General features: G+C 70.6%; 58 protein-coding genes and 1 tRNA gene (1 of these 59 only partly in view). 27 read left to right on the forward strand and 32 right to left on the reverse strand.

All coding sequences use genetic code 11. From position 1 onward, the window contains the following. The 8 genes from BM228_RS26485 to BM228_RS26520 form a co-directional block, all read left to right on the forward strand. Positions 1-324: transposase (locus BM228_RS26485; protein ID WP_139234215.1), on the forward strand; the 324-nt coding region annotated here is incomplete at its 5' end. A gap of 108 nt (positions 325-432) precedes the next feature. Continuing rightward, on the forward strand, positions 433-1320 hold the full coding sequence (gene bla / locus BM228_RS26490) for a class A beta-lactamase (RefSeq protein ID WP_092045275.1): 888 nt from the start codon (positions 433-435) through the stop codon (positions 1318-1320). Positions 1321-1332: 12 nt separating this feature from the next. Continuing rightward, a complete protein-coding gene (locus BM228_RS26495; RefSeq protein ID WP_092045376.1) occupies positions 1333-1833 on the forward strand; it encodes a YbaK/EbsC family protein in 501 nt (166 codons plus the stop codon). A 69-nt stretch (positions 1834-1902) separates the two neighbouring features. Next, complete coding sequence (locus BM228_RS26500) at positions 1903-2265, forward strand: hypothetical protein (protein ID WP_092045276.1); 363 nt, start codon at positions 1903-1905, stop codon at positions 2263-2265. A 69-nt stretch (positions 2266-2334) separates the two neighbouring features. Continuing rightward, positions 2335-3183 (forward strand): pantoate--beta-alanine ligase, encoded by an 849-nt coding sequence (panC, locus tag BM228_RS26505; protein ID WP_092045278.1) that lies wholly within the window; start codon positions 2335-2337, stop codon positions 3181-3183. A gap of 200 nt (positions 3184-3383) precedes the next feature. Next, positions 3384-4298: an alpha/beta hydrolase gene (locus tag BM228_RS26510; protein WP_092045280.1), complete on the forward strand. Its 915-nt coding sequence runs from the start codon at positions 3384-3386 to the stop codon at positions 4296-4298. After that, complete coding sequence (locus tag BM228_RS26515) at positions 4295-5665, forward strand: MFS transporter (protein WP_092045282.1); 1371 nt, start codon at positions 4295-4297, stop codon at positions 5663-5665. Before BM228_RS26510 ends, BM228_RS26515 begins: the two co-directional genes overlap by 4 nt. 142 nt (positions 5666-5807) lie before the next feature. Then, the gene (locus BM228_RS26520) at positions 5808-7085 is read left to right on the forward strand and encodes an OprO/OprP family phosphate-selective porin (protein WP_244537319.1); all 1278 of its coding nucleotides are present in this window, start codon (positions 5808-5810) and stop codon (positions 7083-7085) included. A gap of 22 nt (positions 7086-7107) precedes the next feature. Here BM228_RS26520 and BM228_RS26525 read toward each other — a convergent pair whose 3' ends face one another. Beyond that, a complete protein-coding gene (locus BM228_RS26525; RefSeq protein WP_092045286.1) occupies positions 7108-8532 on the reverse strand; it encodes an EAL domain-containing protein in 1425 nt (474 codons plus the stop codon). A gap of 303 nt (positions 8533-8835) precedes the next feature. On the opposite strand from BM228_RS26525, the gene BM228_RS26530 reads away from it, so the two are divergent. Together BM228_RS26530 and BM228_RS26535 are read left to right on the forward strand one after the other, a co-directional pair. Then, on the forward strand, positions 8836-9708 hold the full coding sequence (locus BM228_RS26530; protein ID WP_092045288.1) for a MipA/OmpV family protein: 873 nt from the start codon (positions 8836-8838) through the stop codon (positions 9706-9708). Positions 9709-9770: 62 nt separating this feature from the next. Continuing rightward, positions 9771-9992 (forward strand): heavy-metal-associated domain-containing protein, encoded by a 222-nt coding sequence (locus tag BM228_RS26535; protein ID WP_092045290.1) that lies wholly within the window; start codon positions 9771-9773, stop codon positions 9990-9992. Positions 9993-10000: 8 nt separating this feature from the next. On the opposite strand, the gene BM228_RS34870 is transcribed toward BM228_RS26535, so the two are convergent. Beyond that, positions 10001-10150 (reverse strand): hypothetical protein, encoded by a 150-nt coding sequence (locus tag BM228_RS34870; RefSeq protein ID WP_167367837.1) that lies wholly within the window; start codon positions 10148-10150, stop codon positions 10001-10003. Between the two features lie 362 nt (positions 10151-10512). Between BM228_RS34870 and mnmG the strand changes: the two genes are divergently transcribed. From mnmG to BM228_RS26555, 4 genes are read left to right on the forward strand one after another with little or no spacing between them, the layout of a single operon-like run. Beyond that, entirely contained in the window at positions 10513-12402 is a 1890-nt protein-coding gene (gene mnmG / locus BM228_RS26540) for a tRNA uridine-5-carboxymethylaminomethyl(34) synthesis enzyme MnmG (protein ID WP_092045292.1), read from the forward strand. Beyond that, on the forward strand, positions 12399-13034 hold the full coding sequence (rsmG, locus tag BM228_RS26545; protein WP_092045294.1) for a 16S rRNA (guanine(527)-N(7))-methyltransferase RsmG: 636 nt from the start codon (positions 12399-12401) through the stop codon (positions 13032-13034). The genes mnmG and rsmG overlap by 4 nt, the downstream gene beginning before the upstream one ends. Then, complete coding sequence (locus BM228_RS26550; protein ID WP_007563442.1) at positions 13031-13924, forward strand: ParA family protein; 894 nt, start codon at positions 13031-13033, stop codon at positions 13922-13924. The genes rsmG and BM228_RS26550 overlap by 4 nt, the downstream gene beginning before the upstream one ends. Before the next feature lie 56 nt (positions 13925-13980). Beyond that, positions 13981-14895, forward strand: a complete 915-nt coding sequence (locus BM228_RS26555; protein WP_092045296.1) for a ParB/RepB/Spo0J family partition protein — start codon at positions 13981-13983, stop codon at positions 14893-14895. Positions 14896-15100: 205 nt separating this feature from the next. Here the strand turns inward: BM228_RS26555 and holA are convergent, their stop codons facing one another. The 5 genes from holA to BM228_RS26580 all read right to left on the reverse strand — a co-directional run bounded on the left by holA (position 15101) and on the right by BM228_RS26580 (position 21115). Further along, entirely contained in the window at positions 15101-16144 is a 1044-nt protein-coding gene (holA, locus tag BM228_RS26560; protein WP_092045298.1) for a DNA polymerase III subunit delta, read from the reverse strand. Between the two features lie 7 nt (positions 16145-16151). Beyond that, positions 16152-16697 (reverse strand): LPS assembly lipoprotein LptE, encoded by a 546-nt coding sequence (gene lptE, locus BM228_RS26565; protein WP_092045300.1) that lies wholly within the window; start codon positions 16695-16697, stop codon positions 16152-16154. Positions 16698-16816: 119 nt separating this feature from the next. Beyond that, positions 16817-17770: an AEC family transporter gene (locus BM228_RS26570; protein ID WP_092045302.1), complete on the reverse strand. Its 954-nt coding sequence runs from the start codon at positions 17768-17770 to the stop codon at positions 16817-16819. Positions 17771-17877: 107 nt separating this feature from the next. Continuing rightward, complete coding sequence (locus tag BM228_RS26575; RefSeq protein ID WP_092045304.1) at positions 17878-20118, reverse strand: TonB-dependent siderophore receptor; 2241 nt, start codon at positions 20116-20118, stop codon at positions 17878-17880. Positions 20119-20248: 130 nt separating this feature from the next. Beyond that, positions 20249-21115 (reverse strand): acid phosphatase, encoded by an 867-nt coding sequence (locus BM228_RS26580; RefSeq protein ID WP_092045306.1) that lies wholly within the window; start codon positions 21113-21115, stop codon positions 20249-20251. A 267-nt stretch (positions 21116-21382) separates the two neighbouring features. On the opposite strand from BM228_RS26580, the gene BM228_RS26585 reads away from it, so the two are divergent. Beyond that, the gene (locus BM228_RS26585; RefSeq protein ID WP_092045308.1) at positions 21383-21826 is read left to right on the forward strand and encodes a hypothetical protein; all 444 of its coding nucleotides are present in this window, start codon (positions 21383-21385) and stop codon (positions 21824-21826) included. A 66-nt stretch (positions 21827-21892) separates the two neighbouring features. On the opposite strand, the gene BM228_RS26590 is transcribed toward BM228_RS26585, so the two are convergent. The 4 genes from BM228_RS26590 to BM228_RS26605 all read right to left on the reverse strand — a co-directional run bounded on the left by BM228_RS26590 (position 21893) and on the right by BM228_RS26605 (position 24959). Then, complete coding sequence (locus BM228_RS26590) at positions 21893-22750, reverse strand: alpha/beta fold hydrolase (RefSeq protein ID WP_092045310.1); 858 nt, start codon at positions 22748-22750, stop codon at positions 21893-21895. 28 nt (positions 22751-22778) lie between these two features. Continuing rightward, on the reverse strand, positions 22779-23624 hold the full coding sequence (gene dapD / locus BM228_RS26595; protein WP_092045312.1) for a 2,3,4,5-tetrahydropyridine-2,6-dicarboxylate N-succinyltransferase: 846 nt from the start codon (positions 23622-23624) through the stop codon (positions 22779-22781). 71 nt (positions 23625-23695) lie between these two features. Continuing rightward, positions 23696-24145: a cyclic nucleotide-binding domain-containing protein gene (locus tag BM228_RS26600; protein WP_092045314.1), complete on the reverse strand. Its 450-nt coding sequence runs from the start codon at positions 24143-24145 to the stop codon at positions 23696-23698. Positions 24146-24272: 127 nt separating this feature from the next. Further along, positions 24273-24959, reverse strand: a complete 687-nt coding sequence (locus BM228_RS26605; protein ID WP_092045316.1) for a response regulator transcription factor — start codon at positions 24957-24959, stop codon at positions 24273-24275. 426 nt (positions 24960-25385) lie between these two features. Here BM228_RS26605 and BM228_RS26610 point away from each other — a divergent pair, with 426 nt between their 5' ends. Beyond that, positions 25386-25913 (forward strand): L,D-transpeptidase family protein, encoded by a 528-nt coding sequence (locus BM228_RS26610; RefSeq protein ID WP_208612104.1) that lies wholly within the window; start codon positions 25386-25388, stop codon positions 25911-25913. Between the two features lie 3 nt (positions 25914-25916). Here BM228_RS26610 and BM228_RS26615 read toward each other — a convergent pair whose 3' ends face one another. Next, complete coding sequence (locus tag BM228_RS26615) at positions 25917-26669, reverse strand: YggS family pyridoxal phosphate-dependent enzyme (RefSeq protein WP_092045318.1); 753 nt, start codon at positions 26667-26669, stop codon at positions 25917-25919. A gap of 375 nt (positions 26670-27044) precedes the next feature. Here BM228_RS26615 and leuS point away from each other — a divergent pair, with 375 nt between their 5' ends. From leuS to BM228_RS26630, 3 genes are read left to right on the forward strand one after another with little or no spacing between them, the layout of a single operon-like run. Continuing rightward, positions 27045-29627 carry a leucine--tRNA ligase gene (gene leuS, locus BM228_RS26620; protein WP_092045320.1) on the forward strand — a complete coding sequence of 861 codons (2583 nt, stop codon included), beginning with the start codon at positions 27045-27047 and terminating at the stop codon, positions 29625-29627. Between the two features lie 10 nt (positions 29628-29637). Continuing rightward, the gene (locus BM228_RS26625) at positions 29638-29925 is read left to right on the forward strand and encodes a DUF4258 domain-containing protein (RefSeq protein WP_092045322.1); all 288 of its coding nucleotides are present in this window, start codon (positions 29638-29640) and stop codon (positions 29923-29925) included. Beyond that, positions 29897-30094: a DUF2283 domain-containing protein gene (locus BM228_RS26630; RefSeq protein WP_092045325.1), complete on the forward strand. Its 198-nt coding sequence runs from the start codon at positions 29897-29899 to the stop codon at positions 30092-30094. Before BM228_RS26625 ends, BM228_RS26630 begins: the two co-directional genes overlap by 29 nt. 8 nt (positions 30095-30102) lie before the next feature. Here the strand turns inward: BM228_RS26630 and BM228_RS26635 are convergent, their stop codons facing one another. From BM228_RS26635 to BM228_RS26645, 3 genes are read right to left on the reverse strand one after another with little or no spacing between them, the layout of a single operon-like run. Then, positions 30103-30918 carry an ABC transporter substrate-binding protein gene (locus BM228_RS26635; protein WP_342030184.1) on the reverse strand — a complete coding sequence of 272 codons (816 nt, stop codon included), beginning with the start codon at positions 30916-30918 and terminating at the stop codon, positions 30103-30105. Further along, positions 30915-31664, reverse strand: coding sequence for a TerC family protein (locus BM228_RS26640; RefSeq protein ID WP_092045329.1), 750 nt, complete (start codon positions 31662-31664; stop codon positions 30915-30917). Before BM228_RS26640 ends, BM228_RS26635 begins: the two co-directional genes overlap by 4 nt. Continuing rightward, positions 31661-32632 carry a lipid kinase gene (locus BM228_RS26645; protein WP_244537320.1) on the reverse strand — a complete coding sequence of 324 codons (972 nt, stop codon included), beginning with the start codon at positions 32630-32632 and terminating at the stop codon, positions 31661-31663. The genes BM228_RS26640 and BM228_RS26645 overlap by 4 nt, the downstream gene beginning before the upstream one ends. A 278-nt stretch (positions 32633-32910) precedes the next feature. Here BM228_RS26645 and BM228_RS26650 point away from each other — a divergent pair, with 278 nt between their 5' ends. From BM228_RS26650 to BM228_RS26660, 3 genes are all read left to right on the forward strand, one after another. After that, positions 32911-33747 carry a hypothetical protein gene (locus tag BM228_RS26650; protein ID WP_092045334.1) on the forward strand — a complete coding sequence of 279 codons (837 nt, stop codon included), beginning with the start codon at positions 32911-32913 and terminating at the stop codon, positions 33745-33747. A gap of 120 nt (positions 33748-33867) precedes the next feature. Beyond that, positions 33868-35100, forward strand: a complete 1233-nt coding sequence (locus BM228_RS26655) for a thermonuclease family protein (RefSeq protein WP_092045336.1) — start codon at positions 33868-33870, stop codon at positions 35098-35100. A gap of 122 nt (positions 35101-35222) precedes the next feature. Continuing rightward, positions 35223-36263 carry an aldose epimerase family protein gene (locus tag BM228_RS26660; RefSeq protein WP_092045338.1) on the forward strand — a complete coding sequence of 347 codons (1041 nt, stop codon included), beginning with the start codon at positions 35223-35225 and terminating at the stop codon, positions 36261-36263. A 15-nt stretch (positions 36264-36278) separates the two neighbouring features. Here the strand turns inward: BM228_RS26660 and BM228_RS26665 are convergent, their stop codons facing one another. Further along, complete coding sequence (locus BM228_RS26665) at positions 36279-36710, reverse strand: nuclear transport factor 2 family protein (protein ID WP_092045340.1); 432 nt, start codon at positions 36708-36710, stop codon at positions 36279-36281. 125 nt (positions 36711-36835) lie between these two features. Here BM228_RS26665 and BM228_RS26670 point away from each other — a divergent pair, with 125 nt between their 5' ends. Continuing rightward, positions 36836-37528 carry an ArsR/SmtB family transcription factor gene (locus tag BM228_RS26670; RefSeq protein WP_092045342.1) on the forward strand — a complete coding sequence of 231 codons (693 nt, stop codon included), beginning with the start codon at positions 36836-36838 and terminating at the stop codon, positions 37526-37528. 12 nt (positions 37529-37540) lie between these two features. Here BM228_RS26670 and BM228_RS26675 read toward each other — a convergent pair whose 3' ends face one another. From BM228_RS26675 to BM228_RS26700, 6 genes are all read right to left on the reverse strand, one after another. Beyond that, on the reverse strand, positions 37541-38284 hold the full coding sequence (locus BM228_RS26675) for an NADH dehydrogenase ubiquinone Fe-S protein 4 (protein ID WP_092045382.1): 744 nt from the start codon (positions 38282-38284) through the stop codon (positions 37541-37543). A gap of 70 nt (positions 38285-38354) precedes the next feature. Further along, a complete protein-coding gene (locus BM228_RS26680; protein WP_092045344.1) occupies positions 38355-38708 on the reverse strand; it encodes a hypothetical protein in 354 nt (117 codons plus the stop codon). A gap of 16 nt (positions 38709-38724) precedes the next feature. Next, positions 38725-39141 carry a hypothetical protein gene (locus tag BM228_RS26685; protein ID WP_092045346.1) on the reverse strand — a complete coding sequence of 139 codons (417 nt, stop codon included), beginning with the start codon at positions 39139-39141 and terminating at the stop codon, positions 38725-38727. Between the two features lie 109 nt (positions 39142-39250). After that, entirely contained in the window at positions 39251-39790 is a 540-nt protein-coding gene (locus BM228_RS26690; protein ID WP_092045349.1) for an Hsp20/alpha crystallin family protein, read from the reverse strand. Between the two features lie 147 nt (positions 39791-39937). Continuing rightward, the gene (locus BM228_RS26695; protein WP_092045351.1) at positions 39938-40462 is read right to left on the reverse strand and encodes an Hsp20 family protein; all 525 of its coding nucleotides are present in this window, start codon (positions 40460-40462) and stop codon (positions 39938-39940) included. A 596-nt stretch (positions 40463-41058) separates the two neighbouring features. Continuing rightward, positions 41059-43737 (reverse strand): DNA translocase FtsK, encoded by a 2679-nt coding sequence (locus BM228_RS26700; protein ID WP_092045353.1) that lies wholly within the window; start codon positions 43735-43737, stop codon positions 41059-41061. Between the two features lie 159 nt (positions 43738-43896). Between BM228_RS26700 and mtnA the strand changes: the two genes are divergently transcribed. Continuing rightward, the gene (gene mtnA, locus BM228_RS26705) at positions 43897-44997 is read left to right on the forward strand and encodes an S-methyl-5-thioribose-1-phosphate isomerase (RefSeq protein WP_092045354.1); all 1101 of its coding nucleotides are present in this window, start codon (positions 43897-43899) and stop codon (positions 44995-44997) included. 30 nt (positions 44998-45027) lie between these two features. On the opposite strand, the gene BM228_RS26710 is transcribed toward mtnA, so the two are convergent. From BM228_RS26710 to pth, 8 genes are all read right to left on the reverse strand, one after another. Then, the gene (locus BM228_RS26710; RefSeq protein WP_092045356.1) at positions 45028-45315 is read right to left on the reverse strand and encodes a type II toxin-antitoxin system RelE/ParE family toxin; all 288 of its coding nucleotides are present in this window, start codon (positions 45313-45315) and stop codon (positions 45028-45030) included. Then, positions 45312-45551: an acetyltransferase gene (locus BM228_RS26715; RefSeq protein WP_092045358.1), complete on the reverse strand. Its 240-nt coding sequence runs from the start codon at positions 45549-45551 to the stop codon at positions 45312-45314. The genes BM228_RS26710 and BM228_RS26715 overlap by 4 nt, the downstream gene beginning before the upstream one ends. A gap of 110 nt (positions 45552-45661) precedes the next feature. Then, on the reverse strand, positions 45662-46705 hold the full coding sequence (locus BM228_RS26720) for an aldo/keto reductase (RefSeq protein ID WP_092045360.1): 1044 nt from the start codon (positions 46703-46705) through the stop codon (positions 45662-45664). A 60-nt stretch (positions 46706-46765) separates the two neighbouring features. Continuing rightward, positions 46766-47755, reverse strand: coding sequence for a MaoC/PaaZ C-terminal domain-containing protein (locus BM228_RS26725; protein WP_092045361.1), 990 nt, complete (start codon positions 47753-47755; stop codon positions 46766-46768). Positions 47756-47785: 30 nt separating this feature from the next. After that, positions 47786-48883 carry a redox-regulated ATPase YchF gene (ychF, locus tag BM228_RS26730; RefSeq protein WP_092045363.1) on the reverse strand — a complete coding sequence of 366 codons (1098 nt, stop codon included), beginning with the start codon at positions 48881-48883 and terminating at the stop codon, positions 47786-47788. Positions 48884-48892: 9 nt separating this feature from the next. After that, a complete protein-coding gene (locus BM228_RS26735) occupies positions 48893-49342 on the reverse strand; it encodes a PIN domain-containing protein (RefSeq protein ID WP_092045365.1) in 450 nt (149 codons plus the stop codon). Beyond that, positions 49332-49565, reverse strand: a complete 234-nt coding sequence (locus BM228_RS26740; protein ID WP_092045367.1) for a hypothetical protein — start codon at positions 49563-49565, stop codon at positions 49332-49334. The genes BM228_RS26735 and BM228_RS26740 overlap by 11 nt, the downstream gene beginning before the upstream one ends. Before the next feature lie 41 nt (positions 49566-49606). Next, a complete protein-coding gene (gene pth, locus BM228_RS26745; protein WP_092045368.1) occupies positions 49607-50215 on the reverse strand; it encodes an aminoacyl-tRNA hydrolase in 609 nt (202 codons plus the stop codon). 362 nt (positions 50216-50577) lie between these two features. Here pth and BM228_RS26750 point away from each other — a divergent pair, with 362 nt between their 5' ends. Further along, positions 50578-50808 carry a hypothetical protein gene (locus BM228_RS26750; RefSeq protein WP_092045384.1) on the forward strand — a complete coding sequence of 77 codons (231 nt, stop codon included), beginning with the start codon at positions 50578-50580 and terminating at the stop codon, positions 50806-50808. Positions 50809-50851: 43 nt separating this feature from the next. Here the strand turns inward: BM228_RS26750 and BM228_RS26755 are convergent, their stop codons facing one another. Then, on the reverse strand, positions 50852-53023 hold the full coding sequence (locus BM228_RS26755; protein WP_092045370.1) for an FUSC family protein: 2172 nt from the start codon (positions 53021-53023) through the stop codon (positions 50852-50854). 195 nt (positions 53024-53218) lie between these two features. On the opposite strand from BM228_RS26755, the gene BM228_RS26760 reads away from it, so the two are divergent. Continuing rightward, a tRNA-Arg gene (locus BM228_RS26760) sits at positions 53219-53295 on the forward strand. 209 nt (positions 53296-53504) lie between these two features. On the opposite strand, the gene BM228_RS26765 is transcribed toward BM228_RS26760, so the two are convergent. Beyond that, entirely contained in the window at positions 53505-54476 is a 972-nt protein-coding gene (locus BM228_RS26765; RefSeq protein WP_092045372.1) for a GlxA family transcriptional regulator, read from the reverse strand. Positions 54477-54582: 106 nt separating this feature from the next. On the opposite strand from BM228_RS26765, the gene BM228_RS26770 reads away from it, so the two are divergent. Beyond that, a protein-coding gene (locus BM228_RS26770) for an HD domain-containing protein (RefSeq protein WP_092045374.1) crosses the window boundary here: on the forward strand, positions 54583-54855 show its 5' end (the start). The gene runs 369 nt beyond the window's last position; 273 of the gene's 642 nt are visible here — the first part of the coding sequence; the start codon lies at positions 54583-54585; its stop codon lies beyond the right edge, outside the window.

The raw sequence follows: 54855 nt of genomic DNA on the forward strand, positions 1-54855 counted from the left end.
GCCTTCCAGACTTACGTCGAGCGCGTGCTCGTGCCCGAACTCGCTCCCGGCGACATCGTCGTGATGGACAACCTCGGCAGCCACAAGGGCCCGGCGGTACGTGCCGCCATCGAAGCGGCAGGCGCGCAGTTGCTGTTTCTCCCGCCCTACTCGCCCGACTTCAACCCGATCGAGATGGCCTTCTCGAAGCTCAAGGCGCTGCTGCGCAAGGCCGCCGAGCGCACTGTCGAGGGATTGTGGGCAGCCATCGGACGGCTCATCGACACCATCACGCCCGATGAATGCGCTCACTTCTTCACAGCCGCCGGATATGAACCAGATTAAATCGAAAACGCTCTAGCATCTCGGCGCCCCCGCTCCATCGCCGCCATCGAATGGCCAAGCTAGGTCATCACATCGGCTCGCGATGCCGTCGAAAGACCGAGTCGCGCCATGCTATCCTGGACCCGCCGCACCGCCTGCCTGAGCGCCCTCGCCGCGCCGCTGATCCTGCGCAGCGGGCTCGCCCACGCCCAGGAGACCGAACTTGCACTGACCGCGATCGAGCGCCGGCTCGGCGGGCGACTCGGGGTCTCGGTGGGCACGCAGGCGGGCGTTCTTCTGAGCCATCGCGTGGATGAGCTGTTCCCGATGTGCAGCACGTTCAAGGTCCTGGCCGCTGCGGCCGTGCTGGCGCGGATCGATGCGGGGACTGACTCTCTGGACCGGGTCATTGCCTTCGGACCAGGCGACCTTCTGAGCTACGCGCCGATCACCCGAAAAACCCTGGACGCCGGCGGCGGCACCGGGCGGATGACGCTCTCAGAGCTCTGCGCCGCCGCGCTCGAATGGAGCGACAACAGTGCGGCCAACCTGTTGCTCACGGCTTTGGGCGGACCCGAGGCGCTGACCCGCTGGCTCCGCAGCATCGGCGATCCCGTCACCCGCCTCGACCGCGACGAGCCGACCCTGAACACCGCCCTCCCCGGTGATCCGCGCGACACCACCAGCCCGGCGGCGATGCGCGACACCCTCGGGCGCGTGCTGCTCGGGTCCGTCCTGTCGGCCGCTTCGCGCGGGCGGCTGGAGGCCTGGATGGTCGCGTCCCGGACCGGGCTGAAGCGCATCCGGGCCGGATTGCCGCCGGACTGGCCCGTCGGCGACAAGACCGGCACCGGCGACAACGGCACGTTCAACGACGTGGCGATCCTGCGGCCGCCGGGCCATGCGCCGGTCTTCGCCTGCGTGTACATCACCGGCGCCCAGGTTCCGGCGGAAGCGGTGGAGGCGGCCTACGCGGAGATCGGCCGGCTCGTCGCCGCACGAGTTGGCGCAGCCTGATTGCAGACGACCATGGCCAAGAACCCTACCAAGACGCCTGCCAAGACCACCCGCGCCACCCAGGCCCTCGACAAAGCCGCCCTGCGCTACAGCCTGCACGCCTACGCGTACGACCCGGAGGCGCCGCGCACCGGCCTTCAGGCCGCCGAGGCGCTGGGCGTCGCGCCCGGCCGGGTGCTCAAGACCCTGATGGCGGCGGTGGACGGCAAGACCGTCTGCCTGCTGGTCGCCTCCGACAAGGAGGTGTCGATGAAGCGGGTGGCGGCGGCGTTTTCCGGTAAGGCGGCCGCGATGCTCAAGCCCACGGATGCCGAACGCCTGACCGGCTACCATGTCGGCGGCATCAGCCCGCTCGGGCAGAAGCGGGTGTTTCCGACCGCGATCGATGCCGGCTCGCTGTCGGATCCGGCGGCCGAGATCCACATCAACGGCGGCGGGCGGGGGGTGCAGATCCGCCTGACCGAGGGCGATCTCGTGGCCGTCCTGGCGGCTTTGGTGGTGCCGCTGACCTGATCGCCCCGGGCGTAAGCGACCGTTTACCCTGTTCCCCCACCCTGCCGCCGGAACGGGGACGGGTGCGGCATGCGGGTGACGGGGCGACACGCAATCGGGACGGCGCTCGGCCTCGCCCTGCTGGTCGCCGGGCACGCGGCTCCCGCGGCGGATCTGGACGTGCGCGGCAGCTACGAAACGGTCACCCGCGGCAGCCTGCGCTTCTTCCCGCGCAGCGACGGGATCGATCGCCGCCCGGTCTACAGCCTTCGCAGCCGGGCGGTGCCGGTAGGCTGCACGCCCCGCCGGGTGCCGGTGCCGACCAACGCGCCGGACGATCCGAGCTATGTCGGCTCCGAATACGGCCTGTCGCATCCGAGCTATTACGGCTTCACCCCGCCGCCCGGCGTCGACGATCCGTTCGGCCGGTCGCTCCTGCCCTATTGCCCCTGATCCGGCGCAGCCGGGTTCCACTCCGGCGGATCATGCTCTAGATCGGCGCCCCGCCGCGGAGCCCGACCCGTGTCCGAATCGACCCCCCAGCGTTTCAGCGATCTTCCTAGCCTGCGCCGAAGCGTGGCCGGCTGGCGGAAGGCGGACGAGCGCATCGTGCTGGTGCCGACCATGGGGGCGCTGCACGAAGGCCATCTCGCCCTGGTGGCCGAGGCGCGGCGGATCGGCCGGCGTGTGGTGGCGAGCATCTTCGTCAACCCGACCCAATTCGGCCCGAACGAGGATTATTCGCGCTACCCCCGGGACCTTGAGACCGACCTCGCCCTGCTCGGCCGGGCTGGCGCCGACGCCGCCTGGACGCCCCACGTGGAGACCATGTACCCGCCGGGCTTTGCCACCCGGATCGATGTCGCCGGGTTGACCGAGGGGCTGTGCGGCCCGTTCCGGCCCGGCCATTTCTCCGGGGTCGCCACGGTGGTGACCAAGCTGCTGAACCAAGTCCAGCCGGATGTCGCGCTGTTCGGCGAGAAGGATTTCCAGCAGCTCCGGGTGATCCAGCAGGCGGTGGCCGATCTCGACCTGCCGGTGGAGATCCGGGGCGTGCCGACCGTGCGCGAGGCGGACGGCCTCGCCCTGTCGTCGCGCAACCGCTACCTCTCGCCCGAGGAGCGGGCGGTGGCCCCGCGGCTCCACGCGGTGCTGACCGAGATCGCAGCCGCGGCTCGCGGCGGCAGCCCGGTCGCAGGCCCGGTCGCCGAAGGACGCGCCGCCCTGGAGGCGGTGGGCTTCCAGGTGCAGTACCTCGCGGTCTGCGACGCCCGGACCTTGGGACCGGTCGAGCGGGTGGACGGACCCACCCGGGTCCTCGTCGCCGGGTTCCTCGGCCGCACCCGCCTGATCGATAACGTGGCGGTCTAAGGCTCGCCCCGCGTCCGGATGCATCGGCGAAACCCGAAGTTTCAAAAGGTCCGCGACCTTTTGCGGGTGCAGGGCAGCGCCCTGCAATTTTTCAAGTCCGTCAAACCTCCAGTTGCGTCAGCAGCGGGATCGCGCTCATCTTGGCCGATCACGTGGCTCCGGCCATGGTAACTGTATTTCCGCCGCGCCGAGACCCGCCGATGCCGACCCCTTCGCCCGACGAGCGCGACATCGACCGGATCCGCGCCCGTCTGGCCGCCAGCCCGAGGCCGGCCGATCTCGCGGCCCGCCGCGCCCGCGTGGATGCGCTCGGGGCAAACTATCCGCTGCCGGACGATGTCCATGTCCAGCCGGCCAAAGCCCGGGACGTGCCCGCGGAATGGACCGCGACGCCGGCGGCTGACCGGGACCGGGTGATCCTGTTCCTGCATGGGGGCGGCTACGTCTCCGGGTCGCTGGCGAGCCATCGCCACATGGTGGCCCAGGCTGGCCGGGAGTCGGGCACGCGCACCTTCGCCCTCGCCTACCGGCTCGCCCCGGAGCACCCGTACCCGGCGGCGATCGGCGATGCGCTGGCCGGCTACCGGTTCCTGCTCGAATCCGGGTTCGCGCCCGAGCGCATCGCCCTGGCCGGCGAGAGCGCCGGGGGCAGCCTCGCGGTGGCGACCGCCCTGTCGCTGCGGGCGCGGGGGATGCCGATGCCCGGCTGCCTGTGGCTCAGCTCGCCCTGGACCGACCTCGCGCTCACGGGCGGGAGCCTGGACACCAAGGCCGTCGTCGATCCGCTGATCAGCCGGGCCTACCTCGCCGAGCTCGCCACCGCCTATCTCAACGGCGCCGACCCGCGCGACCCGTTGGTCTCGCCGATCCACGCCGATCTCGCCGGCCTGCCGCCGACGCTCATCCAGGTCGGCTCCGCGGAGACCCTCCTCGACGACGCCCTGCGGCTCGCCGGGGTGGCCGCAGCCGCAGATGTGGCGGTGGAGCTGGAAGTCTGGCCGCACATGATCCACGCCTGGCACCTGTTCTACCCGGAGGTGGCGACCGGCCGGCGCTCCCTGGCGAGCGCGGGGCGCTTCATCCGGGCGCGGCTGGACGGGGCGTCCGGCACATGACGACCGGGACGGCGAGCCCGCGTCTCGTCGTCCTGTCATGCTGCCTCGGCATGCTGGCCATCGGGATCAACGGCACGGCGATCATGACCGCCCTGCCGACCATCCGGCGCGATCTCGCACTGGATGCCGGTCACGTGGCCTGGGCGGTGAACGCCTATCTCGTGGCAGCCGCCGCCTGCGTGATGCTGGGGGGCGCCATCACCGACCGGATCGGCGCTGCCCGGGCCTCCGTGGCCGGCCTGCTGCTCTTCGCCCTGGCCTCCGCCGTGATCGCGCTGGCGCGGGATGCGGACGTTCTGCTCGCCGGCCGCGCGCTCCAGGGCCTCGGTGCAGCCCTGTCGATCCCCAGCACCCTGGCGGCGATCAGCACCGCGAGCCCGCCCGAACGGCGCGCTGGGGCGATCGGCGCCTGGGCCGGAACCCTGATGCTCGGCTTCAGCATCGGACCGCTGATCGGGGGCATCCTCACCCATCTCGCCGGATGGCGCGTGATTTTTTGGGCGGATGGGACCGCCATCGTGCTGGCGGCCTGCGGCCTGTGGTTCGCAGGACCGACCCGACCACCGGTGCCGACAGTTCGGCCGCACCGCTTCGATGGACTCGGCTTCGTCTCCCTGGCGGCCGCGATGGTTGCCACGATCTTCGCCTTGCAGGGGCTCGCCCATATCGGCCAGGCGCCCCTCCGGCTGGCCGTGCCTCTCGGGTTCGCGCTCCTGGCCTTCGCGCTATTCGTGCGCCAGGAGCGGCGCTGCACCGGGCCCCTTGTCGATTTCGGCCTGTTCACGACGCGGGGCTTCAAGCCCGCTCTGATCATCGCCACCACGGCGATGTCATGCATCCTGCCGCTGCTGCTGTTCTTCAACCTCGACGCCCAGAGACCGGACGGCCTCGGACTCAGCGCCATCGGTGCGGGGGGCCTGCTCCTGCCGATGAGCGCGGGCCTGCTCGCCTTTGCGCTGCTCGCCCCCCGGCTCGCAGCGCGGTTCGGGGTGCGGCAGACCATCGGGGCGGCGTTGCTGGTGGTCGCCGTGGCGGCCCTGGCTGTGGCGTGGGCCTTCGGAGCCCGCGCGCTCCCGCTTCTCGGTGTCGGGCTGTTCTGCCTCGGGGCGGGCCTGGCCGTGCCCTACGCGATCGCGCCGCGCCTGGCGCTCGCCGAGATCCCCGGGCCGCAGGCGGGCCAGGGCTCCGGCATCGTCAACAGCTGCACGCTGCTCGGCGGCAGCATCGGCGTCACCCTCGGCGCCGTGGCGTTCGGCGAGGACGGCTTTGCCCGGGTGATGCTGCTGCTGGCCCTCGCCGCCCTGATCGGGCTGCTGGCCGCCGCCCGGCTGCCGTCTGCGCGGCCGGTCGCGACTGGAAAGCCCTGACCCGGGATCCGAAGCCCGGCCTGCGGTCGGCTGTCCGTCACGAGGCCGTGGCCGCGAGGCCACGCCCGGCGTGATTCGGGCGTTCGCTGCCTTGCGTGATTGGCGGGGGGCTCCTGACCTGCTCTGTGGCCGGGTGATGGGAATGCGCCCTGCCCCTGCCCTGCTGGTCCTGTCGCTCGCCGCCGCGTCGCCCGCCGGGGCGGCCGAGGACGCGATCGAGGGCATGGCCGGTCCCTCCGGCGAGCGCCTGCGCTACGACGCGAAGGGTCTGACGCTGACCTTTCCCGAGCCGGAGGTGAAGCTCCAGATCGGCGGCCGCCTGCATATCGATGCCGGCGCGGCGAGCTTCAGCCGGCCTGGCCTCGCCGCGACCTTCCCCGACACCGTGGCGGTCCGCCGCTCGTGGATCGAGCCGACGCTCACCATCGGCAAGGATTGGGTGGTCGCCTTCCAGTACGATTTCAGCGATCCGATCCTGCCGATCAACGACGCCTTCGTCGCCTGGAAGGGGCTGCCGGACACGATCCTGACGCTGGGCAACATGAAGGTGCCCTTCAGCCTCGAATGGCTGCAGAGCAACAACGACACGCTGTTCGCCGAGCGCTCCCTGGCCAACGCCTTCGTGCCGGATCGCCGCTTCGGCTTCGCGGTCGGGCATCACGGGCAGGCCTGGACCGCCGTGGCGAGCGTGTTCGGCAACGCCGCCAGCAACGGCATCACCGGCGACGGCGTGGCGGCCGCTGGTCGGGCCACGGTGGCGCCGATCCTGGAGGAGCGCGAGACCCTGCATTTCGGGCTGGCCGGCCTCTATCAGAGCCGCGCCCGAGGCGACGGGGATTTCAGCTTCTCCACCACGCCGGAAGCCTCGTTGTTCGCGCGACCCTTCGTCGATACCGGCGACCTGCCGGACGTGGCGCGCGTGTCCCGAATCGGCGCCGAGTTCGCCTATCGCAACGGTCCGTTCCTGGTGCAGGCCGAGTATATCCGCGCCGCGATCGACCGGTTCGCCGGCCCGGGCGGGGCCGCGCCCAGCCTCGATTTCCAGGGCGGCTATGTCGAGGCCGGCTGGGTGCTGAACGGCGCGGGCCGCGCCTACGCCCTCGCTCCGCAGGGCGGCACCACCTGCGCGACCTTCAAGGGCGTCCAGCCGCGGGATGACCAAAGGGTCTCCCGGGGCGGAATCGGCGTGTTCGAGCTGTCCGCGCGCTACAGCGCCATCGAGCTGAACGCCCGGGGTTTTCGCGGGGGCACCGAGCGGGACGTGAGCCTGGGCCTGAGCTGGTACCCCGAGCCGAACCTGCGCCTGATCGCCAACGTCATCCACGGCCGCGTGCAGCCGGGCGCCGCCCAGTCCGACGCGCTGGGCACCGCGCCGTTCTCCGTGGATACCGTCCTGGGGCGTTTGCAGATCTACTGGTGAGGCGCGCGGCTCAGACGGCCGGTCAGACGGCTCTGCGCAGGACCGAGCGGAACGGCCGCCGCTCGGGCTCCGGCTCGGCGGGGGGCGGCGGGGTGGGCGCCTCGGGCGGCGGCGCGGAAAGGACCTCGGCGCGCACCGGCCGCGGAGCCGCGAAGGCCGCGCCCTGGGCGTAGGGCACGTCGAGATCGATTAGATCCGGCACGTCCGCCTCGTCGGTGACGCCGGTGGCGACCAGGCGGATGCCGGCCCGGGCCAGGGCGGGCGCCAGATCCTCGATGGCGATGTCCGACAGCCTGCGCCGGTCAGAGCCCGGCCGCAACAGCATCTCGGCCGGCACCTTGACCTGGCCGACCCCGAGCCCGGCGAGCTGGGCCACGTCAAAGCGCAGGTCGTCCGCCCGGTCGAGGCTGAACCCGATCCGGCCGCGCAGGGGCAGGAGCAGGCCCCGCTGCCCGCCATCGAGGCCGTGCCAGCTCGCCTGGGGCAGGGCGATCGCCAGCCCGGACAGGGCGGGATCCTCCGTGACGGTGCGGGCCAGCTCCCGCAGGAGGCCCGGCTCGAACAGCGAGAGCGGCGACAGGCCGTAGGTCAGCATGGTCTCGCTGCCCCGGCGGGCGAGGTGGCGCGCCACGATGGCGGCCCGCTGCAGCATGCGCCGGTCGAGCTCGGTGGTGCGGCCGTAGCGCTCCAGAGCCGGCAGGAACGCCTCGGGCTCGATGAGCCGGCCCTCGACCCGCAGGCGGGCCAGGGCCTCGTAGGCCGTGACCTTGCGCTGGGGCAGGGTCACCACCGGCTGCAGGTGGATCTCCAGCGCATCCGCCTCGAAGGCCCGGATGATCTCGGCCTCGCTCTCGGCCCAGGGCGCGGGCGCGCGGGGGACCGGACGGGGCGGGATCGGCCGCGGCGCCGGGGGCGGCTCGGGCGGTGTGTCCTGGACGATCGGCTGCGCGGCAAGACGCGGCTCGATCGGGGCCGCGGGCGGGATCGGGGTCGGAAGCGGCAAACGCTCGGGGTCCGGGGCCGCCTGGGCGCGCACCGGCTCCGGGCGCGGCTCGGGCCGGGCCTTGAGGCTGGCGATCTCGGAATCCTGGGTGCTCACTACCGTGGTCAGGTCGCGCACGATGCCGCTGAGCAGCCCGAGCTCCACGGTCAGTTCCTCGACTTCGGCCCGGAGCGCGGCGTCGCCGGCCTCCGGCCGCGGCGGCACGGCCGCGGTCTCGGCCTTCAACAGGCGCCGGGACAGCAGGTCCACCTCGCCGGAGAGCTTGTCGCAACGGGCCTTCAGGGTGGCGGCGCGCACCTGGGCGAGGCCGGCCGCGACGGCGGCGAGTGCGCCGAGTGCCAGGGCGCTCGTAGCCGGCGCGAACACCGCGAGCGGCCCGAGCACGACGAGCGCCAGAAGCCCGGCCGCCAACAACCCCGCGTATCGGCGGAGGACCGGGATCATCGTGACAACACCTACCAGGGTTCCTGCACCGACCGTCGGGAGAAGTCCCAGTCGCTGATTCGGCGGGCGGAGACCGATTCTGCGATCTTTGTCGCCGCGCGGCTCGCCCGGCAAGGCGAGGGCATGCGAATTCCATCCTGTGTGGTGTCGGCGCCCGCGGAAACGTTGCGGAATCGCCACGGCCGGGCGGTTTGCAAGGGGTCGGACGAGGGTTGCACCGGGCGCTCATGCGAATGGGAAGAAAAGGCGCCATAAAGCGTGGCCATGACGATTGTGACTGCCTGCGTTCTGAAGTGCGTTCCGATGTCCGATGTCCTCCGCCGCGTTGGTTTGTCCGTCGGCGCCCTGACTCTCACGCTGGCTGCTGTCCCGACATCAGCCGCGGATCTCGGGGCGGCATCCTCCCGCTCCGCGCCGGTCTTCACGCAGGTCGATCCGAACGCCGTCGATCCGAACACCTGGATCGTCACCGTCAGCGCCTCGCTTCAGGCGATCCCGCGCTATCCCGGTGCGTCGGACTACACCGCGGTCGGCTATCCCGGGATCGACATTCGCAAGGCCGGCGAGCCACGGCGCTTCTCGACGCCGGATGACGGCTTCAGCTTCTCCTTCTACGACGACCCGTCGTTCCGGATCGGGCCGACCGCCCGCATCGTGCCCGGCCGCTATTACGGCGATGACCGGCGCCACCTATACGGCTTCCGGGACGCGCGCATCGCTCTCGAGCCGGGCGTGTTCGCCGAGTTCTACCCGACCCCGTTCATCCGCACCCGCGTGGAGGCCCGTCAGGGCGTGTACGGGCATCACGGTACAGTCGGCTCGGTGGCGGCCGACTATCTGATGCCGGCGGGCCAGTTCCTGTTCTCCATCGGTCCGCGCTTCAACATCGGCGATGCCAGCTACGCCCGGAAGTATTTCGGCGTGTCGCCGGCCGAGGCCGCGCTCAACGGCCGGGTGACCCCGTACAATCCCGGAAGCTTCTACGCGGCGGGCGTGCTCGGCGCCGTGACCTACACCCAGGACGAGACCTGGGCCTATACCGGCTATGCCGGCTACACCCGGATCCTGGGCGCGTCCGGCGACAGCCCATTGGTGCGCCGCCCGTTCGGCAATCCCGACCAGTTCCAGTTCGGCCTGAAGGTCGATTACGCGTTCCGCATGCCGGCCCAGTTCTGAGGCGTCTTGCGCCGGCCGCGCCGCGCCCCGACATCCCGGTGACACTGTTCACGGAGGCTCGGATGGACGAGACGCGCACCGATCTGCTGATGCAGGTGGACGGCATGACCTGTGACGGCTGCGCCGCCGCGGTGACGCGCACGGTGAACCGGATCGACCCGGCGGCCGAGATCCAGGTCGACCGCGAATCCGGCCGCGTCGCGATCCGCACGGACGCCCAGGCCCTGGTCATCGCGGACGCGCTCACCAAGGCCGGCTACACTGCCACGGCCATGACCGGCTGAGACGGAGCCTAGGCCCGCGTTAGGAACATCCCGGTCAGCAGCAGCGCGAAGGCGGCCAGACCGAACAGGCCTTCCTTGCGCTGCGTGGGATCGAGGAAATGGGCGGCGGCGCCGGCCGCGCAGCAGGCGGCGCCTAGGCCGATCGTCAGAGATGACATCGCAATCCCTCCTCATCGCGCGTCAGCCCCGACGCTGCGAAACAGTCCCGTTCCCGGGGCCTGCCGGACGCCGTTGTCCGTTCAGGATTTTGTTTGTATTCGGATGCTCGCACGGCGCGTGAAAACTCGCAAGGCGCGCGTAATATCTTGCGGACTGTATTTGGTTGATTGCGGTGTGCGGGATCGGTGGCACATCTGGATGGGATGACTGAGAAATAGGCCGTGAATACCGTATTCACGGCCTCGGGCGAAGGCGCCGGCTGAGCGGCGGCCCAATCCAAAAAAGGCCCCTCCCCCGGTGATCCAGCAATCCTGCGACCGGATGCGTTGACCGTCCCGGCCACGCCCGCGTAATCACCCGCATGCTCACCACCTCATCCGACCGGTTCGACGTCGTGGTCGTCGGCGGCGGCCATGCCGGCGTCGAGGCGGCGGCTGCGGCCGCGCGCTGCGGCGCCCGCACGGCTCTGGTCACCCACGACCCCGCCACGATCGGCGCCATGTCGTGCAACCCCGCCATCGGGGGGCTCGGCAAGGGCCATCTCGTGCGCGAGGTCGATGCCCTGGACGGGTTGATGGGTCGGGTCGCAGATGCGGCCGGCATCCAGTTCCGATTGCTCAACCGCCGGAAGGGGCCGGCCGTGCGCGGTCCCCGCACCCAGGCCGACCGAAAGCTCTACGCCGCCGCCATGCAGGCGGCCATCGCCGAGACCGCGGGTCTCACCGTGGTGGCGGGCGCCTGCGAGGATCTCGTCCTCGATCCGGAGGGCCGGCTCTCCGGGCTCGTGCTGGCCGATGGCCGGGCGATCGCCTGCGCCGCCGTGGTGCTGACCACCGGCACCTTCCTGCGCGGGCTGATCCATATCGGCGAGCGCCAGATCCCGGCCGGCCGGGTCGGCGAGGCGCCGGCGATCGGGCTAGCCCAGACCCTCGACCGGCTCGGCCTGCGGCTGGGCCGTCTCAAGACCGGCACCCCGCCCCGTCTCGACGGCCGGACCATCGACTGGTCGGGCTTGGAGATGCAGGAGGCCGATGCCGAGCCGGTGCCGTTCTCGACGCTGACGGACACGATCACCACGCCGCAGATCCGCTGCGGCATCACCCGGACCACCCAGGCGGTCCACGACCTGATCCGCGCCAACCTGCACCGCTCACCGATGTATTCCGGCGGCATCGCCAGTCGGGGCCCACGCTACTGCCCGTCGATCGAGGACAAGGTCGTGCGCTTCGGCGACCGGGAGGGCCACCAGATTTTTCTGGAGCCCGAGGGGCTGGATGACCCGACCATCTACCCGAACGGTATCTCAACGGCCCTCCCCGAGGAGGTCCAGCGGGAGATCATCCACCTGATCCCGGGGCTGGAGCGCGCCGCGATCCTACGGCCGGGCTACGCCATCGAATACGATTACGTCGACCCGCGCGAGCTCGATACCGGGCTCCAAGTGAAGCGCCTGCCCTGCCTGTTCCTGGCCGGCCAGATCAACGGCACCACCGGCTACGAGGAGGCGGCCGGCCAGGGGCTGGTCGCCGGGCTCAACGCCGCCCGCCGCGCCGGCGGCCACGACTTGGCGACCTTCGACCGGGCCGAATCCTATCTCGGCGTGATGATCGACGACCTCGTGACCCACGGGGTCAGCGAGCCGTACCGGATGTTCACCTCGCGCTCGGAATACCGGCTGTCCCTGCGGGTCGACAATGCCGACGAGCGGCTGACGCCCCGGGGGATCGCGCTGGGTTGCGTCGGCCGGCACCGGGCCGATCATTTCTCGGCTTCGCAGGCGGAACTCCGAGAAGCGCGCAGCCGGCTCGATGCCCTGAGCCTCACGCCGAACCAGGCGGCCCTGCAGGGCATCAGCCTGAACCGCGACGGCATCCGCCGCAGCGCGTTCCAGCTGCTGGCCTATCCCGAGATCACCTGGGGCCAACTCGCGGCGATCTGGCCCGAGCTGGCCGAGACCGCGCCGCGGGTTGCCGACCGCCTCAAGACCGACGCGACCTACGCGGTCTATCTCGACCGGCAGAATGCCGACATCGCCGCCTTCCGGCGCGACGAGGCCGTGCGGCTACCCGCGAGCCTGGATTATGCCGGGATCAGCGGCCTCTCGAACGAGATGCGGGTGAAGCTCGAGACCGTCCGCCCTGGCACCCTCGGCCAGGCCGCCCGGATCGAGGGCGTCACGCCCGCCGCCCTCACCCTCCTGGCCGCCCACGCGCGACGGGCTGCGCCCGATGCCGGCTGCCGCGTCCCATGAGCGATCCGGACCGCGCCCGAATCCTCGCCGCCTCCGGTGTTTCACGTGAAACAGCCGAGCTGCTGGACCTCTACGTCGCCCAGCTTCGGCGCTGGCAGCCGATCAAGAACCTCGTCGGCCCCGCCACCCTGGCGGAGGTCTGGAGCCGCCATATCGACGACGCCCTCCAGCTCCTCGACCTCGCCCCCGACGCCGGGACCTGGTTGGATCTCGGGTCCGGCGCCGGCATCCCGGGCCTGATCCTCGCTATCGCCGGCCGCGAGCGGGGCATCCAGGTGGATCTGATCGAGAGCAACGCGCGCAAATGCGCCTTTCTCACCGAGACCGCCCGCGTCACCGGTGCGCCGGCCCGAGTGCGCAACGCCCGGATCGAGGCGGTGATCGGCGACTACCAGGGCGTCGACATCGTCTGCGCACGCGCCCTCGCGCCCATGACGCAGCTCCTCGCCTGGACGGAGCCGCTGTTGAAAACGGGCACCACCGGGCTGTTTCCGAAGGGCCGGGACGTGCAAGCTGAATTGACCCAGGCGGCCGCGCAGTGGAGAGTCGTTAACGACCTCGTGCCGAGCCGGACTGATTCCGAAGCCCGGATCGTGCGCGTCACTGCCCTCGCCGCCCCGAGCCATCGATGACCGAAGCGATCCTCGGCGATTCCGCCGACCGGTCCGTGGATCCGTCCAGCGATCCCGTCTTGACCCCTGCCGAAAGACCGTCCGTGAGACATCCCCTGCGGATCCTGGCGCTGGCCAACCAGAAGGGCGGCGTCGGCAAGACCACGACGGCGATCAACCTCGGCACCGCGCTGGCGGCGATCGGCGAGGACGTGCTGGTGCTCGACCTCGACCCGCAGGGCAACGCCTCCACGGGGCTCGGCATCGACCGGGCTCGCCGGCAGGTCTCGACCTACGACGTCATGACCGGCGAGGCGTCGCTGGCCGAGGCGGTGATCCCCACGGCGGTGCCGCGGCTGTCGATCGCGCCCTCGACCATGGATCTGCTGGGCCTGGAGATGGAGCTGGCCACCCTGCCCGACCGGGCCCACCGGCTGCGCGGCGTGCTCAAGGACATCGCGCAGGCCAAGGGTCTGGAGCGGATCAGCTACGTGCTGATCGATTGCCCACCTTCGCTCAACCTGCTGACCATCAACGCGCTGGCGGCCGCCGACGCGGTGCTGGTGCCGCTGCAATGCGAGTTCTTCGCGCTGGAGGGTTTGAGCCAGCTGCTGCGCACCGTCGAGCAGGTCCGCGGTGCGCTGAACCCGAAGCTGACCATCCAGGGCATCGTGCTGACGATGTTCGACCCGCGCAACAACCTCTCCGCCCAGGTGGTGGCGGATGTGCGCGGTTTCATGGGCGACAAGGTCTACGAGACCGTGATCCCCCGCAACGTCCGCATCTCCGAGGCGCCGTCCCACGGCAAGCCGGCTTTGCTCTACGATTTGAAATGTGCCGGCAGCCAGGCGTATCTGCGCCTCGCCTCCGAGGTGATCCAGCGCGAAGGCCGGGTGCCGGCAGCGGCCTGATTGTGTGATCCCAAAAAATCGGGGATCGAGTGCGGAGCGTGACACGGGTGACAAGGATGGCGGAGGAGGGGGCACGACCCCGTCTCGGGCGCGGGCTCGCGGCGCTGATCGGTGATTTCGGCGATGTCGGGCAGGCGGCCAAGGCCGAGGGCAAGATCGAGCCGCAGCGCAAGGTTCCGGTGGAGTTCCTGCGCCCGAACCCGCGCAACCCCCGCCGCAGCTTCGGCGAGGCGGAACTGGCGGAACTCGCGACCTCGATCACCCAGCGCGGCATCATCCAGCCGATCGTGGTGCGACCGCTGGCCGATGTGCCGGGGGCCTTCGAGATCGTGGCTGGCGAGCGGCGCTGGCGGGCGTCCCAGAAGGCCGGGCTCGATGAGGTGCCGGTGGTGATCGTCGAGATCGACGACCGCGCCTCCCTGGAATTCGCCATCCTGGAGAACGTCCAGCGGGCGGATCTCAACCCGATCGAGGAGGCGTCCGGCTACGAGCGCCTGATGCAGGACTTCGCTTACACCCAGAAGGAGTTGGCCGAGATCCTGGGCAAGAGCCGCAGCCACCTCGCCAACACCCTGCGGCTGCTCAACCTGCCGCCCGCCGTGCAGGACCGGGTCACCGCCGGCGAGCTCACCGCCGGCCATGCCCGCGCGCTGCTGGCGGTGCGCGATCCCGAAGCCTTGGCCCGCCGGGTCGTGGCCGAGGGCCTGTCGGTGCGCGAGGTCGAGGCGGTCGCCGCGTCCGAAGCCGCCGAGGCCGCTGCCCCCGACACTCCCCGCCCCGGTCGCCCGCGCCTCTCGGCCGAGCGCCCTGCCCCGGTCCGCGAGCTGGAGTTGCGGATCCGCCGGGCCCTGGGGGTCGACGTGGTCTACAAGCCCAAGGACGAGACATCGGGCGAGATCCGCATCCGCTACGAGACCCAGGACGAGCTCGAGGGGCTGCTCAACCGGTTCAAGGTGTCGGAAGAGAGCTGAGAAAAGCTTCTTTCCGGCGTCCATCCCACCCCTTCCCTCATCCTGAGGCGACGAAGCGAAGCGAAGGCCTCGAAGGAGGCCTCCAGGGATCGCGCGGTTTCTGGAGGGCTCCTTCGAGGCGCCCGCTGCGCGGGCGCACCTCAGGATGAGGGCGCGGATGGGATCGATGCAGGGAGTCTCGTCGAAGGCGAAGCTGCTGGATGGTCTAACGCCGCCGCCGGGCGCCCGCCTCCGCCACCCGCAGCAGCGCCGCGGAGGCCAGGGCGTGCGCCAGTTCCGGCTCCGCCCGCCGGCAGGCCAGGATCGCCTCCTGGAGGGCCTTGACCGCCTGCCGAAGCGTGCCAGCCGGCCAGGTGGCGAGCTGGCCCTCGATGCTGGCCTTGCGCTTGAAATGCAGGCCCCGCCAGGAGGCCACCATCAGGGACGGCGTCTTGTCAGGATTGTCGAGACGGGTTGCCAGCAGGGTGAGGGCGTGTCGCAGGGCCGAGCCGAGCACCGCGCCGGGATCCAGACCCTCGTGCCGGAAGCGTCGGTAATCGCGCTCCACCGCCTCTCGGCGGCCGTCGAACGCGGCATCGATCAGGGTGTTGAGCACACTGGCGGCCACGTCGCTGGTCACGGCCTCGACATGGTCGAGGGTGACGACCTTGTCCCCTGGCCCCCCCCCGCCCGCGTAGAGCGCGAGCTTCTCGATCTCCATCAGGCTGGCCCGGCGGTCGCCGCCGAGGCTGCGGGCCAGGACCTCACGGGCGGCGCGATCGATGCGCAGGCCGCGCTCCTGCAAGGTGCGCTCGATCAGGTCCGAGAGCGTGCGCTCGTCGTCGGCGTAGCAGGGAATCGCCAGCGCCTTGGGCGAGCGCTCGCACAGGACGCGCATCGGGTTGTTCTTGGCGAGGTCGCCGGCCTCCACGACAATGCGGGCATCGGCCACCTCGGCGGCGAGCACCGCCTCGACCGCGGGCGCGTAATTGCGGCTGCCCGGCCGCACCCAGATCGACCGACGGCCGCCGAAGAGGCCCATGGTGCCGGCCTCGTCGCAGAGCCGGCCCGGATCGGAGGCGAGGGTGTCGCCGTCGATCCGCACCAGCGCGAAGGGATCGCCCGGGTCGGTGACGAAGTCCTCGGCGAGTTTTCGCGCACGCTCGGTGACCAGGCCGGTATCGGGCCCGTAGACCAGGATCACCGGGATGCGCGGATCGGGCCCGCGCCGGATCAGGCCCTCGATCTCGCCCGCCTTGACCGCCGTCAAAGCCGGCTCACGGCTTGGTCGAGAGCACGGCGGCCAGGCGCGTCTTGATCTGGTCCGCCAGGACGCTGGCGAGACGGATCTCAGCATCGCGCGCCGCCCGCTGGCTGGCGAAGCGCTGGACCGAGCGGTCGTAGGTCGCCGTCGAGGTCGCGACGCCCTCGGAATAGACCTTGGTGCCGGCCATATCCTCCAGGCTGTACTTGATGTTGGCGACCAGCGTGCCGGCCTCGGCGCGGCCGGTGGTGGAGGAGACGATCGGGGTCTGCACAATCTCGGAGCCCGAGAGCTTCAGTCGGTAGCGCTTGCTCGCCGGCTGGCCGGAGCCGTCGAGCTCGAAGATCAGTTCGCTGCGCAGGTAATGCCCGAGCCGCTCCTGGCCCTGGGCCATCCCGACATCGTCGACCTGCACGGAGGCCAGCAGCGCCTGCACGGTCTCGCCGGAGGCGGTCGGCCCGTAGAGCGGGCGGAAGCAGGCCGACAGGTTCAGCGCCAGGCCGGCCACGCAGGCGAGGCGGCCGATCCGGCCCGCAACCGATACTCCCGAACCCACCATCACGTCGCCGCCCGCCCCGTCGTGTTCGCCTGTGTTTAGCGCGGACCGGCAAGGTCGCGCCATGAGCCTATGGGTCAAGCGTTACGATTTCTCTGCGGCGAGAGCGTGGTCGCGACGTTTCAGAGTGTGGCCAGATAGCCCGAGACCGTGACGATTGACAGGATCGTCGAGACCAGCACCACCGTGGAGGTCAGGTCGGCCTCCCGGCGGTAGAACTCCGCCAGCATGAACGGGCCGGTCCCGGTGGGCAGGGCGGCCATCAGCACCGCCACGTGCAGGAGCAGCGGCGGCAGATCGAACAGATAGCGGCCGAGCCCGTAGGCGAGCAGCGGCTGTCCGACGAGCTTCAGGCCGACCAGCAGGGAAGCCGCCCGGGGCTGGGCGCTGCCGGGCCGGCGCTTCTGGGCCAGGAACAGGCCGAGCGCCACCAGGGCGCACGGGGAGGCGGCCCCGCCGAGGAGTTTTAGAAATGTCTCGGCCGATGCCGGTAGCGTGAGGCCGGCACTCGGGATCAGGGCGCCGAGCGCCGGCGCGATCAGCAACGGGTTGCGGATCAGCGACCGGCCGACCGCGCGCCAGACCGGGACGTTCGAACCGCCCTGCCCGGCCCCGCGCGCCTCCCGCCGGAGGCCGGTCTCGATCAGCACGATCGCCACCGCGAACACGCCGCAGACCGTGAGGATCGCCGCCACGGTGGTGGGCGCCAGCGCCTCCGGGCCGAACGCCACCAGCGCCAGGGGGAAGCCCATGAAGCCGGTATTGGGATAACCGGCATTGAGCCCGTCCACGGCGGCGTCGGAGAGCGGGTGACCCTCCCCTCGCCGGACCAGCACCGTGAGGGTGAACACCGCCAGGCTGCTCAGCCCGAAGGCGGCGATGAAGCCGGGCTTCCAGATCGCGCTCCAATGGGCATGCGCGGTCACGTCGAACAGCAGCGCCGGCAGGGCCAGGAACACCACGAAGCAGTTGAGTTCGGTGGTCGCGGCAGCACCGAGCACGCCGATCCGCCGGGCCAGCCAGCCGGAAAAGATCAGCGCGAAGATCGGCAGCACGACCAGCAGGGTCGAGAGCATAGGCGGCCCGAGTCGGAGGACGAGGCGCCGGCCTTAGAATGGATTCGCCGCCGATCTCCAGTCCCGAGGGCGGGGACCTGCCATGCTCCCCTGCCTTCGCGATGCGCCTACCAGCGGTAGATCAGGCTGCCGATCACCGTGGCCGGGGCGCCGCGGTAGCAGTAGCCGGCCTGACAATTGTAGTAATCGCGGTCGAAGATGTTGAACGCGTTGATCTGCGCTCGGAAGCCTTTGTACTTCGGATCGAGGGCCGCAAAATCGTAGGCGACCAGCGCATCGAACAGTGTCACGGTCGGGTTGCGAACCGTATTCTCATCGTCGGCGAAGCTGTTGGCGTTGAACCGGATGCCGCCGCCGATCGTCAATCCGCGCAGGGCGGAAGACGGAGGGAACAGGTAGGTCAGGAAGGACGCGAAGGTATCGCCCGGAATGCCCGAGAGACGGTTCCCGTCGATCGGCGCGCCGGTGACGGCCGAGGTCTGTTTGACGAAGCGGAAGTCGAGATGGGTGTAGGCGACGGTCAGGTTGGTGCCCGGCGCGAAGTTCGCCGTCGCCTCCATCTCGAAGCCGCGCGAGTTAACCTCACCAGTCGCCACTTGGTTGGCGAAATTCGTGGGATCCTGGCGCAGGATGCTGGTCTGGTTGATATCGAAGCCCGCGATGGCCGCGCTGATGTTCGTGCCCGGGATCAGGTACTTCACGCCCGCTTCGATCTGATCACCGGTGGCGGGCCTGTAGGGGCGACCCGTAACCACGTTGACGCCGACCTGAGGGGTAAAGGTCGTGGCGTAGCTGGCGTAAGGGACGAGGCCGGGCGCGAGTTCGTAGTTCAGGCCGGCGCGGTACGTGAAGGCGCTGTCGTTCTGGCTCTGCGGTCCGGCAACGATGCCCCGCGTGACGCTCGCCGTGTCAGAGGCGACCCAATCCTGCCGTCCGGTCAGCGTCAGGACGAATCTCCCCCACTTCGCCTGCTCCTGGACATAGACGCCAACCTGATCCTGGGCCTGACGCGACGAGCGGTCGATGGTCGGCCGGGTGATCGGTTGGCGGCCGTAGTTCAGGGTGAGCAGGTTGAGGTCGGGCGCCACGCCGAAACCGGCGATGCTGGAGAAATCGTAGTGGTAGTAGTCGATGCCGCTCAGCAGCGTGTGGGCGATCGGTCCGGTCTGGAGGTGGCCCTCGAGCTGCGTGTCGACTGCGAAGGAGGCCAGCGACTGCTTGAATAGACCGGTGGACCGCTGCGCGCTGAGGCCCGTCACCGCGTCGACCTGCGTGTACGAGAAGTTGGCGTCGACGCCGGAATAGCGGAAGTTCTGCCGCAGGATCAGGTCCGGCGAGAACACGTGCTCGAAGGCATAGCCGATCCGGTGCTGATCGGTCCGGTAGGTGTTGAGCGCGCCGTCGCCCGAGTAGATCCGCGATACGCGGAAGCCCGGGAAGTTATAGAAGGTGGCATTGCCCGGAACGTTCGATTCCTGGAATTCCGTGAGCAGCGTGAAGGTCGTGTCGGCCGAGGGCCGCCACGTAAAGGCGGGGGCGATGGTAAACCGGTCGTCCCGGACGCCAGGTCCGGGCAGGAACGTGTCGGACTGGCGTGCGACGCCGGTGAGCCGATAGGCCATCGTTCCATCGGAGCCTTCGACGGGGCCACCGATGTCGAAATTGCCCTGGTAACGGTCGAAGCTGCCCCCCTGGAACCAGACCTCGCCGAATTGGGCGAAGACCGGGCGCTTGCTGGTCACATCGACGATGCCGCCGGGAGAGCCGAGGCCGTAGAGGCCGGAGGCTGGCCCACGCAAGATGGTGAGCGCCTCGGCGCCGTAGGGCTCGATACGGGGGACAGCAAAGCCGACGCCTGTCTGGCGTAGGCCGTCGCGAAAGATACCGTCGTAGGTCTCGGCGAAGCCCCGGATGTAGAATGAATCCGCGCGCGGGTCGAAACCGAACACGTTGCTCGACACGCCCGGCGTGTAGGCGAGGGCCTCGTTGAGGCTCTGGACGTTGCGGTCGTTGAGCTGCTCGCGGGTGACCACGGAGACCGATTGCGGGGTCTCGATGAGCAGTGTGTTGGTCTTGGTCGCGGTCGGGCTCACGCGTGCGACGTAGCCGGTAACCCCGGACGGGCCGCCGCCACCGCCGCTGGTGGCCGCGCTGTTGCCGTTGCCGCCGCTGACATTGGCACCCCCGAAGCCGGGCCCGGCCGTGGGAGCGGAGGCGGGACGGGTGGCCTCCACGGAGATTTCGTTGAGCTGCACGGCGCCCTGCGCGGTGGCGTAAGGCGTACCGGCGGCGGTGGCGAGAGCCGTAGAGGTGACAAGTAGCCTGACGCGGGCGGAACGCAAAGACATGGCAAACCCTGAGATGCGCCGATCGCTGGCGCTTCAATCTCAAGATCCATCGTTCACGGGGTCTTGATCAAGCCGAAAACGTGTTGCAAATCACACACTTAGAGCCGTTCAAATCTGAAATTGTTCGCATTCAAAACTCTAGCGGCGGCTCGCGTAGTGCGTCGGCCTCGCGGGTGCAGACGGCTTGGTCGGGGGCGGTGCCGCCTCCGGACAGGGCGCCGCGAAGTTCGGCGCGGGCCTTCTCCAGATCGGCGCGGAAACCCGGATCACCCATCAGCGTGGCGAAGACCGAGGTGCCGGTGAGGCGCCCGGCCGCCACGTCGCTGAGCCAGTGCACGCCGCAGACGACCCGGCTCTCGCCATAGGCCCGGCCCCGGGCCAGGATCGGGGTGGCCTTCTCGGGCACCAGGGAGGCCAGGATCAGCGCGTAGGCCCAGCCCTGCGTGGCGTGGCCGGAGGGGTAGCTGAAGCTGTCGGTGAGCGCCTGGGTCCGCTGGACGCAGATCGGCGCCTCGTTGCCCACGAAGGGGCGCAGCCGCCGGTAATGCACCTTCGGGCCGCGCGTCGCCCGGGCGAGATCGAGCCGGGCGCGCTCCAGCAGGTTGAGCACTGCCGGCACCCGGGCCTGATCGATCCGCGTGCCGAGCACGCAGGCGAAGTTGTCGAGGACCGCGGCCGCACCCTCGGACACGTCGTTGGCCGCGATCTCCCAGCGTGGACTGCCCTTCAGGGCGCGGGTGCCGACGAAGGCCGCCCGGTCGGCCTTGTCGAGGGGCGCATCGTGGGCCGGCGGCGGCGGCAGGATCTGGGTCGCATCGGGACCCGCCGTCTCGGCGAGATAGGGTTTCACCGCCGGCTTGCCGGGCTTGAGCGTGTCGGCTCCCAGCGACGGCGCCGCCGGCGGGTTCGACGGGGCAGGGCGGGGCGTATCCTCGGCGCGCACCGGGGACGCGGCGATCAGGACGGCGAGGGCCGGCAGGGAGAGGGTGCGCAGCATCGGATCCGTGGCGGTGTCGGGCGAGGGACGAGACAGGAAGCGGGCCGCTCCCGCAGACAAACGAACGGCTTGGCCGGACGGTTCAGTCCGCGCACAGGCCTCCGATCCTGTCCAGGGGCTGCCATGACGGATGGGCGGCGGTTGACCCTGGCTGCCGCTTGCGAGAACGCTACGGGTGTCCCCGTTCCGGCCTTCCGACCGCATGGCTCAGCCCCTCGACCGCGCCCGCCTCCTAGAGGCGTTCGAAGCTCCGCCGCCGGTGGCATCATGAGACCGCATTCCCTGGCGGAAGTGGTCGAGCGGGCGCGGGACGACGGCGATTGGGAGCATCACCTGCGCGATTTCCTCGACGCCTTCTACGCGGCTGACGGGGACGTCGCGCGGCAAGCGGCGTTCGTCGCCGACGAGCCAGGCTTGCTCGGGCGGCCGGAGGCCGATGCGTTCCTGGGCGGGGCCGGGGAGCATCTGGCCCGGCGCTGGGGCCTGCCGATCCCGGGCTGGGTCCGGGCCGAGAGCCGGTATCTGGCGACCGCCCTGTTCGTGCCCGACGAGAAGCGCCTGCGGGGCTATCTGATGTGCGTCAGCCCGGTCTCGTTTCGGACGCGGCTGATCTTCACCGGGCCGGACCCGCTCCAGCGCGCCCGCTTTCCCTACCATCGCGGCGTGATCACGATGCCGCCGGAACATGGGTTTTCAAAGGGCGAGCCCTGATGAGGCCAGGGCTCTGCCCTGGACCCGCAAAAGGTCCCGGACCTTTTGAATCCGTAAATTTGCCGGCTAAATCGCCTGGACCGCCTTCGCGACCGCGGTTGGGAACTCCTCGTGCGGGCTCAGGGCTCCGGGGATCGCGGCGCTCGTGACCCGGCCGTGAGAGATCAGCGCGTCCATCTCCGCGCCGGAGCGGCGCGGGGCTTTCTCCGGCCGCAGCACCAGGGTCGGCGGCAGGCCCTCTCCGAACAGGTCCAGGAAGGCGGTGCGGTCGGCCACGGGGTCGAGGCCGCCGGTGACGAAGGCGGCGGTGCCGAAGCGGCCGTTGCGCTGGCGGGTGACCGCGTGCTTGGCCCGAATCACGGCCGGCGTGACGTGGGCCGGGTCGGCGTAGACATGAGCGCGCATCATCCGGCCGATGATCGGCGGGCTGATGTTGAGCCGGTAGAGCGCATCGCCGAGGACCGGCGCCTCCACGGCCCGGCGGATGCGGGGAAACCAATGCGCCCGGCTCGGCATCGCGGTGGGCAGCGGCCCGCGCCAGGTCGGCGCCACCAGAACCAGCCGCTCGAACGCTTTCGGGTGCCTGCGCGCCGCCGCGACCAGGTAGCCGGCGGCGTGTCCGGCCGCGATCCCGATCGCGTAGGGGCCGGGCACGGCGGCGAGCAGCGCGTCCAGGAATGCGTGCAGGGTGTCCGGACCGAGGGGCAGGCGGGTCCGCGGCCGGGCGCCGAAGCCCGGCCAATTGGGCACCAAGCTGCGATACTGCGAGCCGAGAGCGCGGGCGAGGTCGCGCATCTCGGCCCGGTCCGAGATCGTGGACAGGGCCGGCAGCAGCAGCGCGTCGCGCCCTGTGCCGATCACGTCGCACGGGGTCGGCACGGGCCGGCCCGCCACGATCAGGTCGAGGGTTCGCGTCGTCTCCACCGGGTCGCCCCCAAACTCCCAAAAAAAATCAGGTGCGCAGCAGCTCGTTGATGGCGGTCTTGGAGCGGGTGCCGGCATCGACGCGCTTGACGATCACGGCGCAGTACAGGCCGGGGCCGGGGGTGCCGTCCGGCAGCGCCTTGCCGGGCATCGTGCCGGACACCACCACGGAGTAGGGCGGCACGCGGCCATACATCACCTCGCCGGTGGTGCGGTCGACGATCTTGGTCGAGGCGCCGATATAGACACCCATGGACAGGACGCTGCCCTGGCCGACGATCACGCCCTCGGCCACCTCGGCGCGGGCGCCGATGAAGCAATCGTCCTCGATGATCACCGGATTGGCCTGGAGCGGCTCGAGCACGCCGGCGATACCGGCGCCCCCGGAGATATGGCAGTTCTTGCCCACCTGCGCGCAGGAGCCGATCGTGACCCAGGTGTCGACCATCGTGCCCTCGCCGACATGGGCGCCGAGATTGACGAAGCTCGGCATCAGCACGGCGCCCGGGGCGATGTAGGAGCCGCGGCGGACGAAGCAGCCCGGCACCGCGCGCAGGCCCGCGGCGCGGAACTCGGCCTCGCCCCAGCCGGCGAACTTGGAGGCGACCTTGTCCCACCAGGGCGCGCCGCCCGGGCCGCCCTCGATCGCCGCCATGTCGTTGAGGCGGAAGGAGAGCAGCACCGCCTTCTTTAGCCACTGGTTGACGACCCAATCGTGGTTGCCGCTCTTCTCGGCGACCCGGGCCTTGCCGGAATCGAGCAGGTTCAGCGCCTCCTCGACCGCCTCGCGCACGGCGCCCTGGGTGCTGGTCGAGATGCCGGCGCGCTCCTCCCAGGCCGTCTCGATGGTCTTGGCGAGGTCGGAGGTGGACATGGGCGCACGCTGCTCTTGTGACGGGGAGCCCGTGCTTACAAGCGGGCACCGGGGCTGTCACCCGGGGGGCCTCAATCCTCTAGCAGAACACGCACCCGGTCGAGATCGGTCACGAGGTCGACCAGGTCGATCGCCAGGGTGTCGTAGACGGATTGGGCGGCCGCGGGGAATTCCTCCAGCACGCGCCGCATCAGCGTCGGGGTGATCCGCATCACCTCGGCGGCGCCCTCGGCCCGGGCCTCGGTCGGCCGGGTGCCGCGCACGAACAGGGCGAGCTGGCCAATCAGCGCCGAGCGCCCGGCGCGCACCGGCTCGGCATCCGCGACCCGGGGGGCGAGCCGGATCGTGCCCGACATCACCACGAAACCACCATCGGCCGGGTCGCCGCGGGCGAACAGCAGGTCGCCGTCGGCCAGCTCACGCCGCTCGGCCGCGAAGGTCAGCAGGCGCAGGGCGTCCCGGTCGAGGAAGCCGAACAGCGGCGCGTCGGCGAGGATCGCGATGTCGTCGTCGAGCCCCAAAGAACCGCCTCACCACCCTGCGCGCAAACGAGCCTGAGCCTCGCTTACACGCAAATCCCTAAAGCCCTTCCCGATCGCGTTGCAATCGCGCTTGGCTCTCGGTTCCCGCCGTGAGGCGCAGGGGGCATCAGGGGAGCAGCTTGTAGCCGCCCCCTTCGGTGACGAGGATCGCCGCGGTGGCGGGGTTCGGCTCGATCTTCTGGCGCAGCCGGTAGATATGGGTCTCCAGCGTGTGCGTGGTGACGTGGGCGTTGTAGCCCCACACCTCGGCGAGCAGCGTGTCGCGGTTCACCACGGCCCGGCCCGCCCGATACAGGAAGCGCAGGATCGCGGTCTCCTTCTCGGTGAGCTTGAGCTTCGAGCCGCGCTCGCCGACCAGCAGCTTGGCGCCGGGCCGGAAGGTGTAGGGGCCGATCTGGAACACCGCGTCCTCGGACGCCTCGTGGCTGCGCAGATGCGCGCGGATCCGAGCGAGCAGAATGCCGAACTTGAACGGCTTGGTGACGTAGTCGTTGGCGCCCGCCTCCAGCCCCTCGACGTGGTCCGCCTCGGAATCCTGGGCTGTGAGCATGATCACCGGGCCGCGGAAGCCGCCGGCGCGCATCCGGCGCACGGCCTCGCGCCCGTCAAGATCGGGCAGGCCGACATCCATCACCGCCAGGTCGATGCGGTCGGTGCCGACCCGCCGGATCGCGTCCGCGGCATTCGCCTCGGTGACCACGGTGAAATCCTCACAGAGGTCGAGCTGCTCGGTGAGCGTGTCGCGCAGGATCGCGTCGTCGTCACAGATCAGCAGGCGATAGGCGTTCGACATCGTCCGGGACCCTGGAGCAGGCGGCGGGACCGGAAAACCCGGTATCCGGGAACGGCCTGCGATGACAAGGATCTGGAGCCTCCCGCGTCCGTCGGATGACGATGCAACGGGCTCCAGGGAACGCCAGGGCGCGCCGCACCGGTCTTCAAGGGCGTTCTCGGTCCCCGCCTGCGCAGGGCGGTGGGCTGGTTCGCTCCCGAATCCCGGCTTCGGCGGCCTGGGTTCCGCGGCTAGGATAGGGCCGCGTTTGTGGCCGGAAATTGCCTTGTGCGCAATTTTTCACGGTTTCGGTATTGGATACCGGGCATAACGCCGGCCGATCCGCCCTGCGACCCCGCGATAAGCGGGGTCGGATGGTGCGTGCGGCAGGCAGGGGAGGGGGCTTTGGTGCGTGGACATCGGCGTGAGCGGCCCGGACTCGTCCGCGTGACCTTGGGCGAGATCCGCGTCCGCGTGCTGGTCGGCGACCGCCGCCGGGGCCAACTACTCGTCGGCCCGGCCGTGATCCCCTGCGCCCTCGGGGCGGGCGGCATCGTCTGCGACAAGCGCGAGGGCGACGGCGGCTCGCCGCGCGGGCGCTTCCGCCTGCGGGGGGGCGCCTACCGGTCGGACCATCTCGGCCTGCGCCCGCGCACGGCCCTGCCGCTCCGGGCGACCCGGCCCGATGACGGCTGGTGCGACGAGAGCCGGGACCGCCGCTACAACCGGCCGATCCGCCTGCCGGCCCCGGGCATCAGCGCCGAGTCGATGTGGCGCCCGGACGGGCTCTACGACGTGGTGATCGACCTCGACTACAACCGCGCCCCGATCCGGAAGGGGCGCGGCTCGGCGATCTTCCTGCACATCGCCCGCGACGGCTACCGGCCCACCGAGGGCTGCGTGGCACTGGCCCGGGCGGACCTGCTCCGGCTGCTCCGGCGCCTCGGCCCGCGCACGCATCTGCGGATCGGGTGAGGCTCACACCTTCCGAGTCCGAGCCCCGAAAATCGCCGTCCCGACCCGGACATGGGTGGCGCCCTGCTGGATCGCCGCCGGAAAATCCGCGCTCATGCCCATGGAGAGGATCGGCAGGTTGTGCTCCCGGGCCAGCCGGGCGAGCAGGGCGAAATGGGCCGAGGGCGGGTCCTCCGCCGGCGGGATGCACATCAAGCCCTGGATCGCGAGCCCGTGGGTGTCGCGGCACTCGGCCAGAAGGGTGGCGAGCTGGTCCGGCAGGACCCCGCCCTTCTGCGGCTCGGCGCCGGTATTGACCTGGATCAGCAGCTTCGGGGCGCGGCCCGAGCGCTCGATCTCCTTGGCGAGCGCCGCCGCAAGCGACAGCCGGTCGAGGGAGTGGATCACGTCGAACAGGGCCACAGCCTCACGGGCCTTGTTGGATTGCAGCGGTCCGACGAGATGCAATTCGACATCCGGGTAGCGGGCGCGCAGGTCCGGCCATTTCGCGGTGGATTCCTGGACGTAGTTCTCCCCGAACACCCGGTGCCCCGCCTCCAGGGCCGGGACGATGCCCGCCGCCGGCACGGTCTTGGAGACCGCCACGAGCTGCACCGCCGCCGGATCGCGATCCGAATCCTCGGCCGCCTGCGCGATGGCGGCCCGGACCTCGGCGAGCCCGGCGGCGACATCGGCCTCGCCGACCGGCAGCTTGGCGGTCGGCTGCCCCATCCCGTCCGTGGGGGGGGCATTCGAGTCGGTGATCGCGTCGTCCATCGCGTGCCTGTCCTGTCGCTGCCGGACCCGTCCCAGGAGAAGGGTGATCCAACCCACCCCCTCATCCTGAGGTGCCCGGCGATCGAAGATCGCTGGGCCTCGAAGGAGCCCTCCAGGGATCGCGCGGCCGGCTGGAGGCCTCCTTCGAGGTCTCCGCTTCGCTCCGCCGCCTCAGGATGAGGGGGATGGGTGGGACCGACCTGATGCGGGCCCTCTCATGAATCGTGTGCTGCCCGCCGACCTATGCCGTTGCGCGTCCCGCGCAAGCCCGGAGCCATGCATCCGTTGACCGGCTCCGGCGCAGATATGCTACTGGGCCGCAACGTGCCGCGGCTTTCCCCGATCAGCCGCCGAGCCCCTGACCCAGCCGGATCCATGACCAGCACCGCCCCCTCCGCCGTCGAGCGCTACAACGCCAAGGATGCCGAGCCCCGCTGGCAGGCCGCCTGGGCGGAGCAGAAGCTGTTCGAGACCGACAACGCCGACCCGCGTCCGAAATACTACGTGCTGGAGATGTTCCCGTACCCGTCGGGGCGGATCCATATGGGCCACGTGCGCAACTACGCGATGGGCGACGTGGTCGCCCGCTACAAGCGCGCCCGGGGCTTCAACGTGCTCCACCCGATGGGCTGGGACGCGTTCGGGCTGCCGGCCGAGAACGCCGCCATGGAGCGCAAGGTCAACCCGCGGGACTGGACCTACGCCAACATCGCCTCGATGCGCGACCAGCTGAAGGCCATGGGCCTGTCGCTCGACTGGAGCCGGGAGATCGCGACCTGCGATCCCGATTACTACAAGCACCAGCAGCGCATGTTCCTGGACTTCCTGGACAAGGGTCTGGTGACCCGGCGCACCGCCAAGGTGAACTGGGACCCGGTGGATCACACCGTGCTGGCCAACGAGCAGGTGATCGACGGGCGCGGCTGGCGTTCCGGCGCCCTGGTCGAGCAGCGCGAGCTGACCCAGTGGTTCTTCAAGATCACCGATTTCGCCGAGGACCTGCTCACCGCCCTGGACGGTCTGGATCGCTGGCCGGAAAAAGTCCGGCTGATGCAGAAGAACTGGATCGGCCGCTCCGAGGGGTTGGAAGTCCGGTTCGCCCTGGCCCGGCCACCGGCCGGCGCGGCCGAGTCCGTGACGGTCTACACCACAAGGCCCGACACGCTGTTCGGCGCCCGGTTCCTGGCGATCGCCGCCGACCATCCGCTGGCCGCGACCTTGGCGGCCAACAATCCCGACCTCCAGGGCTTTATCGAGGAATGCCGGCGCACCGGCACCGCCCAGGCGGCGATCGACACTGCGGAAAAACTCGGCTTCGACACCGGTCTCACCGTGCGCCATCCCCTCGATCCGGCCTGGGAGCTGCCGGTCTACGTCGCGAATTTCGTACTGATGGACTACGGCACCGGCGCGGTGTTCGGCTGCCCGGCGCACGACCAGCGCGACCTCGACTTTTCCAACAAGTACGGGCTCGGCAACGTCCCGGTGGTCTGCCCCGAGGGGCAGGATCCGGAAGCCTTCCTGATCACCACCACCGCCTATGTCGAGGACGGGCGGATGATCAATTCGCGCTTCCTCAACGGCATGACCACCGACGAGGCGTTCGAGGCCGTGGCGCGCCGGCTGGAAGCGGAGGGAGTCGCCAGGCGCAAGGTCCAGTTCCGCCTGCGCGACTGGGGCGTCTCGCGCCAGCGCTACTGGGGCTGCCCAATCCCGATCATCCATTGCGAGAGCTGCGGCCCGGTGCCCGTGCCGGTGCCGGATCTGCCGGTGAAGCTGCCGGAAGAGGTGTCCTTCGACCAGCCCGGCAACCCGCTGGAGCGGGACCAGGCCTGGCGCAACGTGCCGTGCCCGAAATGCGGTGCGCCGGCCCGGCGCGAGACCGACACGATGGACACGTTCGTCGATTCGTCCTGGTACTACGCCCGCTTCACGGCGCCCTGGCTCACCGACGCCCCCACCGACCGGGCCACGGTCGATCGCTGGCTGGCGGTGGACCAGTATATCGGCGGCATCGAGCACGCGATCCTGCACCTGCTCTACGCCCGGTTCTTCATGCGGGCCATGCGCGAGACCGGCTGGGCCGGCGTCTCCGAGCCCTTCGCCGGCCTGTTCACGCAGGGCATGGTCGTCCACGAGACCTACAAGGACGCGGCCGGCGCCTGGGTGCCGCCGGCCGAAATCCGCTTCTCCACCGAGGAGGGCGAGCGCCGCGCGTTTCACGTGAAAACTCAGGCGCCGGTCGCGATCGGCCCGATCGAGAAGATGTCGAAGTCCAAGAAGAACGTGGTCGATCCGGACGACATCATCGCGAGCTACGGGGCAGACACGGCGCGCTGGTTCGTGCTCTCGGATTCGCCGCCCGAGCGCGACGTGATCTGGAGCGAGGAGGGCGTGCAGGGCGCGGCCCGGTTCATCCAGAAGGTCTGGCGCCTGGTCAACGCCGCCCAGGCGGCAACCGGCGACGGCGCCGCCGACCTCGCCCTGCGCAAGGCCGCCCACCGGGCCCTGGCCGCCGTGCAGGACGATATCGAGCGCCTGCGCTTCAATCGCTGCGTCGCCCATATCTACACCCTGGCCAACGCCCTCGAGGACGGGCTCCGAGGTCCGGTCTCCCGCGCCGCGGCGACGGAGGCGGCCGGCATCCTGGTGCAGCTCATCGCCCCGATGATGCCGCACCTGGCCGAGGAATGCTGGACGGCGCTGGGCCGCTCCGGCCTTACCGCGCAGGCCCCGTGGCCGGAGGCGGAAGCCGGGCTCCTGGTCGAAGACGAGATCACCCTGCCGGTCCAGATCAACGGCAAGAAGCGCGCGGACGTGACCGTGCCCCGCGACGCCGACGCCAAGGCGGTGGAAGCCGCCACCCTCGCGCTGGAGCCGGTGCAAAAAATCCTGGAGGGCAAGCCGCCGCGCAAGGTGATCGTCGTCCCGGGGCGGATCGTGAATCTGGTGGTGTGATGATCGCCCGATGCCCGCGCCGGCCTTCACCTACACACGCCATGCGCGGGAGAACCTGATCGACCGGGGGATCGCGAGCGAGCTGGTCGAACGCACGATCCTCGCGCCGGAGGCGACCGAACCGGACCCACGATATCCCGAGCGCGTGCGGGCCTACCGTGCCTGGCCTGAGCACGGGGGCCGCGTGCTCCGGCTCGTTTACGTCGAGGAGCTAGCGTTGACTTACCGGGTCATCACGCTCTTCCTGGATCGCGGCTGGAGGCGAAGACGTGAAAGTCCGATACGATCCGGAGGCTGATGCCCTGTATCTGCGCCTCGCCGACGCCCCCGTGAGCGAGAGCGAGGAGGTGCGGCCGGGGATCGTCCTGGATTTCGACGCGGAGGGCCGTGTCGTCGCCATCGAGATCCTCGACACGAAGGATCATCTCGCGGCTGGGGTTGATCTGGCCCAGCTCACGGCCGCCTGAATAGCGGCTCATGGCGCTGCCAGCCCGGCATCTTGCCCGTTTGCCTCCAGGCTCCGCGCGATGAATCCATCCGCCTTCGCCCACGCGAGAAACTTGGCCAGATAAGCTGCCCCCGCATCCCGGCCGACCGGCAGGCCCATCGCTTGCGGAATCGCCATGAAATGCCCCGGCAGCAGCCGCACCTCCTTGTGTGCGGCCGCGTAGGCGGCGAGCGGCTGATGGACCCCGGCGGCGACGTCGAGGCCGTCCCGGGCGAAGGCCGTGATCGCCTCGGCCGAGGTCGGCGCCCGCACCAGGGTGGCGTGGCGCAGCGCGCGAGTCAGGAACAGGTCGTAGGCGCTGCCGCGACCCACCGAGACGCGCACGCCGTCGCGATCGACCGCCTCCGCGGTCCGGATCGACGAGGCGGCCGGCACGAGGTAGCTGCCGGCGATCAGCACGTAGGGCGCGGTGAAGGCGATACCCTCGGCGCGCTTCGGGTCGATCGCCAGGAAGCCAATGTCCCAGGTCCCGGATCCGGCCGAGCCCGAAACGGCGCCCGCTCCGGGGAAGGTCACGAAGGCCACCGGCACGCCGAGTTTCTGCGCCAGCGCCCGGGCGAGATCGACCGAGACGCCAGCCGGGCCGTCCGCTCCGGACCGGGCCAGAACCGGATTGCCGAGGTTGATCGCCGCCCGCAGCGTGCCGGTGGGGGCGAGGTCGTGCAGGATCGCGGGCGAGGGCGTCATCCGGGGCTCCGCATGGGCCGGGGCGGAGACGAGCAGGGCGCACAGGGCCGCGGCGATCCGCATGGTCAGTCCCGTTTCAAGAGCACGCGCGCTCAAGCCTGTTTCTGGCCTCCGCCCGCCACCCGCCGGCGCCCGCGGGCCAGCATGTTGAGGCCTTCCACAGCGGCCGAGAACGCCATGGCGGTGTAGATGTAGCCCTTCGGCACATGCGCCCCGAACCCTTCCGCGATCAGCGTCATGCCGATCATGATCAGGAAGCCCAGCGCCAGCATCACCACGGTCGGGTTGCGGGCGATGAAGGCCGAGAGCGGCTCGGCCGCGACCAGCATGACGATCACCGCCACCACCACGGCCACCATCATCACCGGCACGTGCTCGGTCATGCCCACCGCGGTGATGATCGAGTCGATCGAGAAGACGAGGTCGAGGAGCAGGATCTGGCCGATCGCCGCGCCGAACCCGATCGAGCCGCCGGCCGGCTTGGTGTCGGTGGTATCGGGATCGACGCTGTGATGGATCTCCTTGGTGGCCTTCCACAGCAGGAACAGGCCGCCGCCGATCAGGATCAGGTCGCGCCAGGAGAAGTCCTGGCCCAGCACCGAGAAGACCGGCTCGGTCAGGTGCACGATGAACGCGACCGTGCCCAGAAGCCCGAGCCGCAGGATCAGGGCCAGCCCGATCCCGATCCGCCGCGCCCGGGTCTGCTGGTCCGCCGGCAGCTTGTTGGTCAGGATCGAGATGAAGATCAGGTTGTCGACGCCGAGCACGACTTCCATCACCACGAGGGTCGCGAGGGCGACCCAGACGGCCGGCTGGCTGGCGAGCTGGATTAGGTCGGTCACGGGTCGGGCGTCTCGCTGGTCGGGAACAGGCGACTGCCGAGGGTGGTGAGGTCGAACGGACCGGGCCGGCTCGCCGGCTCGGGGGCGAAGACCCGGAGGATTTTCGGAAAAACCTTGAAATGCGCGGGGGTGTGCGTGGTCAGCTCGCCATCGGTGTTCACCGGCCGGGGCTTGCGCGTGGAGATCGTGATCTCCCGAGTCTGGAAGGCGCGCACGTCGGCCGCGCGCCCATGGGTGCCCCGGCGCAGGGCCGGCAGGAGCGCGATCAGCCGCCACCAGTGGGTGACTTCCAGGCTGTAGAAATCGAGCTTGCCGTCGTCGACCGTGGCGGTCTCCTCGACGGTCATGCCGCCGCCGTAATGCCGGCCGTTGCCGACCGAGACCTGGATCGTCGTCACCTTCTCAACCGTGCCGTCATGCTCGATCGTGACGGTGAACGGCCGCACCCGGCGCAGGACCCGGATGGCCGCGACCGCGTAGCCCAGCACCCCCCAGGTCTTCTTGGATTCGGCGGTCAGCTCGCCCGCGAGCTCGGCCGAGAAACCGATGCTGGCGACGTTAAAATAATAGTGGCCGTTGACCCAGCCGAGATCGACCGGCCGCGCCTCCGCCGTCGGGATGAACCGGGCCGCCGCCAGGGGATCGAGCGGCAGGCCGAGGGAGCGGGCGAGGTCGTTGGCCGTGCCCAGCGGCAGGATCGCCAGCGGCAGGCCGCTCTCCACCAGGGCAGGTGCGGCCGTGTTCATGGTGCCGTCGCCGCCGCCGAGGATCACCAAGTCGACATCCTTGGCCTTGGCGTGGGCGCGGATCTCGTCGCGGCAATCGGCGTCCGGGGGCGGCTCCACAGGCTCGATGCCGCCGGCCCGAAGGATTCCCCGCACCTCGTCGAGGTCGAGGCTGCCGTTGCGGGCTTTGGCATTGCAGATCAGCAGCGCCCGGCGCGGGCTCGCGCTCATGCTCGCGCTCATGGCCGCCCCCGATGCGTCTGCGGGGTCGCCTCGGTCTCGGGTCGGGCCACGGGAACCTCGATGCGCAGGGCGAAAAAAAGCCTGAAACCGGTGACGGCCAAGATTGTCCCCACTTGGTAGCGAAACGGACGAACGCAACCCCGTCATCCACGCAATCCCCGGCTGGTGCCGGCTCTGCGAATCGGCAGAGTCGGAAGCGCGCCCACAACACCGGTGGAACCCCTTCGGCCTCTGGGCGCGTTCTCGTCACGTCCGCCCCGGCCGCCAGGAAGGCACCGATGCCCGCCACCCAACCCACCCGACCACGTGCCCTCGCGCTCGGCGTGATCCTGCCCCTGGCCTTCGTCGGCGCCGCCTCGGCCCAGCAAGGGGCTTCCGCGCAGAGTTCCTGGGTCGATCCGCCCGCCCGTGCTTCGACCGCTGCGCCGGCCAAGGAGCCCATGAAGGCCGCGACGCAGGAGCAGCCCAAGCCGCCGGCGGACGCGAAGGCGCCGGTCCGGCAGGCGGCCAAGCCCGACCCCGCGGAGGATGCCCTGCCCAAGTCCGCCTCGACCAGGGCCGCGGCTCCGAAGCGGGCCGCCGCCCTGGAGCGTCCGCCCGTCCGCGAGACCCTGCGGCGGCACGCCGCGCATCCCCGCCGGCTCGCCGACACCCCCGCCGCCGTGGCCCCGGCCCCGGCGCCGGTCTCCGCCGAGCGGGCCGCCATCGCCCGGGCGCTCGCGGCGAACTACCTCGCCACCGTCTCCAGCACAGGCGACACGATGGTCGGTACGGCGCCGCATTTCTACGCGACGCGGGTACGCTTCTACGGGCACCCGATCACCCTGGCCGGGCTGCTGGCCGAGAAGCGCAGCTTCGTCCAGCGCTGGCCCGAGCGCCGCTACGAGCCGCGGGCGATCCAGACGGCCTGCGATTCCGAGACCTGCACGATCCGCACGATCGTGGATTTCCGCACGGCGAATCCTGGTCGCGGTGCTATCTCCACCGGGGCAGCCGAGCTGGTCCTGGAGGTCAGCTTCGCGGGCCCGCGCCCCGTGATTGTGGGCGAGACCGGACGGGTCCTGCGCCGGAGCGTGCAGGCCGGCACCCTGGCTCCCTCGCCCGGCAAGGCGTAAGAGCGTCTCGCACAACGCCCGACCGGGCGCCGCCCTCCGCACAGCACGGCGCAGGGGGCGTTTCGTGAGAGGCTCTCAAGCGGATCCCGTGCGGCGCACGGCGATGCCGGGATCGGGTTTATGACGTCTTCAACGGTGGCGGCGGAACAGGAAGCGGGGCCGGCACGTCCGGCTCTCGACGATCCGGAGCGCGCCGGCCTCCGCGAAGCGATCCGTGCCGCGATCGCCCGGGCACGCCCGCGGCCGGTCTCCGTGCGGACCCTCGAACTTATGGCTGAGGCCGCGATCGTGCCCGGCGCCTACGGCTACCGGGTGCTCGACCGCCACGGTGTTCCGCGTCTGCGCCCGGGCTCCGCCGAGCCGATGACGCTGGCCGATTTCGTGACGGAGCTGCAGGCGCGGCACCCCGCCCTGTTCCTACCCCCGGACCCCGAGCCCGCGGCCGCACCCGCCGCCGAGGAGGCAAAGGATTCCCCGATCCTGACCGGCGCCTACGAGGTGAAGGCCGCCACCGCGCGCTTCGTCGAGCGCTCCACCGTGCAGGGGCGGGCGCTGGCGCAGAATGCGGCCGGCCGGTTCGCCACCCTGCGGACGGGATTGCGGACCCGGTTCAGCGGCCCCGCCGACGCGACCGCGGCGCCGGAGCGCGGCTCGGATCCGGTGGCCGCCTGGAACGAGGGTCCCGGCCGGCTCGGCGAATCTCTGCGCGATGGCCTGCCCAGACTGCGCGAGCGGCTCGGCTTCGGCGGGGGGAGCGGGGATGAGAGCGGCCGCCATCGGCGCTGGCTCGTCGGCACGAGCGCGGCCGCCCTGGTGGCGGTGATTGCGGCCGGGCTGGTCCTGGCCGGCCGCGAGCCCGAATCCACCCGTCCGACGACCACGCAGCCGCCACCCCAGGCGTCCAATGCGCCGACGGCGGCTCCGGCGAACCCTCCGGCGACACCGCCCGCGGCGTCCCAGCCCGCGCCCCCCGACACGGTCACGCCCCCGCCCGAGACCGGCGGCGATCCGGAACCCGACACGCCGCCGCCCGCGGCCAACGCCATCACCGGGCCGGCCCAGGTGATCGACACCGCCACCCTGAAGATCGGCGGCAAGGTCGTGCACCTGTTCGGCGTCGAGTGGGTGCGCGGCGGCCAGGCCGACGAGCTCGCCCGCTACCTCGGCGGCCGCCCGGTGACCTGCCTGCCGGCGCCGGGCAGCGAGAACATGAATTGCCAGGTGAACGGGCGCGATCTCTCCGAAGTCGTGCTGTTCAACGGCGGCGGCCGGGCCTCCCCGGAGGCAAGCCCCGAACTCGTCGCGGCCGAGGATCACGCCCGCAGCGAGCGGCTCGGAGTCTGGAAGCGCTAGGGGCTCTCGCCGTCGAAGCGGATGCCGGTTCGGCGACGCCCTTTCGCAGGGCTCTGCCCTGCACCCGCAAAAGGTCGACGACCTTTTGAAACCGGGACTTTGCCGAGAGCGGGGGAGGGGGCATGCCGGGTGACGTTTTCGGGCGAACCGCGGACGGGCGGACGGTCACCCGGCACGTCCTGGCCCGGGGAGACTTGCGGGTCCACATCATCGATTTCGGCGCGGTGATCACGGCAATCGAGGTTCCCGACCGGGCTGGCCGGAGCGCCAACGTCGTCCTTGGGCTCGATAGCCTCGCGGGTTACGAGACCGTCAGCCCGAGCTTCGGTGCCATCGTCGGGCGTTACGCCAACCGTATCGCGGGCGGACGCTTCAGCCTGGACGGCCAGACCTACCAGCTGCCGGTGAACGAGGGGCCCAACACCCTGCATGGCGGCGACCGGAATTTCGGAAAACATCTCTGGCACGTCGAGGTGGCCGACGACACGAGCCTCGCTCTGGCCCGCCGCTCGCCGGACGGCGAGGAAGGCTTTCCCGGCAACCTCGATGTCCGCGTGCGCTACAGCCTGCCCGAGGACGGCCTGCTGCGCCTCGATTACGAGGCTGTGACCGATCGGCCGACGATCCTGAACCTCACCAATCACAGCTACTTCAACCTGGCCGGTGAGGGGACCGGCAGCGTCCTCGACCACGTGGTCCGGATCGACGCCGACGCGTTCACCCCCACCGATGCGACCCAGATCCCCACCGGCGAGATCCGGCCGGTCGCCGGCACCCCGTTCGATTTCCGCACCCCGCACGCGCTGGGCGACCGCATCCGGGTCGGCGACCCGCAACTCGCCTTCGCCAAGGGCTACGACCACACCTTCGTGCTGCGCGGCCCCGCCGGGGCCCTGCGCCCGGCCGCGACCTGCATCGATCCGGTCAGCGGCCGTCGGCTCGACGTGGCGACCACGCAGCCGGCCCTGCAGCTCTACACCGGCAACAACCTGGACGGCACGCTGATCGGCCCCTCCGGCCGGATCTACCGCTCCGGCGACGGCGTCTGCTTCGAGACCCAGGGCTTTCCGGACGCCCCGAACCAACCGGGCTTTCCCTCCGCAATCCTGCGGCCGGGGGAGGTGTTTCGCGCGGTCACGACCTTCCGGTTCTCGGTGGCGTGAGCTGCTGACGGCGCATCACCGCGCCGATGCGTTCAGGCTCGGAGTGAGCGCCCGGAAGCCGACCCAGCCCCAGTAGACCCGATGGTGGGCGATGAGTCCGGCGGCGAGGTCCATCACCTCGACCAGATCGACCTGGTCGCCCTCCGGCGTGGCGCGCGGATATTCCCAGGTGATCTGGCGGCCGTCGGAGAAGAACGTGCCGGTGCGGTACCAGCGGCCGAGTGCGCTTCCGGGCTTGCGGAGCGCACCGTCGAAGAAGCGCCGGATCGCGGGCTTGCCGGTCAGGATTCCGGACGCGTCGATTCCCGATTCGGCCAGGACCAGCGGACTCTCCAGGATGGCGTCCTCGGCATAGAGGGCCATCAGGCCATCGATATCGCGGGCCAGCACCGTCGCGTGCCAGCGCTCGTAGATGCGGCGGATGTCGGCCTCGGGCGTCTCGGTCATGGCAACCTCGGATCGGATGCGATGACCGGGACCCTAGCGGCGGGGCGGCACGGATGCTTCGATGCGTGTCGAAGCATCCGCACCGCTTCGGTGGCATGGTGGGCCGGCTGCGCAGGAGATCGTCCATGAATCCGCACCCGAGCCTCGCCACAGCGGCGTTCCTGATCGCGGATCCGGCGCGGTCCGTGATGCTGATGCATCTGCTCGACGGAAAGGCGCGGCCCGCGGGCGAGCTGGCCTTCGCCGCCGGCATCACCGCGCAGACGGCGAGTTCGCATCTCGGCAAACTCTTGGCGGGCGGCCTGCTGGCGGTCGAGACCGAGGGGCGCCACCGGTACTATCGCTTGGCCGGCCCCCAGGTCGCCCTGGCGCTGGAGACGCTCGCGGCGATCGGCCCGGCAGCGCCCGTCCGGTCGAAACCCCTGAGCCGGGAGGCGCGGGAGCTGCGGTTCGCGCGCTGCTGTTACGATCACTTGGCCGGCCACCTGGGTGTCGCCGTCACGGGCGCCTTGCAGGCGCGCGGCTATCTCGTGCCGGCCGCGGGCAAGCGCTTCGACGTGCCCCCGGCCGGCGCGGCGTGGTTTGCCGGCCTCGGGCTGGAGGTCGACCGGCTGAGACCGGGCCGGCATGGGCTGGCCCGGCAATGCCTCGATTGGACCGAGCGGGAGCACCAACTCGCCGGTCCGCTCGGCGTGCAGCTGATGAGCCTGCTCTGCGCGAAAGGCTGGCTGCGCCGCTCCGAGACGACGCGCGCCGTGCAGGTCACGCCGACCGGCTGGACCGGCCTGAAAAAGGAACTCGGCCTCGATCCGGTCTGAGGCGCACGCGGCTTACGCCGCGAGAGCCATGTCCTCTGAATCCTCCTGCTGCGGGACCGGAACGGCGACCGCCGGGGCGGAGGGTTTCGGGCGCCAGGTCTCGCCGAGCGCCAGGAGCGCGGCCTTGACCGCTTCGAGTTGCGAGGGCTCGCCCTCGGCCATCCCTTCGGCGGCGGCGACCTCCTTCAGGTACTCGTCCCAGGCCCACCGGCGAAGAATTTCGCGCTTCCCTTCGCGTAGCATTCGCGGGTGATCGAGCACGGCGGCCGGCGTGGCGAAGACCGCCGCCGGATTGACCAAAGCCCGTTCCAGGTCCGGCCCGTCCGGAAAACCCGGCGGCGCGGCCGGCGCCTGTTTCCGGCCGAGCACCACCCGGAGCGGTGCCCGTTCGGGTCGGCGGCGGCCATCCGGGTGCTTGCGGGTCGCCGCCGCGGGCTCCGGCTCCGCGTCGTAGTCGAGGCCCTGGCGCTCCGCATACGCGATGGCCTGCGCCCGGGTCGGGAAGGTGAGCCGGACATCCGTGGCGAGCGGGTCGCTGCCGCCGGTCCAGCCCATCAGGGGCTCGATCTCGGGCGGCGTCTCGCGGGCGAAGGTTAGGACCCAGGTGCCTTCGCGGGCACGGCCCGACGTCTCAACGAGGCGCTGCTGGCGCCGGATCAAAGCCTTCCGGCCGGCGAGCCAAGGGGCGGCCGCGACGAAGGCGGGGGGATTGTTGTGTCCGATGCCGATGGTGCGATCCTGGATGGTCGTTGGCATGGTTGCCTCCTTGAAGCCAGGCCCGACGGCGTGACCGTCGAGCCGGCTCGACATGGGTGATGCGACGCGCTCAGGCGCTCAGCAGCCCGAGGCGCGCGGCGGATTGGACGCCGAAGCTCGCCGCGAAAGCGAGGAGGGCGGCGTCCCAGGCGGTGAGGTGCGTGGCGTTGGCCGGCGGCCCGGCCCGGGTGATCGCGGCGCCGAGCCAGACGAAACCCGACAGGCTCAGCAGGCCGGCCAGAACCCAGGGCATGGCCGGCGCCGGGCTCAGGGCGGCCAGCGCCAGGCAGAGGGCGGCGGACGCGATCCAGCCGGTGAGGATGGACCAGCTCGCCCGCCCCGCTTCCTCGGCCGGCAGGCCGGTCCGGCCGCGCCGGAGCCGGCTCGACCACCGATAGCGGTCCTTCAGGTCGAAGGTCGTCATCGTCTCCCTCCCGGTTTCAGTTCAGGACGGGATCCGGCGCCGCCGAGCCGCGCCGTCCGCGACGGCCGAGCACGACCGGGATCCGCGGCTGGCGCGTCGCGGGGGGGCTCGGGGCGGCGGCGCCGTCCAGGGCCTGGAGCGCGGCCAGGATGGCGTCGATCGGCACCGGCTCGGCCCGGCAGCCGGGAAGGCAGCGCAACGTCGGGCAGGACTCCACGGCGCGGGCGTCGGAGGCCCACGAGGCCAGGATCGCCCGCTTCTCGGCCCGCGACAGGCCGGGATAGGAAAGGACCTCGCGGGGATGCCGGAACACGTCGCCCGGCGCCACGAAGGCCTCGAACGGGTCGACCGCCGTCGCCCTCAAGTTGGCCGCGGCCATCGGGCCGAGGCGCTCGATAGGCGTGTCGATCGGGATGGTATCGATGGGCTGCATGCGACCCTCCTGTGCGCGTCAGCAAAGGTTGGGGCGGCCGGCAGGTCCGCGCTCGGTGGTCCTGCCGGTCCATGCCGGCCGCCGCATCATGCGTTCAGGCGAACCCGCCTCAATGGGCGGTCTTGTGGGCACCGTCCTTCTGGGCGCCGTCGCCGCTCTTGATGGCGATGCGGCGCCCCCGCTCCGGCACCTTCTCCGAGCGCGGCAGCGTCACGGTGAGCACGCCGTTCCGGAACGACGCCTCGACCTTGTCCTCCTCGACCGGGAAGGGCAGGGCGATGACCCGCTCGAAGCGACCGTAGCTGCGCTCGGAGTAGCCGCGCGCCTTGTCGGTGGTCTCGGCGCGCTTCTCGCCCCGCAGGGTCAGCACGCCGTCCTCGACCAGGAGCTCGACATCCTTCTCGTCGAGGCCGGGCAGCTCGGCCGAGAGCCGCAGCCCGCCATCCGCCTCCACCAGCTCGACATTGGGCCAGCCGAAGCTCCGGCCGCCTAGGCTCGGGACCGAACCGAACCCGGTGAACACGTCGTCGAACAGGCGGTTCACCTCGCGGTGGAGCGTCAGGAAGGGATTGGTCGCCTCGTTCGACAGGGCGGTCGGCGCCGGGGTGCCGGTGCTTCGGTTCCACGGAATCAGATCTCTCACGCTCATGGGGACCTCCTTAAGTTTGGTTTCATAGGCTTCTCATTCGGGTAGCCGTCGGCGGCCCGCGGGATTGCGGGTGCGCCAGGCCTGTCGTTCGTTCGATGCGGGGAGCCCGGGCGGCCCGCGGATCGGGCGGCCCGGACCCGGACGCGATCAGGCGGCCTTCACTTCGGCAACCTTGGCTTCCGCGACCTTGGGCTGGGCGACCTTGCCCTCGGCGATCTGCGCGGGAGCGTTGTCCTGCCCGGAGGTGGCCGTGACGCCGCCGATGGCGATGCGGCGGGGCTTCAAGGCCTCCGGCACCTCGCGCTTGAGCTCGACGGTCAGGAGCCCGTTCTCCAGGTTGGCCCCCACGACCTTCACATGGTCGGCCAGGTTGAAGGTCTGGCGGAACGTGCGGGCCGCAATGCCGCGGTGCAGGTACTGCCGCTCGGTCTCCGGCGTCGCCTTCTGGCCCGACACGAGGAGCACCGTGTCCTGCTGGGTCAGCTCGATCTCGTCCGGGGTGAAGCCCGCCACCGCCATGGTGATGCGGTACTGATCGTCCGCGGCCTTCTCGATGTTGTAGGGCGGCCAGGCGGCCGTGGTCTCGACGCGTTCGGCCTGGTTCAGCAGCTCGAACAGACGGTCGAACCCGATGGACGACCGGAACAGGGGCGCAACGTCGTAAGTCCTCATAACCACATCCTCCGTTGAGCAACGTGACTACAAGAGACGCCGGACACCAAGACCGGCGCCCAACTGGCGAGCCCATTTCCAGGCCTCGCACGCGCGTAACGTTTGCTTCGCGGCGCGGTTCCGCAAGAGGGTGCGGTTTTTTTGAAGGTGTTGGGCCTCGGCGGGGTAGGCGGGAAGCCTTGCGCTCTGCGCGCGGGGCGAAGCGGTTCACGCATTGCTACCGGATGAGACCGGGGGCGGACGTGCGTGTGTTTGCCTCCCCTTCTATGGACGACTGGACCCAGGCATCTCCGGACAAGGCGCGGGTCCCCTCTCCCGTGCGGGAGAGGGGGCCTGTCGCGACCTGCACAAGCCGCTGTTCACATGGCGCGTTCGGCATCGCGCGCTCGAAGGGCCGCGCTTTTCCCTCCCCCTTGTGGGGAGGGGTCAGGGGTGGGGGTGGTGCCGGATGAGGCACAGCGGTGCCTCCTGAGCCACCCCCACCTCCGGCTCCTCCCCACAAGGGGGAGGAGAGCGTGTCACGCTCTGGAAGGTGCGATTGGTGAACATCTTGCAGAGGCAGGAAAAATCCGCCCCTCGGCCAAGCCAAGCAAGTCTCAGCCCGCGGCATCCTCCAGAAGAATCTCCCGCTTGCCGGCGTGGTTGGCCGGGCCGACGATGCCTTCGGTCTCCATCCGCTCCATCAACGAGGCGGCGCGGTTGTAGCCGATCTGGAGGCGGCGCTGGATGTAGCTGGTGGATGCCTTCTGGTCGCGCAGAACCACCTGCACGGCCTGGTCGTAGAGGTCGCCGCCGGCCTCGCCGAAGGAGCCCTGGTCGAACACGGCGCCGTCGAGCTCCAGCTCGGCCGCGCCGGCCTTGCCCTTCCCGCCCTTCTCGGGGGCGGCCTCCTCGTCGTCGGCCGTGACGGCGTCGAGGTAGCTGGGGCGGCCCTGGCGCTTGAGGTGGGCGACCACGCTCTCGACCTCGCTGTCCGAGCAGAACGGCCCGTGCACGCGCGTCGTGCGCCCGCCGCCGGCCATGAACAGCATGTCGCCCTGACCGAGCAGCTGCTCGGCGCCCATCTCGCCGAGAATGGTCCGCGAGTCGATCTTGCTGGTCACCTGGAAGGAGATCCGGGTCGGGAAGTTCGCCTTGATCGTGCCGGTGATCACGTCCACCGACGGGCGTTGCGTGGCCATGATCAGGTGGATGCCGGCCGCGCGGGCCATCTGGGCCAGACGCTGGATCGCGCCCTCGATGTCCTTGCCGGCCACCATCATCAGGTCGGCCATCTCGTCGACCACGATCACGATATAGGGGAGGGGGGCGAGGTCCATGGCCTCGTCCTCGTAGATCGCCTCGCCGGTCTGCCGGTCGAAGCCCGTCTGCACGGTCCGGGTCAGCACCTCGCCGCGGGCGGCGGCCTCCGCCACGCGGGCATTGTAGCCGTCGATGTTGCGCACCGCGATCTTGGACATCTTCTTGTAGCGCTCCTCCATCTCGCGCACGGCCCATTTGAGGGCGATCACCGCCTTCTTGGGGTCGGTCACAACCGGGGAGAGCAGGTGCGGGATGCCGTCATAGACGGACAATTCCAGCATCTTGGGATCGACCATGATCAGGCGGCATTCTTCCGGCTTCAGGCGGTAGAGCAGGCTGAGGATCATGGTGTTGATCGCCACCGACTTGCCCGAGCCGGTGGTGCCGGCCACCAGCAGGTGCGGCATGCGGGCGAGATCGGCGATGATCGGCTCGCCGCCGATGTTTTTCCCTAAGCACAGGGCGAGCTTGTGCTTGCTCTCGGCGAAGTCCGTGGAGGCCAGGAGCTCGCGCAGGTAGACCGTCTCGCGCTTCGCGTTCGGCAATTCGATGCCGATGGCGTTGCGACCGGGGACCACCGCCACGCGGGCCGAAACCGCCGACATGGACCGGGCGATGTCGTCGGCGAGCGCGATCACGCGGCTGGACTTGGTGCCGGGCGCCGGTTCCAGCTCGTAGAGGGTCACGACCGGGCCGGGGCGCACGGCCAGGATGTCGCCGCGCACGCCGAAATCGCCGAGCGTCGCCTCGAGCAGGGTCGCGTTCTGCTCCAGGGCATCGGCCGAGACCTGGCTCGCCGGCGAGGGGCCGCGCGGGGCGGCCAGCAGGTCGAGGGCCGGCAGGGCGTAATCCTCCGGCCGCATCTGCGGCGCGGGCGCCCGGCGGGCCGGGACCGGCGCGGCGGCCGGCGGGGCGACCCGCGAGGCGGTGGGTTCCGGGGCGCGGGGCGGCGCCGGCCGGAAAGGGGCTTCGCGGGAAGGGGCCTCGCGGGAAGGGGCCTCGAACACGTCCGTCTCGTCATCCTCCGGGGGCAGGGCGGCCCGGCGGGAGGGGGCCGCGGGCTCGTCCGGCGCATCGAAGACCGGCTCGCGCCGCTCCGCGCCCGGATGCTGGGGGGACTCGGGCAGGTGCTCGGCCCAGGGCAGGTCCGCATCCGTGAAGGCGCGACGGGCGGCCAGCGCCGGCGAGGCGCTGTCGAACGGCTCGACCCGGCCGGTCCGCCAGGCCTCGATCCGCCGACCCAAGGCAAGGCGCATCCGCATCAGGCCCTGGGCGAGGGCGCCGATGCCCACGAGGCCGAGGCTCGGCTCGTCGGCATCCTCGCGCTCGTCCCGGCCGGAGGCGCGGCCCCGGGCGGGCTGCTGCCGAACGGGGTAGGGCTCGTCGTGGAAGGACTCCTCCTCGACGGCGCCGAACCGGCAGGCGCCGGTGAGGCTGAGGATCGCCACAGCCGCATAAACGAAGCCGACAAGATGGGCCGCCGCCGAGGACACGGCCCCGACGATCACCCGGGCCATCGACAGCAGGCCGTCCCCGGCCACGCCGCCGAGCCCGGTGGGGAGCGGCCAGCGGGCGGTGGGCGGCAGGGCGCTCGCCACCGCGCTCGCCGCGCAGAAGCCGATGATCCAGAGCGCCAGGCGCATGCCCCCCTGCGGCAGGTCGCGCTCCCGCATCAGCCGCACGCCCCAGAGCACGGGGGGCAGCACGAAGGCGAGGGCGCCGAGCCCCAGGATCTGCATGGCGAGATCGGCCACGACGGCGCCCGGCTGGCCGAGCACGTTGTGGGCCGGATGGTCGGTGGCGTGGTTCAGGCTCGGGTCGTCGATCGACCACGTGGCCAGGGCGACGGTCAGGGCGACCGCCCCGGTGAACAGCACGAACCCTCCGAGCTCCGTCAGGCGCTTGCCCAGGAAGGGGCGAACGCTGTCGACGTAAGTGTCGTAGGGCGACGCGGGACGGCGAAGCGAGCGCATGCGGGACCGGACGCGAACGGGGACTCTCGCCCGAGGCTAGTCATGCCGGCCTTAACGACCTGCTAAGGTTGAGGAAGCCTGACCCGGCGCCTACCGGGATCGCGCGGGAGCAGCCGCAGGGTGGTGCAAAAACCGCCCCGCTATGGCACAGAAACCGCCATGAATATCGACGGCACGCCCTATCGCACCATCTTCCCGGACCCGGACGGCGTCAGCGTCCAGGTGATCGATCAGACACGCCTGCCCTTCGCGTTCGAGCTGAAGCGCCTCGCCACGCTCGACGACGCGGCTTTGGCGATCCGCACCATGATCGTGCGCGGCGCGCCGCTGATCGGCGTCACCGCGGCCTACGGGCTGGCGCTCGCCATGCGGGCCGATCCCTCGATGGAGGGGATCGACCGGGCGGTGGCGACCCTCGCCGCCACCCGCCCGACGGCGATCAACCTGCGCTGGGCGCTGGACCGGGTCGCCGGCAACCTGCGGCAGATCCAGCCGGCGGAGCGCTTCGCCCGCGCCTTCGCGGAGGCCGGCCGCATCGCCGAGGAGGATGTGGCGAGCTGCCGCTCCATCGGCGCCCATGGTGGCCAGATCATCGCCGACCTGCACGCTGCCCATGGCGGGCGGCCGGTCACGGTGCTGACCCATTGCAACGCCGGCTGGCTCGCCACGGTGGATTGGGGCACCGCCTTGGCGCCGATCTACGCCGCCCACGAGCGCGGCGTGCCGGTGCACGTCCTGGTGGACGAGACACGGCCGCGCAGCCAGGGCGCGGCGCTCACCGCCTTCGAGCTCAACGGCCACGGCGTGCCGCACACGGTGATCGCCGACAATGCCGGCGGCCACCTGATGCAGCATGGCGGAGTCGACCTGTGCATCGTCGGCTCGGACCGGACCACGGCGGCGGGCGACGTCTGCAACAAGATCGGCACCTACCTGAAGGCGCTGGCCGCCCACGACAACCGCGTGCCGTTCTACGCCGCCCTGCCGTTCTCGACGATCGACTGGACGCTCCACGACGGCGTCAAGGAGATCCCGATCGAGGAGCGCGACGGCCGGGAGGTCACCCACATGACCGGCCGGCTGGCCGATGGCGGCTTCGCCACGATCGAGGTGGTCTCCCCCGGCAGCCCGGTGGCCAACCCCGCCTTCGACGTGACCCCGGCCCGCCTCGTGACCGGGATCATCACCGAGCGCGGCATCTGCGCGGCCAGCGAAGAGGGGCTGTACGGGCTGTATCCGGAGCGGCGCAAGGCGGCGTGAGGGCAGCGCGGGCTGCTGTCGTGTTCTGCTCTAGGACAAGCCGCCCGGCTTCCTGGACGCATGCCGGATCGCGAGGATCGCGATGGCATCCGCCGATGCGTCCAGACGGTAGAAGATCAGATACGGATAGCGGGGCAGGGCGAAACGACGGACACGGCGACGCCCCATTGGGCCGATCTCGGGATAGCGGCCGATGAGCACGAGCGCAGCCTGGATGGCCGTCTCGACATGCCGTGCGCCGCGCGGGTTGCGAGCCTCCAGATAGGCCGCGATCGCTTCCACATCGGATTGGGCTTGCGGGGTGAGGCGTAGCCTCATGGTGCATCGCGCACCCGTGCAAAGGCCGCTGCGATGATCTCGGTCGTCTCACCCTCTACGAACGCGCCGCGATCAGCCTGCTCCAGGCCGGCCGTGACGGCGGCCCTGTGCTCAGGCTCGACGTCGAGCGGCTCGGCGATCTGCGCCAGGCTGAGCATGGCCTGGGCGATGGTGTCCTGTTCGGCGGCGGACATCCGACGAACGGCCGCCACCGCCTTGTCCAGTAGATCCGTCATGGGCCGATCTCCCACAACACCATAGCAGGATCGGCCAGAATGACGCCAGAACGCGGTCGGGGCTGCCGTACCACGCGCACGATGAGCGTCGGACGGCGGCGTGAGCCGCCTCACCGCGCGCCGGGCCGGCCGGACTCGGCGAGCTGCTGAGCCCGGGCGTTCTGGCGCTCGAACATCCAGCCCGGATACTCGGCCGGCAGGGCGCTCACCGCGTCGAGGCGATCGAGCTCCTCCGCGGTGAGCTGGAGCTTTGTCGCGGCGATGTTGTCCTCGAGCTGGTCGAGGCGCTTGGCGCCGACGATGACGCTGGTCACCGCCTTGCGGTGCAGGAGCCAGGCGAGCGCCACCTGCGCCACCGAGACGCCCCGCGCCTCGGCGACATTCCGCATGGCGTCGATGCAGGAATCCGCACGGGGCCGGTCGACCGGCGGGAAATCGAAGCTCGCGCGCCGGCCCTCTCCCGTTCCGTCGGAATACTTGCCGCTGAGCAGGCCGCCGGCGAGCGGGCTCCAGACCAGCAGGCCGAGGTTCTCGGAGCGCAGCATCGGGACGATCTCCCGCTCCAGGTCGCGGCCCGCGATGGAATAGTAGGCCTGCAGCGTCTCGAAGCGGGCGAGCCCGGCCCGCTCGCTGATCCCGAGCGCTTTGACGATCTGCCACGCCGCCCAGTTCGAGACGCCGACATAGCGGACGTGGCCGTGCTGCACGAGGATGTCGAGGGCCCGCAGCGTTTCCTCGATCGGGGTCGCCGGATCGAAGCCGTGGACCTGATAGAGGTCGATATGGTCGAGCTGCAGCCGCTTCAGGCTCGCCTTGCAGGCGTCGATCAGGTGCAGGCGCGAGGCGCCGCGAGCGTTGGCGCCCGATCCCATGGGCCCGTAGCCCTTGGTGGCGACGACGACGCTGTCACGCGAGACCTTGAGGTCGCGCAGGGCTTGGCCGGTGATCTCTTCGGAGAGACCTTCCGCGTAGACGTCGGCCGTGTCGAGAAAGTTGATGCCGGCATCGAGCGCTCGCCCGACGAGACGCCCGGCTTCCGCTTGGTCGAGGGCACCGATCTGGCGCCACATCCCGCCGCCGCCGCCGAAGGTCATCGTGCCGAGGCAGAGCTCCGAGACGAACAGCCCCGTGTTGCCGAGCTTCTTCTGATACATGTGCGTGGGATCCCGTCCGTGTCCGTCGCGACAACGCGCGGGGGCGGGAACCGCTGCGCCTTACGGCTCCCAGCGATGGAACACCGCACTGTCGAACGAAAAGACGGGCTCGCCGCGCTGGTTCACACCGGTGTTGCGGGCAAAGGCCAGGCCCCAGCCGGGGCGGGACGCGGAGGCGCGCTTGTCGGTGAGCTTCGTGCTGAAGTGGACCGTGTCGCCTGCGTAGACCGGCTTCAGCCAGCGCAGATTCTTGAAGCCCGGGGAGGGGCCGGCTTCCGGGACGGGGCCGCGGGTCGCCGTGTAGGCGGCGTCGCGGGCGCGGGTGGTGAGCAGCCGGTTCATGTAGGCGGCGGTGGTGTGCCAGCCGGAGGCGCAGAGGCCGCCGAAATGGCTGCGCCGGGCCGCAGCCTCGTCGAGATGGAACGCCTGCGGATCGTAGGCCTCGGCGAAGGCCACGATCGCCGCGGCGCTGAACGGGTAGGCGCCGAGATCACGGACCGCGCCGATCTCGGCATCGCGTAGGAACGGCAGGATCTCGGCATCCTCCGGCTCGGTCACCGGCTCCGGCTCGCCGATCTCCACGGGGCGCGGGGGCAGGGGGTCGGTGCCGCGGCGGGCCAGCATGAAGGTGAAGCGCTGGGTCAGCACCGTCTCGCCGCGCTGGTTGCCGAGGGCGAGTTCCGCGGTCACGAAGCCGAGCCCCGGCTTCGAGGCCGAGTCGCGCATCCCGACGACCCGGAAGGTCAGCGTCAGGGCATCCCCGGGCAGGACCGGGGCCAGCCAGCGCAGCTCGTCGATTCCGGGCGCGCCGAGCGACGAGCCGCCCTGGAACGGTCCCGTCTGCAGCAGCCGCATCCCGAGGGCGGCACTGTGCCAGCCCGACCCGATCAGCCGTCCCGCGAAGGTCGCTTCGGCTGCCGCCTCGTCGAGGTGGAACGGCTGGAAGTCGAAGGCCCGCGCGAAACCGACGATGTCGTCGCGGCTGACCGTCAGGGGCTCACCGACGATCACGTCGCCGACGGAAAAGTCCTCGACCGCGGGGTCCGGCATGGCAGCCTCATCCAGGCAGGGAAGGTGGGCTCAGTTGGCGAAGCGGAAATGCAGCACGTCGCCGTCCTGCACCACGTATTCCTTGCCCTCGAGCCGCAGCTTGCCGGCATCCCGGGCGCCGGATTCGCCGCCGAGGGTCGTGTAGTCCTTGAACGCGATGGTCTCGGCGCGGATGAAGCCCTTCTCGAAATCCGAGTGGATCACCCCGGCGGCCCCCGGCGCGCGGGTGCCCTTGGTGATCGTCCAGGCCCGGGCCTCCTTGGGGCCGACCGTGAAGTAGGTCACGAGGCCGAGCAGATCGTAGCCGGCGCGGATCACCCGGTTGAGGCCGGGCTCGGTCAGCCCCACGGCCTCCAGGAACTCGGCCTGGTCGGCCTCCGGCATCACCGCGATCTCGCTCTCGATCTTGGCCGAGACCACCACGGCGACGGCGCCCTCGGCCTTGGCCCGGGCGAACACCGCATCCGAATAGGCGTTGCCCTTGTCGGCATCGCTCTCGTCGACATTGCAGACGTAGAGGACCGGCTTGGCGGTCATCAGCCCCAGCGACTGGAACAGTTTTTCCTCGTCCGGCTTGCGCTCGACGAGGCGGGCCGGCTTGCCCTCGCGCAGCAGCGGCAGGGCGCGGTTGACGAGGTCGAGGGTCTCCTTGGCTTCCTTGTCGGCGCCCTTGGCCTTCTTCTCCAGGGCGACGGCCCGGCGCTCCAGGCTGTCGAGATCGGCCAGCATCAGCTCGGTCTCGATGGTCTCGATATCGGCGGCCGGATCGACCTTGCCCTCGACATGGGTGACGTCGCCGTCGGTGAAGCACCGGACCACGTGCGCGATGGCATCGACCTCACGGATGTTGGCCAGGAACTGGTTGCCCAGGCCCTCGCCCTTGGAGGCGCCGCGCACCAGCCCGGCAATGTCCACGAAGGTCAGCCGCGTCGGGATCTTTTCCTTCGAGCTCGCGATCCGGACGAGGTCGTCCAGGCGCGGATCCGGCACCGCCACCTCGCCGACATTCGGCTCGATGGTGCAGAACGGGTAGTTCGCCGCCTGGGCGGCCGCCGTCTGCGTCAGCGCGTTGAACAGGGTCGACTTGCCGACGTTCGGCAGGCCGACGATGCCGCATTTGAAGCCCATGGATCGGTCCTAGTGTTCGGTCACGACGGCCTCGGGGCCGACCATGAAAGGGTTGAGGATGGTGGTGCCGCGGACCGTGCGGTCGTGCTGGTAACCCTCCGATAGAAGATAGCGGCACCCGGCGCGAATCGCGGCTGCGAGGATGACGCAATCCCACCACTGAAAGGCGGTTTCAGTCCGGATCGACCAAGCCAGCGTGATGAGTTCGACATCTGTCGCGCCCTGCGAGAAGGGTTGCAACTCCGTCGTCATGCGCCGCATCTCCGCGCCCTCCACGACGACCTTCCCGCGCAGGACCGCATTGTGGATCTCGCCGAGCACCTGCGGGCTCACCACAAGGGCCTCGCGAGCGGCGAGCGTCGCGAGCCAGTGCGTCGCCGTTCGTTGCTTATCCGGAAAACGGTCGTCTCGGGCATACAGGAAGACGTTCGTATCGACGAAGACCAGATCAGTCGTCATCGTACAGTTGGTCTCGGGTCGGAGCCTTCCCGTTTTCGTCCAGAACGTGAAGGGGCGGCCCGGCCAGGAACCGCTCGAGCGCCTCCCGCTGCGTCAGCGGCCGGCCGACGCGCTGCTCGACGGCCTCGGCGACGAAACGCGACAAGCTCTTGCCGTCGCGCGCGGCGGCGACACGCGCCCGCTGCAGCAGGGCCTCGCTCATCGTCACGGTGACGTTCTTCATCACAGCCTCCGCTGCCGATATCGTGTCCTCGTGTTTTCGTGTCAATTTTTGGAACCCAGCGTCTTCACCGCGTCCCAGCCGCGGTCGGCCATGGCGAGATGGACCTTGTTCTGGAAGCTCGCATCCTCGCCCGCCGCCAGCAGCGCGACGTGGTCGGCGACAGCGTGGGCCAGATCCTCGACCCAGGGCAGCTCGGCCTTGCCGAAATCGTTGAGCACGTAGGAATGCACCAGCGCCTTGTCGCCGGGATGGCCGATGCCGAGCCGCACCCGGCGATAGTCGTTGCCGCATTGGGCGGTGATCGAGCGCAGGCCGTTATGGCCGGCATTGCCGCCGCCGAGCTTCACCCGGAGTTTGGCCGGGGCGAGGTCGAGCTCATCGTGCAGTACGATCACGTCGCTCAAGGGGATCTTGTAGAAGCGCTGCGCCTCCGAGACCGAGCGCCCGGACTCGTTCATGAAGGTCGAGGGCTTAAGCAGGATCGCCCGCTCGGTGCCCAGCACGACCTCGGCGGCCTCGCCCTGGAACCGATGCCGGAACGGGCTCGCCCGGTGCTGCCGGGCGATCGCGTCGATGGCCAGGAAGCCGATATTGTGCCGGTTGTTCGCGTAGCGCGAACCGGGGTTTCCGAGGCCGACGATCAACCGCATGGCAGAGTCCCTGGCGCGCTCCCGGTCATGGGACTTTCCCTCGGCGCATCCCTTTCGGGGCGGTCTCTGGCACGCTTCCGCGCGCGGCGCATCCCCGCTTGGGCACCGGACCCTGCACAGCCTTGCCGGTGGTGCCGCCCTCTCCGGGTGGGTCCGTCAGGCATTCGTAGATGAACACGCACCGATCGTGCGCCAGCGCACAGCATCGGTCGAACCACCGGCAGACGATCCCCGTTGAGAGGTCACATTCGGCCAAGCAAAGCCCGAGCGATCAAGACCGCCGCACCGACGATCTTCCTCACCCGACACGGTTGACCGGATGACTTCCCGTCGAAGTCAGACGCAGACAAGAGGAGATGATCATGACCCTTCGCATGCTCGCCGCCGCCGCATTCATCGCCGCGGCCGCCTCGCCCGCCCTCGCGCAGGGGATGGACTCGAAGCATTCGCCCTACCCGGCCTCGGCCTATTCGGGCTGGATCGGGAATGCCGGCGTCCTGCAGCAGGATCGGACCCATCTCGCGCGGGCCTCCGCCTACCGCTACGCCGGCCCGCATGCCGGTGGCCCGGCCAACGCCCTGCCGCGGTACTGAAGACCCTGCGCGGCCCGCGGATCGTCCGCGGGCCCGCTTCGCGTCAGGTCGCCGGGACGGCCCGACCCGCGCGCGCGACGGCTTCGGCCTCCGGCCCCGTCCCCTCAAGCGCGCGCAGCTCTCCGGGGCGCAGCGTCCCGCTCAACAGATCCACCTGACTCACCAACCGGGTGAGCGATTGCCCCCGGTCGAGGTCGGGCCGCTCCGGCAGCGGCCGGTCCTCACTGAGCGCGGCTAGAGTGGCGGCGATCCAGGTTCGCCAGGCTTGCGCCTCCGGGGCGGCCGCCTCGGGGGCGTGGCGCAGCACCGTGAGCCGGGCGCTGATCCGGCGCAGGGTCGCGTCCGCCACCATGGCGGCTTCCACCTCCGGGTGGCCGCCGGCCCGGGGTTGCTGCAGGGCCCGCGACAGGGCCGCCTCCAGGTCGTTGAGGGCGAGGCCCGCCGCCCGGGCGCGAGCCGACACTGCGGCCTCGCGCGCTTCCCCGGGAGCGGCGAGCAGCACCGCCTCGGCGAAGCCGGCATGGGCCTTCAGCGCCCGCCGCAATTCCTGGCGGACCTGGTCCGGCTCCCAGATCGGCCAGAGCACCAGGCAACTCGCCACCGCGATCAGCCCGCCCAGCACCGTGAAGCCGGCTCGCATGCCGACGATCTCCCAGGAGCTGTGGCCGGGCTCCAGCAGCTCGACCAGCAGCACCACCAGCGGCGTCAGGCAGGTGACGAAGAAGCCGTAGGAGATCTGGCGCGCCGCGAAGCCGACCACGCTGAGCACCAGGATCAGCCCGGCCTCCACCAGCGGGGTCGTGGCGTAATAGGCCAGCACCGCTCCCGCGAGCCCGCCCAGCACCGTGCCGCCGATCCGCTCCAGCGCCCGCTGCCAGGTCGCCGCGTAGAACGGCTGCATGGTCAGCACCACGGTCATCACCAGCCAGTGGGTGAACGCGCCGGCATAGGTCAGGGTGGCGGCAAGCGCCGGCGCCGAAACCGCGGTGGCGCGCAGAGCGTGCCGGAGGTTCGGCGAGGCCAGGGTGAAGTTCTGCCGCAGCGGCTCGACATAGCGGGTCCAGCGGTCGAGACTGCGGCCGTCCGTGAGGGCGCTGCCCGGCTGGTAGCCCTCGGGCGTCGAGAGCTTGGCGCCGATCCGCACGCGCCCGACGATCCGGTCCGCCAGCCGCGCCAGGGTCGCGTCCTCCGACAGGCCCTCCGCGGCCCGGGCGATAGAGTGTTCCAGCCGGCCGAGATCCAGGCTGGCATCCTCGCGGATCGCCCGGGCTATGGTGACGAGCAGGGGCCGCAGCCGCCGCAGGAAGGTTTTCGCCAGCGCCCGCCGGCTCGGGGGCGGCCGGCTCTCGATCAACTCCGCCACGGCGATCAGCGCGGAAAAGATCTGCTCGGCGCTCTCCAGGCGTAGCAGCGCCTGGGCGGTGCGCTCGGAGACGCGCTCACGGGAGCGAGCGAGGTCGAGGATCATGGTCCGGGCGGCCTCGATGCTGGCGCGCACGCCCCGCCGATGGCCCCGCGCATGCCCGTCGAACGCGTCCGCGTCGGGATCGGTCAAAGCGACCAGCCGCTCGAGATCGCCGCAGAGCCGCGCCAGGCCGTGCCAGACCTCGGCCACCGCCCGGTGCGCCGGCCGATACGGGTGCAGGCGCCAGATCACCAGGGCGAGCAGCGTCGCCCAGAGCCCGCCGGCTGCGAACATCAGCGCCACGATCCCGGCCTGCTCCAGGGTGAGCGGCCGGTCGAGGGCGATGCACAGCACGACCACCAGCACGTTCCCGGCCGCTTGCGCCTGCACGCTCCAGACCCGGACATAGGAACAGGCGAAGATCAGCGCGCAGGAGACCGGCACCACCACCAGTAGCCCCAGGGGCTGCAGCAGGCCGACCCCCGCCCAGAGCAGGCCGCCGAGCAGCGAGAAGGCGGTGAGCACCCGCAGGCGCACCCGCATCGGCCCGCCATTGTCGCAGAAGCAGGCGAGGTTGGCGGCCAGCGCCATGGTCAGCAGCGGCGGCCACTGCACCCAGATGTTGATTAGGATGACGACGCCGAACGCGAAGGCGGCGCGCACCCCCTCGACCAGCCGGACGTTGCGCAGGTCGAGACCCGTGGGCAGGCGCCGCAGATCCGCCCCGGGCCGAGCCAGGCTGCCCCGGCCGGCGACCCGGCGGCGCCGGGTACGCCCGGGGGACGATGCGGAGGGATTCGGGCCAGGCAACCTGGGACTCCTGTGCGGGCGCGGCGCCCCCGCATGAACCACGCTCGGCCTGTCCGGATCCACCCCGCGCCGCAACCCCGCCATGCCGGCCTCGGGAGACGTAAAGCGGCACCTGCCACGCGGCGACCATCGTCCGCGGCGCAGACGCTTGACCCTCGGCCAAGCCCGTGGCTTTTGGGCGCGCTGGCACCTCAAGACTCCGTAGCTCAGCTGGATAGAGCAGCCGCCTTCTAAGCGGCAGGTCGTTGGTTCGAGCCCAACCGGGGTCGCCATCCCATATGTTTGGCTCAGTAAGCGGGCGACAGGTCGGCCTGCGCCGCCTGCCACCGATGTTTCCCGTGAAACACGCCTTGAGCGTGCGCGTCGGGTTCGCAACGGTTTCGGGGCGACAGGCCTAGAGCAGGCTTCTCGGTTCCGAAAGGTCGCTGAGGTGCCTCCTGCACCGACCAGCGGGACGTTCATTGCCCGTGGATCGGCGCTGCTATCCCCCGCCATTCCGCCTGCGGAACTCCGCCGGGGTGATGCCGACGTGGCGCATGAAGGCGCGCCGCAGGGTGTCGGGGTTGGCGAAGCCCGTCCGGGCGGCGACCTGCTTTGGCGGCAGGCCCTCTGCTTCCAGGTAGCGCCGCGCCGCCGCGACCCGGGCGGCCTCGACCCAATCGGCCGGCGTCATGCCGACCTCGCTTCGGAACAGGCGGGCGAAGTGGCGGGCGCTGAGGCCGGCCCGGTCTGCCAACCGGGCCACGCTGTGGTCCTCTGCGGGCGCGGCCGCGATCCAGCGCTGGACCTCCTGGAGCACGGCCCGACCGGACGGTTCGACCGCGCCGCTGCGGCTGAACTGCATCTGGCCGCCGGGGCGCTTGAAGAACATCACGAGCTGCGCGGCGACGCGCTGGGCCAGCGCCCGGCCGAGATCTTCCTCGACCAGGGCCACCGCTAGGTCGAGGCCGGCGGTCACCCCGGCGGCGGTGCGGACCGGCCCGTCGCGGACCTGGATCGCGTCGGGCTCGACCCGAACGGCCGGATATCGCCGGGCCAGGGCGTCGGCAGCGGCCCAATGCGTGGTGATCCGGCGCCCGTCGAGCAGTCCGGCTTCGGCCAGGGCAAAGGCTCCCGTGCAGACCGAGCCGAAGCGCCGAGCCGTCGGCGCCGTGCGCCGCAGCCAGGCGAGCAGGGCGGCGGTCGGACGCCGATGTGGCGCCTCCGGCGATCCCGCCACCAGCAACGTGTCGAGGGGGCCGGCATCGGCCTCGAAGATCGTCCGGTCGGCGAGCAGCCGCGCGCCCGACGAGGTCTCGATCGCGCCAGTTTCGGTGGACACGATCTCGATCCGATAGACGCGCCACCCGGCCTGGACGTTCGCCTCCGCGAACACATCCAGCGGGCCGGAGACGTCGAGCATCTGCACCCCCGGTCCCGCCACGATCGCCACGTTCCGCTCCACCGCGCACATCCTCGCGTCCGTCAGAGACGGTATTTGTCCGTTTGAGACGTGTTCCGTCAAATCCGGACGCGGGCGCGGGGATCTAGGATCCCGGGGTCAGCAAGGAGAAAAGGCCATGGCTCATCCGATCGACGGCGTCGCCATTCCCGACAGCGCGCTCGCCCACGCGGTGACCGAACTGGTCCGGGATACGGAATCGCCGCTGCTGTTCCACCATTCGAGCCGCGTCTATTATTTCGGCGCCCTCGCGGGGAAGCAGCGCGGCCTCCGCTACGATCCGGAACTGCTCTATGTCGGCGCGATGTTCCACGACATGGGGCTCACCCCGCAGCACAGCAGCGCGAGCGAGCGCTTCGAGGTCGATGGCGCCAACGCGGCCCGGGATTTC

This window comes from Methylobacterium pseudosasicola, assembly GCF_900114535.1.
Taxonomy (GTDB): domain Bacteria; phylum Pseudomonadota; class Alphaproteobacteria; order Rhizobiales; family Beijerinckiaceae; genus Methylobacterium; species Methylobacterium pseudosasicola.

Excerpts from the sequence above, each read along its gene's own strand:
- BM228_RS26510 (WP_092045280.1), top strand. The coding sequence starts at position 3,384 with ATGCCGACCCCTTCGCCCGACGAGCGCGACATCGACCGGATCCGCGCC.
- BM228_RS26660 (WP_092045338.1), top strand. The coding sequence starts at position 35,223 with ATGCCGGGTGACGTTTTCGGGCGAACCGCGGACGGGCGGACGGTCACC.
- BM228_RS26575 (WP_092045304.1), bottom strand. The coding sequence starts at position 20,118 with ATGTCTTTGCGTTCCGCCCGCGTCAGGCTACTTGTCACCTCTACGGCT.
- BM228_RS26570 (WP_092045302.1), bottom strand. The coding sequence starts at position 17,770 with ATGCTCTCGACCCTGCTGGTCGTGCTGCCGATCTTCGCGCTGATCTTT.
- mnmG (WP_092045292.1), top strand. The coding sequence starts at position 10,513 with ATGCTCACCACCTCATCCGACCGGTTCGACGTCGTGGTCGTCGGCGGC.
- BM228_RS26690 (WP_092045349.1), bottom strand. The coding sequence starts at position 39,790 with ATGAGCGTGAGAGATCTGATTCCGTGGAACCGAAGCACCGGCACCCCG.
- BM228_RS26515 (WP_092045282.1), top strand. The coding sequence starts at position 4,295 with ATGACGACCGGGACGGCGAGCCCGCGTCTCGTCGTCCTGTCATGCTGC.
- BM228_RS26585 (WP_092045308.1), top strand. The coding sequence starts at position 21,383 with ATGAGACCGCATTCCCTGGCGGAAGTGGTCGAGCGGGCGCGGGACGAC.
- mtnA (WP_092045354.1), top strand. The coding sequence starts at position 43,897 with ATGAATATCGACGGCACGCCCTATCGCACCATCTTCCCGGACCCGGAC.
- BM228_RS26495 (WP_092045376.1), top strand. The coding sequence starts at position 1,333 with ATGGCCAAGAACCCTACCAAGACGCCTGCCAAGACCACCCGCGCCACC.
- BM228_RS26530 (WP_092045288.1), top strand. The coding sequence starts at position 8,836 with ATGTCCGATGTCCTCCGCCGCGTTGGTTTGTCCGTCGGCGCCCTGACT.
- BM228_RS26520 (WP_244537319.1), top strand. The coding sequence starts at position 5,808 with ATGCGCCCTGCCCCTGCCCTGCTGGTCCTGTCGCTCGCCGCCGCGTCG.
- BM228_RS26555 (WP_092045296.1), top strand. The coding sequence starts at position 13,981 with ATGGCGGAGGAGGGGGCACGACCCCGTCTCGGGCGCGGGCTCGCGGCG.
- BM228_RS26625 (WP_092045322.1), top strand. The coding sequence starts at position 29,638 with ATGCCCGCGCCGGCCTTCACCTACACACGCCATGCGCGGGAGAACCTG.
- BM228_RS26525 (WP_092045286.1), bottom strand. The coding sequence starts at position 8,532 with ATGATCCCGGTCCTCCGCCGATACGCGGGGTTGTTGGCGGCCGGGCTT.
- BM228_RS26665 (WP_092045340.1), bottom strand. The coding sequence starts at position 36,710 with ATGACCGAGACGCCCGAGGCCGACATCCGCCGCATCTACGAGCGCTGG.
- BM228_RS26650 (WP_092045334.1), top strand. The coding sequence starts at position 32,911 with ATGCCCGCCACCCAACCCACCCGACCACGTGCCCTCGCGCTCGGCGTG.
- BM228_RS26720 (WP_092045360.1), bottom strand. The coding sequence starts at position 46,705 with ATGTATCAGAAGAAGCTCGGCAACACGGGGCTGTTCGTCTCGGAGCTC.
- BM228_RS26725 (WP_092045361.1), bottom strand. The coding sequence starts at position 47,755 with ATGCCGGACCCCGCGGTCGAGGACTTTTCCGTCGGCGACGTGATCGTC.
- BM228_RS34870 (WP_167367837.1), bottom strand. The coding sequence starts at position 10,150 with ATGTCATCTCTGACGATCGGCCTAGGCGCCGCCTGCTGCGCGGCCGGC.
- BM228_RS26615 (WP_092045318.1), bottom strand. The coding sequence starts at position 26,669 with ATGGACGACGCGATCACCGACTCGAATGCCCCCCCCACGGACGGGATG.
- leuS (WP_092045320.1), top strand. The coding sequence starts at position 27,045 with ATGACCAGCACCGCCCCCTCCGCCGTCGAGCGCTACAACGCCAAGGAT.
- BM228_RS26675 (WP_092045382.1), bottom strand. The coding sequence starts at position 38,284 with ATGCCAACGACCATCCAGGATCGCACCATCGGCATCGGACACAACAAT.
- pth (WP_092045368.1), bottom strand. The coding sequence starts at position 50,215 with ATGCGGTTGATCGTCGGCCTCGGAAACCCCGGTTCGCGCTACGCGAAC.
- BM228_RS26655 (WP_092045336.1), top strand. The coding sequence starts at position 33,868 with ATGACGTCTTCAACGGTGGCGGCGGAACAGGAAGCGGGGCCGGCACGT.
- BM228_RS26680 (WP_092045344.1), bottom strand. The coding sequence starts at position 38,708 with ATGACGACCTTCGACCTGAAGGACCGCTATCGGTGGTCGAGCCGGCTC.
- BM228_RS26695 (WP_092045351.1), bottom strand. The coding sequence starts at position 40,462 with ATGAGGACTTACGACGTTGCGCCCCTGTTCCGGTCGTCCATCGGGTTC.
- BM228_RS26735 (WP_092045365.1), bottom strand. The coding sequence starts at position 49,342 with ATGACGACTGATCTGGTCTTCGTCGATACGAACGTCTTCCTGTATGCC.
- BM228_RS26580 (WP_092045306.1), bottom strand. The coding sequence starts at position 21,115 with ATGCTGCGCACCCTCTCCCTGCCGGCCCTCGCCGTCCTGATCGCCGCG.
- BM228_RS26535 (WP_092045290.1), top strand. The coding sequence starts at position 9,771 with ATGGACGAGACGCGCACCGATCTGCTGATGCAGGTGGACGGCATGACC.
- BM228_RS26645 (WP_244537320.1), bottom strand. The coding sequence starts at position 32,632 with ATGAGCGCGAGCATGAGCGCGAGCCCGCGCCGGGCGCTGCTGATCTGC.
- BM228_RS26550 (WP_007563442.1), top strand. The coding sequence starts at position 13,031 with ATGACCGAAGCGATCCTCGGCGATTCCGCCGACCGGTCCGTGGATCCG.
- rsmG (WP_092045294.1), top strand. The coding sequence starts at position 12,399 with ATGAGCGATCCGGACCGCGCCCGAATCCTCGCCGCCTCCGGTGTTTCA.
- BM228_RS26670 (WP_092045342.1), top strand. The coding sequence starts at position 36,836 with ATGAATCCGCACCCGAGCCTCGCCACAGCGGCGTTCCTGATCGCGGAT.
- BM228_RS26710 (WP_092045356.1), bottom strand. The coding sequence starts at position 45,315 with ATGAGGCTACGCCTCACCCCGCAAGCCCAATCCGATGTGGAAGCGATC.
- ychF (WP_092045363.1), bottom strand. The coding sequence starts at position 48,883 with ATGGGCTTCAAATGCGGCATCGTCGGCCTGCCGAACGTCGGCAAGTCG.
- BM228_RS26500 (WP_092045276.1), top strand. The coding sequence starts at position 1,903 with ATGCGGGTGACGGGGCGACACGCAATCGGGACGGCGCTCGGCCTCGCC.
- lptE (WP_092045300.1), bottom strand. The coding sequence starts at position 16,697 with ATGGTGGGTTCGGGAGTATCGGTTGCGGGCCGGATCGGCCGCCTCGCC.
- BM228_RS26750 (WP_092045384.1), top strand. The coding sequence starts at position 50,578 with ATGACCCTTCGCATGCTCGCCGCCGCCGCATTCATCGCCGCGGCCGCC.
- BM228_RS26765 (WP_092045372.1), bottom strand. The coding sequence starts at position 54,476 with ATGTGCGCGGTGGAGCGGAACGTGGCGATCGTGGCGGGACCGGGGGTG.
- BM228_RS26740 (WP_092045367.1), bottom strand. The coding sequence starts at position 49,565 with ATGAAGAACGTCACCGTGACGATGAGCGAGGCCCTGCTGCAGCGGGCG.
- dapD (WP_092045312.1), bottom strand. The coding sequence starts at position 23,624 with ATGTCCACCTCCGACCTCGCCAAGACCATCGAGACGGCCTGGGAGGAG.
- BM228_RS26685 (WP_092045346.1), bottom strand. The coding sequence starts at position 39,141 with ATGCAGCCCATCGATACCATCCCGATCGACACGCCTATCGAGCGCCTC.
- BM228_RS26700 (WP_092045353.1), bottom strand. The coding sequence starts at position 43,737 with ATGCGCTCGCTTCGCCGTCCCGCGTCGCCCTACGACACTTACGTCGAC.
- BM228_RS26605 (WP_092045316.1), bottom strand. The coding sequence starts at position 24,959 with ATGTCGAACGCCTATCGCCTGCTGATCTGTGACGACGACGCGATCCTG.
- BM228_RS26715 (WP_092045358.1), bottom strand. The coding sequence starts at position 45,551 with ATGACGGATCTACTGGACAAGGCGGTGGCGGCCGTTCGTCGGATGTCC.
- bla (WP_092045275.1), top strand. The coding sequence starts at position 433 with ATGCTATCCTGGACCCGCCGCACCGCCTGCCTGAGCGCCCTCGCCGCG.